Origin of the sequence: Pantoea sp. SS70 (assembly GCF_029866845.1) — a bacterium.
Lineage (GTDB): Bacteria > Pseudomonadota > Gammaproteobacteria > Enterobacterales > Enterobacteriaceae > Pantoea > Pantoea leporis.
In genome coordinates, this window is sequence record NZ_CP117199.1 from 2,128,485 (window position 1) to 2,186,155 (window position 57,671).

Below are 57,671 nucleotides of genomic sequence, written 5' to 3' on the forward strand. Positions count from 1 at the left end.
CTGCTCCATGCTGGCCGCCGTTTGCTCCAGCGCGGCCGCCTGCTCTTCGGTACGCGATGAGAGATCGTTGTTGCCGGAGGAGATCTCCGCTGCGCCGCGATAAATGTTTTCAGTGCCGCTGCGAATCGCGCTTACCGCTTCGCGCAGGCTGTCCTGCATGGCACGCAGCAGCGGCACCAGCTTGCCGACGCAGTTACGGCCAAAATCTTCCACCGGCTGGCTGAGGTCGCCCTGCGCAATAATCGTGAAATGGTTACGGATACGCTCCAGTGGTTTCACCAGCATCGCCACCAGATAGCGATCGGTAAACAGCAAGATAAACAAGCCAATCACCACCGCCACCAGAATAATGACTTTAGTGATGCTGGTGAGCTTATCGACGGTGACGCGCGTCTCATCCAGTTTGCTGCCTGCGGCTTTATTGAAGGCTTCCGCGCTGGCACCAAACGCACGACTAAGTGGCGGCGTGACGTTATTGGCTTGCGCACGATAGGCTTCAAGCGTGCCCTGCTGCGCCAGCGATACCTGCGGTGCGATGCCTTCATCGAGCAGTTTTTGCCAGTTGGCGATGACGCTATTGGCGGTCTCCGCATCCATCGGACCTGGCGCCATGGTTTTAAACTGCGCCAGCAGCGTTTTCATATTGTCGAGCGCTTGTTGCACCGGGGTAAAAGCATCAGCACCGACTGCGCTGCCTGAGGCGCGGCCTTCCATCACGCGAGACAGACGCGTAACGACACGAAAATATTGATCATTTCCTTTGCTTAAAATGGTCATTTGATTGACCAGTTGGCGGTCAATCTCGTTGCCCTCGCCGAGGGCGTTCAGTGAGTGGACGCTAAACAGCCCAACGGCACACCACAGCAGGCAAAACAGCCCAAGAATGGTGAGCAATACGGCGCGGATGGTGAAATTTTTTAAGATACCCATACATAATCCCTTGGTGTGAAACGCGAAGGAGGCCCGATAAAATCGGGCATATTGCGTTTATCGGCATCGGATTGGGAAAATGTAACGGTTTTGTAAGCTAATTAATTGCTTACTGACGCAGGTAAGGAATATGCGCTTTTATGATTTATCAGCAAGATAGGCGATAATTTGCCTTATAAATTGATTTGCCAGATTACACCATTAGCACGCTCATTAAAGCTTAACGTGGCTGCGCATCATCAAACGGAACAAACGCAGCCGTCCACGCATAAAGCGCGCCTTTACCACCGCCTGGGCTTTGCCCTGATCGCCCAGCGCCAGCGTCAGATCGTCGCCCGGTCGCCAGGCTGGCCAATCTACTTCACCCGCTAAGTGCGAGCTGAACTCGCTGGCTTCACGCGCGAAGGTGACCCAATAAGCGCTGACTGTGGAGGCGAACGCTTTATCCTGCTCGCTGTAGCTGCGTTCCGCTGGCGGCGCTAGCGTATCCAGCGTGTTAAAGACATAGGGAATTTCGTTGCCGTGCCATGTTCCGTACGGATAGAGATCGCGCGCATTTTCGGAGACGTAATCGAACCAGTAACGCCATGCGGGCAGGCCGATATTGTGCTGCGCCTGAGCGATGATTAACGGTAACACCGTGAACGCCATATCGCGCGCCACCGCACGTCCCAGCAGCGCATCATCATGAATGTCGTACAGCCACTTCATCAGGCGATAACTGATGCGGTTTTTGCTGCGCATCTGTCGCAATACTGCCGTGGCATCCACGCCAAAATAGTCCAGTACGCTGGCTTCATCGCTGTTGCTGCCGATCATTAACGGAATGCGATGCTGCTTGCCGGAGATAAACGTGGTTAACATCGGTTTCGGCAGTACCGCATCGCCGCTGATGGGCACCGGGCCGAGCGCCAGCGGGCGTTCTAACGGCCAGAATTGTTCGGCCGGTAGCTCGCGCAGCTGCTCGGCGCTGGCATCTTCGGGTAACGCAAAATGCGCCGCGACCTGTAAACCGATCTGTTGTGCCTGCTTTTGCGGGATGTCGGGCAGGCTGTAGGCGCTTTGTACGATGCCCTTGTGAAACAGCGCCTCGGAGAGCGGCGAGCAGCACAGCGATAACACACTACGCGCACCGGAGGATTCACCAAACAGCGTCACGTTATGGCGATCGCCGCCAAAGGCAGGAATGTTGCGCTGAATCCACTGCAAAGCAGCAATTTGATCGAGTAAGGCAAAGTTGTTGATCACGCGCCCGTCGGGGTATTGCGCATCCAGCGCCGGATGAGAGAAAAAACCGAAGTGACCGAGGCGATAATTGAGCGTTACCACCACCACACCTTGCGCCGCCAGCGCTTTACCGCGATAAGGATCAAGATTACCGGCGCCGATGGAAAATCCCCCGCCATGCAACCAGACCATTACCGGCAACGGCCGCGAAGGCTCAACATCCGGCGTCCAGATATTCAGGTAGAGACAATCCTCACTAAAGCGACCGGGATCGCCACCGCCGGCGGCCACGCAATAGTCACGATTTTGCCAACTTGCTGCGCCCCATTCGGTCGCATCACGCACCTCTTGCCACGGCTGGACCGGCTGCGGCGGTCGCCAGCGTAAAGCGCCAGTAGGTGCAGCTGCGTACGGTATTCCTTTAAAGACAAAAAGATCTTCGTCCATCAGGCCTCTGAGTTCCCCTTCTGCGGTCATGATCCTCAGACGTCGTTCATTTTTCATCTCGGCTTCCCTAATAATGCATCGTTCCATTATTTGCAGGCCTTAGACGAATGTCCATGTTCTGAAAGCATTTGCAGATTAAGCCGAAACGCGGCGCGATTCTTTGAACAACTCCATCAAATATTTTGGCTAGCCCCATCGAGGCCATTTGTTTTAAGGTTGCAAGTTAACTTGGCGCGACGGAGAAACACCATGTTTGGTGGCATTAATCAAATGTTCAACCGGATGTGCGATCACCCGGACCTTGGCAAACTGCTTTTGCGCCTGACGTTTGGCGGATTGCTGCTGTTTCATGGGGCGTTCAAAGTGGTGCATGGCGTGGGTTGGATTGCGCACATGCTCGCCGTCAAAGGAATGCCAGGTTTCATCGCTTACGGTGCTTACATCGGGGAAATAGCGGCACCTGTAATGGTGATCATCGGATTTTTGACGCGCCCTGCGGCGTTCATTATTGCGGTGAACATGATTGTTGCGACACTGCTGGTAAAAATGGGCGCTGTCTGGCATCGCACCGACGTCGGTGCGTGGGCGCTAGAGACAGAAGCGCTTTACCTGCTGGGTGCGCTCGCCATTATGTTTTTGGGTGCCGGGAAGTACACGCTGGTGCGTGACGCGCGCTTGCAATAACCACAAGAAAAGCAGCCGGTCTGCTGAATTTCAGACCGGCTGTAACATTTCTCCTCAGGCTACGCCACACCGTTCCAGACTGCGCTGCTGCATCTGCTGGTACAACGCCATTTCATCCTGCACCGCGCAACCTAACGCGCTTTCAAAATCCGCTCGGCTGGCATTCCCCGCGCTGCGTGTTTGCGCCACGTCGCCCAGATTCGACTGGAAAATCCCCGCGGCACTGACCGGCAGAAAATCCTCGTAAACGATCGGTTCGGCACTCAAACGCTCTTCAGCCAGCAACTGCGTCACGCTTTCGCCCGCGCGTGGCGGCAGATGCTCGCCTTTTTCGGTCAGGCGATAGCGGAACCACGCCAGCTGCTGCTCGCGCAAAGACTCTTCGTCGTCGGGGAAATCACCAAACACTTCACTTAGATGTTGCTGGTGATGCTGGTTATCGCTGCCGGTACCGGCTTCGGCCAGCAGACGATCGTAAAGTTCGCGTCCTTTCGGGGTGAGCGCCGCGCCGCGCTGTTCAATCTCACCAAAGCGCGCGGTGTGCGTGCCCGGCGTGCCATCGTTAAAGTGCACCGCTTCTTCCAGCGCTTTGAAGCTGGTCTGGCGCAGCAGAATCGGTACTTTACGCTGCGGCGGGCCTTCAATCAGTGTTTTGGGATCGATGCCGCGCGAAGGCATCAGCGCTTGCACCCGATCAATATCCAGCGTGCGCGGCGTCAAATGGTTGATGTGGCAACCACGGAAACACACCACATCGGCAATCAGACGATGCTGCTGGCTCAGTGCGTAATAAGTGGCGCTGTCTACGGTGGTGTGCGCATGCCAGCGGAAGGTTTCCAGCGCTTCCTGCACGAAAGTGGCGGCATCCGCGGCGTTCAAACCGCCCTGCTGCTGATGCTTAGCGATCAACGCGCGGCAACCTGGCGTAAAGATATCGCGCGCGGCGAGAATTGCAGCGGCCTTCTCGCGCAGCGCCGCATCATCAATCAGTTCCAGACGCAGCAACGAAGTGAAAACGCGGAATGGATTATGGCGCAACGCGCGATCGCTGACCGGACGAAACGCCGTGGAGTGCACCGGCACACCGGCTTGCGACAGGTCGTAATACCCCACCGCTTCCATGCCCATCACGGCGAACATCTGGCGCAACGTGCTGAGTTCATCAGCCTTTCCGACGCGAATCGCACCGTGACGCTCGACGCTCAGGCGACTCAGTTCATCGGCGGCCGACAAGCGGTTTTTTAACTCGGGATTGGCTTCCAGCGTACGTTCATTAACAGCGGTGACCAACTGCGTCAGCGTGCCGTATTGCGGCACTTCCTGCTGATACAGGGTCGACATTGCCTGCGAGAACAGCGTGCGGATGGCATCGCTGCTGAGAAAGTTTGGCATCATCATCACCTTGGGCTAACGGGTTGTTGCTACTGTAGATCAACCCTTTAGCGGCGGGTAACAATTTCGTGGAACTGTGATCGCCTTGTCACTCGGTGAGGTTTGACTGGTCACCAAAGCGACATTTCAGCACCAGCATGATGGTGGTTAACACGGCGGGAATCGCCAGCAGCAGGAAGATCTGACTGAACGTCCAGCCAAGCGTTAACAACTCGGCACCGACAAAGGCGCTAATGATGGCGCCGATGCGCCCTATGCCGTGCATCCAGCTGGAGCCGGTGGCACGCGCATGAGTTGGGTAATAACTGGCGGAGAGCGCATTCATGCCGGTATTGGCGCCGTTAAAACAGAAGCCGCTGCAGAAAGCGATGGCGCTCATTAAGCCGACCTGCGCGGGTGAAAAACCCAGCGCCACAATGGCAATGCCACCGCAGAAATAGATCACCGCCAGCGCCAGGTTGGCGTTGATGCGGTCCATCAACCAACCCGCAAACAGCGAGCCAAGGGTTCCGCCAGCTTGATACATCGCCGTGACAATCGCCGCTTCCGTCACCGACATGCCGAGCGTGCTGATCAATGAAGGCATCCAACTGCCAATCAGATAAACGAGGAACAGCCCCATAAAGTAGCCGCCCCACAACATCAAACTGCCGAACAGATAGCGGCGCGACACCACGGTCGCCACCGAGCCTTTACGCGCGGTCGGCAACTCAGTGCTTTGATAATGGCTATCCGGCTGCACGCTGCCGGGCAGCATACGTTCGAGGATGGCGTGAATACGTGCGGCAGGCGCGCGACGGCTAATCAGAAAACGTACCGATTCCGGTAAGCCGCGCACTAAAAAAGGCAGCACCAGCAGCGGCAGCACGCCGCCCATCAGCATAACGGAGTGCCAGTCATAGCGCGGCAGCAGCCACGAAGCGGCAAAGCCTCCCGTCGCGGCACCAAAGGTAAAGCCACAGAACACCACGGTAATAATAAATGAGCGGCGACGTTCGGGCGCGTATTCGGCCACCAGCGTGCCCACGTTGGGCATCGCGGCCCCAAGCCCTAAACCGGTTAGAAAGCGGAACAGCATCATCTGTTCGATGTTCTGCGCCATCGCCGTGGCCAGCGTCCACAGACCGAAAAACAGCACGCTGATGAGGATCATCACGCGGCGACCATAGCGATCGGCCAGCGGTCCGGCGACCATCGCCCCTAATGCCAGACCAATCAGCGCCGCGCTGATCACCATGCCGAGTTGATGATTCGTGACGCCCCAACTGGCTTTCAGCGTGGGCGCAATAAAGCCCATCAGCGCAATGTCCATGCCGTCCAGCGCCACTACCACGAAGCACAGCGCGATTAAGCGCTTCTGCCAGCTGCTAAGCGCACTCTTATTGATAAGCTGGCGAACGTCTACTGCTTCAACGCTGGTCACGTAACGACTCCTGCACTTTTAACCGTTTAGGGCATCAGTTTTAGTAAAAAAAACGGCGCTTATCATAGCTCATCGTTAACAATAACAGGCACTCTTTTTGGATGTAATTGAGAACTATTCAACTTTTTACGCTGTATGTTATTGATTTTATAGCGCGCGAATATGCTGCAAAAAGTGTCTTTTTCAGCTTTACTCATAAATACATCAGGTTAGCGGCGAAGCTTGCATAGCGGTGATTTTGTTAATATAAATTTGCAGGCAAGTTAACATAATTAACGTTTCCTCATTGCTGCTCCTCGGCATAACTCATTATGTTGGGCGTATGGACAAAAATATCCTTTTCAATCAGCGCATTCGCTTGCGTCATTTACATACCTTTGTGGCGGTGGCGCAGCAAGGCACGCTCGGTCGTGCCGCTGAAACGCTCAATCTGAGTCAGCCCGCTTTATCGAAAACATTGAATGAGCTGGAAGAGTTGGCGGGCGCGCGACTGTTTGAGCGCGGACGACTCGGCGCGCAGCTCACCACGCTGGGCGAACAGTTTCTGGTTCATGCGGTGAAAGTGCTGGATGCGCTTAATCATGCGGGTCAGAGCTTCAACGCGCCGCAGCCGGGCCGACCGGTGGTGATTCGACTCGGCGCGCTGACGACGGCGGCGATGGGCATGCTGCCGCAAATTCTCGATCGCTTCCATGAACAGCAACCTAACACCACGGTGCAGGTTGCGACATTGCATAACAACGTGTTGTTAGCCGGTTTACGTGCCGGTGAGTTTGATGTCGGGATTGGTCGTATGGCGGACAGCGATATGATGGCCGGACTCACTTATGAATTGCTGTTTCTGGAATCACTCAAACTGGTGGTGCGCCCCGATCATCCGCTATTAAGCGAGAACGTTATGCTGTCGCGCGCGATGCAGTGGCCAGTAGTGATTTCGCCGGAAGGCACCGCACCGCGCCGTATCGCGCAGCATATGCTGAATGAGCAAGGTTGTACCTTGCCAGCGAACTGCGTCGAAACCTCATCGACATCGCTGGCGCGACAGCTGGCACTGCGTTACGACTATGTGTGGTTTGTGCCTTCTGGCGCCATCAAAGAAGATTTGAATCACGATGCGTTGTGCGCGCTACCGATCGCCTCGCCGGGGCCAGGCGAACCGGTGGGCATTATTACGCGCAGCGGCAGTCCGTTAAGCCTGAGCGCCGAAGTGTTGATGGCGACCATCCGCAAATTCCACAGCTAGCGACTGTGTTTTGCATGACGCTCACGGTTCTCCAGGCGCGCCTGTTCGGTTTTTCGTAAACCGACATAGAGCGCGCCCGCCCCACCATCTTTCGGCTGCGCCGTACAAAAGGTCTGCACTTCTGCAAACTCCGGCAACCATCGCGCCACATAGCTGCGCACGATATTGGCGTGCGACTCATCGTCACGCCCTTTGCCATGAATAATCAATAGATTGCGCAACCCATGTTTATTGGCCTGCTGCATAAAGCTGAACAGCGCCTGACGACAGGTTTCTACTGGCTGACGCAACAGATTAAGGCTGGCTTCAGGCGGATATTTGCCCAGTCGCAGCTTATCCAGCACGCCTTGCTGTACGCCATCAACTTTAAATTCCAGCGGTGTGGTCAGCGGAACGATGTCGAGATAGCCACGCGTGAGGAAATTTTCCTGCTCGTCACTTTCCTGCGGCGCACGCGGCGCTTTAGGCGAAGGTGCGCGTAGCCATTGGGTATTAGCGCAATTTTTTAATGGTGTCACATCACCCATGGCATCACGGAAAAGGTCTTCATCATCAAGGTTCATGGTGTTTCCTCTCGCCTGGTGTTTGCCTGCGCGTCCAATTCGACGCTAAAGCAAAAGAGTAGCAAAGGATTATGGGCAAAACATCTGTCACTTTTTGCGCTGTATTAAGCGCGCTATAGCTGTAAACCTGGCAACAAAACGTTCCAGATCAATAAATGCGCTTCAGTCAGACCAGCGCAAACCGCGTAATACCTGACATTTGTGGGGTTTTAAGGACATTTACTGCTCGGATGAGTTCCCTTCGCTAAGAAAAATGTTAAAATTGACCGCAGTCAATAATCATCGAGCGTAACTATATGATCCAGGAAAAACGCAGCATTCGACGTATTCAGTCTGGCGGTTGTGCCATCCATTGTCAGGATTGCAGTATCAGCCAATTGTGTATTCCCTTCACGCTGAACGAGCACGAACTGGATCAGCTGGATAACATCATTGAGCGCAAAAAGCCGATTCAGAAAGGCCAGACGCTGTTCAAAGCCGGTGATGAACTGAAATCTCTCTACGCTATCCGCTCCGGCACTATCAAAAGCTACACCATCACTGAACAAGGCGACGAGCAAATTACTGGCTTCCATTTGGCAGGCGATTTGGTGGGTTTTGACGCCATTGTTGGTGCCAAACATCCAAGCTTTGCGCAAGCGCTGGAAACCGCGATGGTGTGCGAAATCCCGTTTGAAACGCTTGACGACCTCTCCGGTAAAATGCCGGCGCTGCGTCAGCAGATGATGCGTTTGATGAGCGGTGAAATCAAAGGCGATCAGGATATGATTCTGCTGCTGTCGAAGAAAAATGCCGAAGAGCGTTTGGCGGCATTTGTCTGGAATCTGTCGCGTCGTTTCGGTCAGCGCGGCTTCTCACAGCGTGAATTCCGTTTGACCATGACGCGTGGCGACATTGGTAACTATCTGGGACTAACCGTAGAAACCATCAGTCGTCTGCTGGGTCGCTTCCAGAAAAGTGGCATGCTGGCCGTAAAAGGCAAATATATCACCATTGAGAACCACGCTCTGCTGGCAGAATTAGCTGGCCAGACCGAACAGGCCGCGTGATTCTGTGCCGGGTTAATAAAAGTTATTTTATTGATCCGGCAACAACTTTTCCGCTTCTGCCCTGTCCAAACTTAGGCTATCTTTAACCCAACTTGCTTTGGTTTTAGGAGATCGGCTTATGTCCCGGTACCAAAATATTCTGGTGGCTATTGATGCCCAGCAGGACGATCAGCCCGCGCTGCGTCGTGCGGTTTATCTCAATCAACGAATCGGCGGAAAAATCAAAGCTTTCCTGCCTATTTACGACTTCTCATATGAAATGACCACGCTGCTGTCGCCCGACGAGCGCTCCAATATGCGCAAAGGGGTAATCAGCCAACGTACCGAATGGATCCGCCAACAGGCCCAGGCATATATTGAGGCTGGCGTTGAAATTGAAATCAAAGTGGTTTGGCATAACCGTCCGTATGAAGCCATCATCCAGGAAATTCTGGCACATCAGCATGATTTAGTGCTGAAAATGGCGCACCAGCACGATCGCCTCGAAGCGGTCATCTTCACCCCGACGGATTGGCATCTGCTGCGTAAATGTCCATGTCCGGTATGGATGGTGAAAGATCAGGCGTGGCCTGAAGGCGGCAAAGCGGTGGTAGCGGTCAACTTAGCCAGCGAAGAGCCGCATCATGATGAGCTGAATCAGAAGCTAATTCGTGAAACCACGCTGCTTGCCGAGATGGTGAATCACACCGAAGTGCATTTGGTCGGCGCTTACCCCATCACCCCGATCAATATTGCTATCGAACTGCCCGACTTTGATCCCAGCGTTTACAACGACGCGATTCGCGGCCAGCATTTAGTGGCGATGAAAGCGCTGCGTCAAAAATTCTCCATCAGTGAAGAGTTCACCCACGTGGCGAAAGGTTTGCCCGAGGAAGTGATTCCGGATATTGCCTCGCATCTGGACGCCGGCATTGTGGTGCTCGGCACCATTGGCCGTACCGGTTTGTCAGCCGCGTTCCTGGGTAACACCGCGGAACAGGTGATTGATCATCTGCGTTGTGATTTGCTGGCGATCAAGCCAGACGATTTCAAATCGCCGATTGATCACGATGACGAAGAAGATGAAGACGATTGATTAAAAAAAGGGCGGCTCGCCATGGCCGCCCTACTTATTTCTACTCAGGGCGGTGAATCACATCACCGCCCTGCTTTTTTACAGCGCGCGCAGAATGCCTTCCACGCTCGCTTTTGCATCGCCAAACAGCATCTGCGTATTGTCTTTAAAGAACAGCGGATTCTGGACACCCGCATATCCGGTGCTCATCGAGCGTTTAAATACAATCACGTTCTGCGCTTTCCACACTTCCAGCACCGGCATGCCAGCGATTGGACTGCGCGGATCTTCCAGTGCGGCTGGGTTAACGGTGTCATTCGCGCCAATCACCAAAACGGTATCGGTATCGCTGAAGTCATCGTTAATCTCGTCCATTTCCAGCACCACATCGTAAGGCACTTTCGCTTCCGCCAGCAGTACGTTCATGTGACCCGGCAAACGACCGGCAACCGGGTGAATACCAAAGCGAACTTTGATACCGCGCGCGCGCAGCTTTTCGGTAATCTCCGCTACCGGATACTGCGCCTGCGCCACCGCCATGCCATAACCCGGCGTGATCACTACAGAAGAAGAGGCTTTCAGCATTTCTGCCGTCTCTTCCGCCGTAATTTCACGGTGCTCGCCCACTTCATCGCTTTCGCCGCCCACGCTTACATCGGTACCAAAACCACCGGCGATCACGCTAATAAAGGAGCGGTTCATCGCTTTACACATGATGTAAGAGAGGATGGCACCCGAGGAACCGACCAGCGCACCGGTAACGATCAGCAAATCATTGCTCAGCATGAAGCCTGCCGCCGCCGCCGCCCAACCGGAGTAAGAGTTCAGCATCGAGACCACAACCGGCATATCCGCGCCGCCAATTGACGCCACCAGATGCCAGCCAAACACCAGCGCAATGACGGTCATCAGCAGCAGCGCAAACACCTGCGCACCGGTGCTATCAGTTTGTACGAACCACAGCATCAGCAGGAAGGAAACCACCAACGCCGCGAGGTTCATTTTATGACGATGTGGCAGCATCAGCGCTGATGAGGAGATCTTGCCGCGCAGTTTGCCAAACGCCACCAGTGAACCAGTAAAGGTCACCGCACCGATGAATATGCCGAGGAACACTTCTGTCAGATGGATATTTTCCATCACCGGCGCGAGGCCTGGCGCATGATCGATATAGCTGTTGAAGCCCACCAACACCGCCGCCAAACCCACGAAGCTGTGCAGAATGGCAACCAGTTCCGGCATTTCGGTCATTTCGACTTTTTTCGCCAGACGCAAACCAATCGCACCGCCGATCACCATCGCCAGCAGAATCCAGGCAATGTTCCCGGTGTTCGGGCCAAAAATGGTGGCGAGCAGCGCAATCGCCATGCCGCTCATACCAAAAATATTACCCTGCTTTGAGGTCTCGTGTTTAGAGAGACCGGCAAGGCTGCAAATAAACAGAATCGCGGCAACAATATATGCTGCAGTAACTAATCCGCCAGACATGTTGCTACCCCTTAATTCTTACGAAACATTTTCAGCATGCGCTGGGTGACGGTGAAACCACCGAAGATATTGATGCTGGCGATCAGTACGGCGATAAACGACAGAATCGTGACCCAACCGCCGTGGCCCATCTGCAGCACCGCACCCACCACAATAATGCCGGAAATGGCGTTGGTGACGGCCATCAACGGCGTGTGCAATGCGTGACTCACGTTCCACACCACGTAATAGCCGACCACGCAAGAGAGCGCGAACACGGTGAAGTGTGACAGGAAGTCCGGCGGCGCGACGTTGGCCAGGCAGGCAAACAGCACCACCGCCAGCGCCAGCAGCAGATACTTGCGCCATGGTGAAACCGGTTTGGCTTCTGCCTTCGGCAGCGGCTGTGCGGCGGGTTGCGCTTTCGGCGCGGCTGAAACCTGAATCGGCGGCGCTGGCCATGTCACTTCGCCATCACGAATCACCGTCACCCCGCGCACCACCACGTCGTCGAAATCCACGGTAATTTCGCCGTTTTTCTCTTTACACAGCAGTTTCAGCAGGTTGACAAGGTTGGTGCCGTAAAGCTGTGAGGATTGCGTTGGCAGGCGACTTGGCAAATCGGTGTAACCGATAATCTTCACGCCGTTAGGGGTTAAGGTCACCTGATCGGCCAGCGTCAATTCGCAGTTACCGCCGGTTTGCGCAGCCAGATCGACGATTACGCTGCCTGGTTTCATGCTGGCAACCATCTCGGCAGTAATCAGCTTCGGGGCCGGACGGCCAGGAATCAACGCGGTGGTGACGATAATGTCCACTTCTTTCGCCTGCGCGGCAAACAGCTCCATCTCTGCCTTAATAAAGGCTTCAGACATCACTTTGGCATAACCATCGCCGCTGCCCGCTTCCTCTTCAAAGTCCAGCTCAAGGAACTCGGCGCCCATACTCTGCACCTGCTCTTTCACTTCAGGACGCGTATCGAAAGCACGCACGATGGCACCTAAACTGCCTGCCGCGCCGATGGCCGCTAATCCCGCGACGCCCGCACCGATCACCATCACTTTGGCTGGCGGCACTTTACCGGCAGCGGTGATTTGACCGGTGAAGAAGCGGCCGAATTCATGAGCGGCTTCAACGATGGCGCGATAACCCGCAATGTTCGCCATTGAGCTCAACGCATCCAGCGCCTGCGCACGAGAAATACGCGGCACCGAATCCATCGCCATCACGGTGACGTTGCGTGCAGCCAGCTTTTCTAACAGCGCGGGATTCTGCGCAGGCCAGATAAAGCTCACCAGCGTGCTACCGGCGCGCGTCAGTTCAATCTCCTGATCGTCCGGCGCATTCACTTTCAAAACGATGTCCGATTGCCACACATCGTGAGTGTTAGTAATAGTGGCGCCGACGGCGATAAAGCTTTCATCATCAAAGCTGGCGCGAAGTCCTGCGCTCTGTTCAACGGTGACGCTAAATCCCAGCTTGATCAGTTGCTCAACGGTCTTTGGCGTGGCGGCCACGCGCGACTCATTGGCTAACCGTTCTTTGGGTATCCCAATTAACATACTGTTTCCTTTCAACAATTAAAGGATGAGGTTCTGTAAGTGGCAAAAAGCTCAAAAGCCGAAACAGTGTTTCAGCTTTTTATGAGCAAAATGCACAATGTAACAAAGTCTTTATAACCTACTGAAAATATGAAGAGTGATCCACAGCGATAATGCCCACTTATGACATTCACACAAATATTCAGACACAAAGATTGAATGCCATGTTTTGCCACTGCATTTGGTGTTTATTAAAAAATATTGTGCTGCGCAAAATCGTTTCATGTCGAATTAAGTGTTTTTAAAAACCTTTAATTAACAATGCGTTAACTATTATGGCACTAAGTGTTACCAGAATAAGTGGTTATCTGTGCAAAAAAGAGCCGTAACAGAAGTCAATGACAGGTCGATGAATAAACGGCAGAGATTGTCAATGTTATGCGCTTAAATTGGCTGAGACAGGCCGATTATTACATGCAATAATCAGCGGCTAATCTGTTATACATCAAGAGTCCAGCACGTTTTCGTACTCATTTTGCGTAAGGCGAAGGATCATTTTTATGAAGCTGAAGAACACCATTCTGGCGTCAACCTTGTTATCACTGCTGGCAGCGAATGCGTTTGCTGCTAAAGAGTTAACGCCAGAGCAAGCGGCCGCGTTGAAACCATTCGAACGTATTAATATCAGCGGCCGTTTCAATGCGATTGGCGATGCAACTGATGCCATCTCCAAACAAGCCGATGCCAAAGGCGCTGACTCTTTCTATGTTCAGGGTATTAATGATAGCAACGGCAACGGCGGTAACTGGCGCGTAACGGCTGATTTGTATAAAGCCAACGCACCGAAAGCGGATGACTCCACTAAATATCGCACCTTCTCAGGCGTGAAAGAGCTGCCGAAAGCAGAAGCCTATCGCCTTGAGCCGTATGACACCGTATCGGTAAATGGCTTCTTCTCCAGCCAGCCAGATGTTAATGAAGCGATTGCCAAGGCAGCCAAAAATAAAGGTGCGGCATCGTTCTTTATCGTGCGTCAGGTTGATGCGAACAACGGCGGCAACCAGTATGTGACCGCGTATGTTTACAAGGCTGATGCGCCAGAACGTAAAGTACAGAACACCTCTGATTCAATCCCAGCAGATTCTGAAGCCGGTAAAGCAGCATTGGCCGCAGGTGGCACCGCCGCCACTAAAGTGGCCATTCCTGGCGTGGCCTCTTCGGATACCCCAAGCCGCAACGTTGGTCGTTTCTTCGAAACGCAAAGCTCAACCGGCCAACGTTACACGGTGAAAACTGCCGATGGCCGTAGCGTGCAGGAAGTGAATGCGATTACTGCTGCGCAGATGCAGCCGTTTGACACCATCACCTTCTCCGATCACTTTGGTACCCCAACCGAAATCTCGGAAGCGGTTGGCAAACGCGCAGTGGAAAAAGGCGCTAAGTACTACCACATCACGCGTCAATGGCAGAACCAGAGCGGCGGCAACCTGACCGTCACCGCCGATCTGTTCAAGTAATAGCGATTAAGGGCGGCGTCCGTCGCCCTTTTCAAAATCTCCCTGATACTAACTGCATAATCTGTGCGCAGATTTGCATAGTCTTGCATTGCCTTCCCCGTTTGCACTCCGTAAAATCTGCCGCCTGTTTTTAGGGGATTCCGTTTCAAAGTTGGCTCATTGCCACGCGACACTCCAGCGGAATCGTCACCACCCAGCATACTCTGCTGTTTAGGATGGGCGTTTTGGATAAAAAATTAGGTCTTAGTGCGCTCACCGCGTTGGTACTCAGCTCTATGCTGGGCGCTGGCGTGTTCAGCCTGCCGCAAAATATGGCAGCGGTTGCCGGCCCGGCGGCGCTGCTGATCGGCTGGCTCATCACCGGCGTTGGCATCATCTTCCTGTCGCTCGCCATGCTGTTGCTGACGCGGCTGAAGCCGGAGTTGGATGGCGGCATCTTTACCTATGCGCGCGCCGGATTTGGCGAGCTGATGGGCTTCTGCTCGGCGTGGGGATATTGGCTGTGTGCGGTCATTGCCAACGTCTCGTATCTGGTGATTGTCTTCTCGGCGCTGAGTTTCTTTACCGACACGCCGGATCGCGTGGTGTTTGGTGATGGCAATACGTGGCAGGCGATGCTCGGCGCGTCGGTGCTGCTGTGGCTGGTGCATTGTCTGGTGCTGCGCGGCGTGCAAACTGCGGCCAGCATTAATCTGCTGGCGACCATGGGAAAACTGGTGCCGCTGTTGCTGTTTGTGGTGCTGGCGCTGCTGGCATTCAACTACGATCGCTTCCGCTTTGATTTCAGCGGCGTGGAACTCGGTCAGCCGCTGTGGCAGCAGGTGAAGCAAACCATGCTGATCACCTTGTGGGTATTTATTGGTGTGGAAGGCGCGGTGGTGGTTTCTGCGCGTGCGCGTAATAAACAGGATGTCGGACGCGCCACGCTGATGGCGGTGCTGGCCGCGCTGCTGGTCTACTTGCTGGTTACGCTGCTGTCGTTAGGCGTGATTCCGCGTGCCGAGCTGGCGCAGATGCGCAACCCTTCTATGGCGGGTTTGATGAAGCATTTGCTCGGTCATTGGGGCGATGCGGTGATTGCGGTCGGATTGATTATTTCGGTGTGCGGCGCTTATCTGAGCTGGACGATTATGGCCGCTGAAGTGCCGTTCCTCGCCGCACAACAAGGTGCCTTCCCGCGCAGCATCGCGCGTCAGAACCGCCACAACTCCCCTTCGGCGTCGTTATGGCTGACCAACGGCAGCGTACAGGTTTGCCTGATTTTGATCGCCCTAACCGGCGCGGATTACAACACGCTGCTGACCATCGCTTCAGAAATGATTTTGGTGCCCTATCTGCTGGTGGGTCTGTATCTGATTAAGGTAGTACGCGGGCAGAACAAACCCTGGGCGATGTTTACCGGCGTCGGTGCCAGCGCGTATGGCATTTGGCTGCTGTATGCGTCGGGTCCTTTGCATTTGCTGCTTTCAGTCGTGCTCTATGCGCCCGGATTGCTGCTGTTTCTGTACGCACGACGCGGCGGCCGTGGCGACAAAATGTTGTCACAGCTGGAGCGCATCGCGATTGTGTTGTTGATTGCGGCGTCACTGCCCGCGTTGTGGCAGCTAACGAATTAGTGCGGCTGAACCGGAATGGAAACGCACAGCAGGTCATCCTGCTGTGACAAGTTGAGCGGCTTACGGTATTCCTGATGAATAGCGTCAAGCTGCTCGGTTGACAGCGGATACGGCAGCTGAATATCAAAGCGGCTGATGTGTTGTTGTTCGGCCAGGGTGATCAAACGCGCGATATTAATCTCGTCGCTCACCTGTGTTGAAATGATTTGTAATGCTAATTCTTTCAGATGGTCGTCGCTGGCCTGAAGATTGTGCGCCGATTTACGCGTCACCATGCCAAAAATAGGCATCACGCCATAAATGGCATCGACAAAACTCCAGCGTTTTTTGCAGGAAGCGGAGAGAAAATCACTGTAATTGAAGCAGATGCGATCACTGTATCCGGCTGAAGCCAGCTCTTTATCAGACACTCTCGCACTCCTCCTGTTTTTCGTTACGGTTCCGAACCTTGCGCGACAACGCGCCGCTAATGATGGCACATTTCACGGTATACATACCAGTCACGCAGGGATATTTCGTGCGATAGCGTAGAGCTCAGGACCAGGAAAAGCTATGCTGCTGAGATTCTCATCCGTCACAGTGAATTATGAACAAAATCGTCTATGTGGAAGATGAGCCAGAAGTAGGCGAACTGATCGCCGCTTATCTTGGCCGCCACGATATTGAAGTTATTGTTGAAACGCGCGGTGACCGCGCCGAAGCCACCATCGCCCTGCACGATCCCGATTTAGTGATGCTGGATATCATGTTACCCGGCAAAGATGGCATGACACTGTGCCGCGATCTACGTGCCAGCTGGCAAGGTCCGATTGTGCTGCTCACCTCGCTCGATAGCGACATGAACCACATTCTGTCGCTGGAGATGGGCGCTAACGATTACATCCTCAAAACCACGCCGCCGGCTGTGTTGCTGGCGCGCCTGCGTTTGCATCTGCGTCAGGCGCATGCCGGTCAGCCGGAAGTGACGCCCGCCCTACAAAGCTCACAACGCGTGCTGCGTTTTGGTTCCCTGACCATCGACTCGCTCAATCGCCAGGTGACGCTGTTTGAGGAGAATATTGTGCTATCCACCGCCGATTTCGATCTGCTGTGGGAACTGGCGAATCACGCCGGACAGATCCTCAATCGCGATGCGCTGCTGAAAACCCTGCGCGGCGTGACCTACGATGGCATGGATCGCAGCATCGACGTGGCGATTTCTCGCTTACGCAAAAAACTCTACGACAGCGCCACCGAGCCATTCCGCATTAAAACCATCCGTAACAAAGGCTATCTGTTCGCGCCGCAGGCCTGGGATACCCGTTCCGCATGAGAAAGCTCTTTATTCAGTTCTATTTGCTGCTGTTCGTCTGTTTTCTGGTGATGACGCTGCTGGTTGGGCTGGTGTACAAATTTACCGCCGAACGCGCCGGACGTCAGTCGATGAACGACTTGATGGCCAGCTCGCTTTTTTTGATGCGCAGCGAACTGCGTGAGATCCCACCGCGCGACTGGAGCAAAACCATTCGCAGCCTCGATCTTGACCTGTCGTTTGATCTGAATATTGAGCCGATGAGCAAATATCAGTTGGGTGATGCAGACATGAAGCGCCTGCGCGCCGGGGAAATCGTGGCGATTGACGATCAGTACACCTTCTTACAGCATATTCCGCGCAGCCACTATGTGCTTTCCGTTGGCCCGATTCCGTATCTTTTCTATCTGCATCAGATGCGCATTCTGGATATCGCGCTGCTGGCATTTATCGGGATGTCGCTTGCGCTGCCGGTGTTTATCTGGCTGCGTCCGCACTGGCAAGAGATGCAGCGGCTGGAGAAAGCCGCGCAGCGTTTTGGCCGTGGCGAACTCGACGTGCGCACCCATTTTGAAAGCACCTCCAGCCTGCACAGTCTTGGCGTGGCGTTTAATCAGATGGCGGAGAACATCAACACGCTGGTTGCCAGTAAGAAACAGCTGATTGACGGCATCGCACACGAGTTGCGTACGCCGCTGGTACGACTGCGCTACCGGCTGGAGATGAGCGATAACCTCACCGCCACGGAATCCGCCGCGCTGAACCGCGATGTGGGCCAGCTGGAGAGTTTGATTGAGGAGTTGCTGACGTATGCGCGCCTCGATCGTCCGCGCGTTGATCTTCATCTGCAATCCTTCGATCTGGCGCAATGGCTACGTGTACATATTGAAGACGTGCAAACCATGAATCCGCAGACGCAGATTGCGCTGGATATCCCGCAGCTGGAGAACGTCGGCAGCGCTGATACGCGCCTTATGGAGCGTGTGCTGGATAATCTGGTGAATAACGCCCTGCGCTATGCGCAACAGCGCCTGCGCGTCAGCTTATGGTTTGATGGCGCGCTGGGCTGTTTGCAGGTGGAAGACGACGGTCCGGGCATTCCACAGGAAGAGCGCGCCCGCGTGTTCGAACCTTTTGTACGCCTCGATCCGAGCCGCGATCGCGCCACCGGCGGTTGTGGTTTGGGTCTGGCGATCGTGCACTCCATTGCGCTGGCCATGCAGGGAAATGTCTCGATTGAGAGCAGCCCGCTTGGCGGCGCCAGCGTTCGCTTTTGCTGGCCGGTTGATCTACCCTTGCGGGACATTGCGCCACGCTTACCGTCATAAGGAGCTTTTTACGTGACTTCAGCTTATCAAGAACTTAGCCGCACTTTTCAGCGTCTCTCCCGCTTTGGCCATTTAGGCGCCATTGCCGGTGTCGATATGCAAACCACCATGCCGCCGGGCGGCAGCCAGGCGCGCGGTGAAGCGATGGCCGAACTGAGCGTGTTCATGCACGAAGTGCTGACCGATAAACGCCTCGGCGGGCTGTTTGATGCCGCGCAGCAGGAATCATTGAATGATGTCGAGCAGGTTAACCTGAGCGAGATGCAGCGCGCCTGGCAGCAAGCGACGCTGCTGCCCGCCTCACTGGTGGAAGCCAAGTCGCTGGCCGGTTCGCGCTGTGAACACGCCTGGCGTCAGCAGCGTCCGGCGAACGACTGGCAAGGTTTCTCCGCCAATCTGAAAGAAGTGGTCAAGCTGAGTCGTCAAGAGGCGCAGCTGCGTGCCGATGCACTCGGCGTATCGCGCTACGACGCGCTGCTGGATGTGTTTGAGCCTGGCATGACCAGCGCGCAGCTGGATCAAACCTTTGGCGATCTGAAAAGCTGGTTGCCCGACCTGCTACAAAGAGCAGTGGCGAAGCAGCAGCAAACCCCGATCGCGCAGCCGGTGGGTCCGTTCGCTATCGAATCGCAGAAACAGCTCGGCCTGAGCGTGATGAAAACGCTGGGCTTCGATTTCAATCACGGCCGTTTAGATGTGAGTGCGCATCCGTTCTGCGGCGGCGTGCCGGAAGATGTGCGCATTACCACGCGTTACAACGAGAACGACTTCCTTAGCGCCATGATGGGCGTGATCCATGAAACCGGCCATGCGCGCTACGAGCAGAATTTGCCAAAACAGTGGCGCGGTCAGCCGGTGGCGCAGGCGCGTTCTACCGCGATTCATGAGTCGCAAAGCCTATTTATGGAGATGCAGCTGGGGCGCAGTGAAGCCTTCCTGCAACATATCCATCCGCAGGTGGTGGCGCTGATGGGCGATCAGCCTGCGCTGGCGCTAAACAACTTTATCCGTCAGGCGCAGCGCGTGAAGCCGGGCTTTATTCGTGTCGACGCTGACGAACTGAGTTATCCGGCGCACGTGATTTTACGTTACGAGATCGAGCGCGCGCTGATTGAAGGCGAGATTGAAGTTGAAGATATCCCGGCGCTGTGGGACGAGAAGATGCAGCAATCGTTGGGCATTGATACGCGCGGTAATTATCGCGATGGCTGCATGCAGGATATTCACTGGACCGACGGTGCGTTTGGCTATTTCCCCACCTACACCTTGGGTGCGATGTATGCAGCCCAGCTGTTCCAGGCGGTGAAGCGTGCCATTCCGCAGGTTGAGACGCTGATCCAGCAAGGTGAGTTGCAGCCAGTGTTTGACTGGTTACAGCAGAACATCTGGCAGCACGGCAGCCGTTTCCCAACGCAGCAGCTGCTGATCAATGCCACCGGCGAAGCGCTGAATCCGCACTATTTCCGTCAGCACCTTGAACAACGTTATCTCTCTGAGTAAACTGCGCGGCGGCCGATGCGGCCGCCCTTTTCTCTTCCTTTACGCCGCTTTGTACAATCCGTTACACGCCGATACCAATGCCTCACGGAAAGCCTGAATTGTTTTTCATATAGTGTTTTCACCGGCCCCGCAGTGGGCTACACATGAAAAAATAGTTCGAGGATTTTGCAATGAAAAAATTATTTGCACTGGTGATCGCCGCTGCTATGGGTATGTCTTCTGTTGCTTTCGCTGCTGAGACCACAGCTGCTCCAGCAACGCCAGCAACCACTGCAGCGCCAGCGAAACACAAAGCAGTACATCATAAGAAACCTGCTGCTCAGAAAGCGCAGGCTGCTAAGAAGCACAAAAAAGTAGAGAAGAAAGCGCCAGCTGCACAGAAAGCTCAGGCCGCTAAAAAGCATCATAAAAAAGCAACCAAGCCAGCTGCACAGAAAGCCCAGGCTGCTAAAAAGCACCACAAAAAAGCAACCAAGCCAGCTGCACAGAAAGCCCAGGCAGCTAAAAAGCACCACAAAGCAACCAAACCAGCTGCACAGAAAGCTCAGGCTGCTAAAAAGCACCACAAAGTAACCAAGCCAGCTGCGCAGAAAGCTCAGGCTGCTAAAAAGCACCACAAAGTGAAAAAAGCAGCTAAATAAGATCGCTTTAGCGCCAACACCGTATTGATGATTGAAAACACCCGGTTATGCCGGGTGTTTATTTACTGGAGTAGCGAAAAATGGTGCGTCGCTATCGCTTCGAAATTATTCTGATTGTGATGATCCTCTGTGGCATAGTTGCAGCCAGCTTTTTTATCTAGTCGTTGTAGCGTGCTGATTACTCCAATATTTCTCCCTTTTTCACCGCTCACCGACTATAGTTATCGCTCAAGCGTGATGACAACAACTTCTACTTATTCTCGCCATTGAGAGAACTATGCGCCTGGCTATCCTGTTACTCGTTGGTCTTTTCAGTTTTACCCACACAGCACATGCCGATGATGAAGATGGGCCAAGCCCGGAAGACATCAAAACGTTGTTTTTTGGCAAAGATCATCGCCAGGCGATCAGCGACGTGAGCGCCGCGCCCTGGGATGCCATCGGTCAGTTAGAGACCGAAAGCGGTAACCTCTGCACTGCCACCTTGATTTCTGCCCATCTGGCGTTGACCGCCGGACACTGTTTATTGGCTCCGCCCGGCAAGTTTGATAAGCCGGTGGCGCTGCGTTTTATGGCCAGCGCGAAAGGTTGGCGCTACGAGATTCATGATATTGATGCGCGCGTTGAACCCTCTTTAGCGCGCCGGTTGCAGGCAGACGGCGAAGGCTGGATCGTGCCGCCGGGAGCCGCACCCTACGATTATGGGCTGGTTATTTTGCATAATCCGCCCTCCGGTATTGTGCCGATTCCATTGTTTGAGGGTTCGCGTGGCGATTTAACCGCCGCGTTGAAAACCACGCAACGTAAAGTGACGCAAGCCGGATATCCGGCCGATCATCTGGATACGCTCTATTCGCACAGCGATTGTTTAGTGACCGGTTGGGCGCAGCGTGCAGTGTTGTCGCATCAGTGCGATACCTTGCCGGGCGACAGCGGTTCGCCGCTGCTGTTGAAGAACGGTGATGAGTGGCAGTTGATTGCGGTACAGAGTTCAGCACCCGCGCCGGCCGATCGTTACCGTGCCGATAACCGCGCGATTGCGGTGCCGTCCTTTAAAGATAAGCTGGAAGAGTTAGCTCAGTAATTCGGCGCTCTCAGGCAAAAAGGCGGGTCCGCTACGTAACGTCGTCGTGGACCCATCCCTGGGGCCTCTGCACCGTCTTGCCGTTTTCTTCGCGAATTTTGCGATGTTAAAACCGCGCTGTTTCGTAGCGGCGCGATTTATCGCGCCATCTAACAATTAACTCAACTGCTCCATCGCCTGCAGAATACGCTTATCCGAAATTGGATAAGGCGTGCCCAACTGCTGGGCGAAATAGCTAATTCGCAGCTCTTCCAGCATCCAGCGAATCGCCTGCACGTCGGCATCATCCTGACGCTGAGGCGGCAATTTATTCCGCCACGTCTGCCAGGCTTGCTCCACCGCCTGCACTTTCAGCATACGCGCACGATCGCTGTGAGGATCGACCGGCAGCTTCTCAAGACGACGCTCAATACCTTGCAGATAGCGCAGCGTATCACCGAGACGCGACCAGCCATTGCCGGTGACGAAACCGCGATACACCAGGCCATTCATTTGCGCTTTGATATCGCCTAACGCCAGCGCCAGCGACATATCCACGCGTCCTTTAAGGAACTTGTTGATATTGAACACGCAGGTCAGGATCTGTTCGACCTGTTTAGCGATGGTGACCACTGTTTCGTTCAAATCAGCACGCACTTTGTCGCGCAGCTGTTCGAAGTTTTCCTGTTGCCACGCCGGGCCGCCCGCCTCCGCCATCAGCTTATCCACGCCGCAGGCGATACAGTCATCGATCAGTTCCAGCACTTTGCCGTAGGGATTGAAGTACAAACCGAGTTTGGCTTTGTTCGGTAACTTCTCGTGCAGATACTTGGTTGGCGACGGAATGTTGAGCAGCAGCAGGCGACGCTGACCGCGCCACATCATTTTCTGCTGTTCCACTTCGCTATCGAACAGGCGAATCGCCACGCTGTCCTTTTCATCCACCAGCGCCGGCCAGGCTTTGACCTGATAGCTGCCGCGCTTCTGTTCGTAGCTTTGCGGCAAATCGCCAAAGCTCCAGATGTGCAAACCGCTCTGTTCCAGGCCATCATCCGCCACTTTCGACAGCGTTTCCTGCACTTTGCCTTTCAGCAGCAGCCGCAGCTGATGCAGATTTTTGCCTTCCTGCAGCTTACGGTTGTGCTCGTCAACCACCCGGAAAGTCATTTTCAGGTGATCGGGCACCTGATCCCACTGCCAGGCTTCCCGGTCAATGGTGACGCCGGTCATGCGGCGGAATTCGCGTTCCAGCGCATCCAGCAACGGCAGTTCCATCGCCGTAACGCGACCGAGAAACGCTTCGGCGTAGTTGGGCGCGGGTACCAGATTGCGGCGCACCGGCTTGGGCAGCGATTTGATCAGCGCGATAACCAGTTCGCGGCGCACGCCCGGAATTTGCCACTCAAAACCGGTCTCTTCGATTTGGTTCAGCAGCGGCAGCGGAATGTGCACCGTCACGCCATCGGCATCCGCGCCCGGTTCAAACTGATAGCTCAGTTTGAGTTTCAGGTTGCCTTGATGCCAGAAGTTGGGGTAATCGAGCTGGCTGACTTTGTCCGCGCCGTCTTTGATCAGCATTTGCTTATCAAAGCTCAGCAGATCCGGATTCTCTTTGCTGGCTTGCTTCCACCAGCTATCGAAATGGCGTGCAGACACCACGTCGCTGCCGATGCGGCGATCGTAGAAAGCGAACAGCGTTTCATCATCGACCAGAATGTCGCGACGACGCGATTTGTGCTCCAGATCTTCAATTTCGTTGCGCAGTTTCAGGTTATTGCGGAAGAACGCGTGACGCGTCTGCCAATCGCCCTCCACCAGCGCATGACGGATAAACAGCTCGCGGCTCAGTTGCGGATCGATGCGGCTGTAATTAACCTTACGCGCCTGCACAATTGCCAGGCCGTAAAGCGTCACTTTTTCCGTCGCCATCACCGCGCCCTGTGCTTTTTCCCAGTGCGGTTCGCTGTAACTACGTTTAATCAGATGCTGCGCCAGCGGTTCGATCCATTCCGGATCGATACGGGCGGCAACGCGGCCCCATAAACGGCTGGTTTCCACCAGTTCCGCCACCATGGTCCACTTCGGCGGCTTCTTAAACAGCCCGGAACCGGGGAAGATGGCGAAGCGCGCGTTGCGAGCGCCGGTAAACTCCTGCTTGTCGTTATCTTTCTGACCAATATGCGACAACAAACCGGTAAGCAAAGCGCAGTGCACTTCACGATACGGCGCAGGTTCGCTGTTGACCGGCATCCCCTGTTCCCGCACCACCTGACGCAGTTGCGTGTAGATATCCTGCCATTCACGCACGCGCAGATAGTTAAGGAACTCGGTTTTACACAGGCGACGGAAGTGATTGCTGGAGAGCGCTTTTTGCTGCTCCTGCAGGTAATTCCACAGATTGACGAAGGCGAGGAAATCAGACTCTTTATCCTCAAAACGACGATGTTTTTCGTCAGATGCCTGCTTTTTATCCGAAGGACGCTCGCGCGGGTCCTGAATCGATAGCGCCGCGGTGATGATCATCGCTTCGCGTACGCAGCCAAATTTTTGCGCTTCCAGCACCATGCGCGCCATACGCGGATCGACTGGCAACTGCGCGAGCTGGCGGCCCGAAGGCGTCAGCTTGTAGGTTTCGTCTTCACTCAGCGTGATGGCACCCAGCTCTTCCAGCAGGCGCACGCCATCCTGAATATTGCGCTTGTCCGGTGCTTCGACAAATGGGAAGGCAGCAATATCGCCCAGTCCCAGCGCGGTCATCTGCAGAATCACCGAGGCGAGGTTAGTACGCAGAATTTCGGGATCGGTAAATTCCGGGCGGCTGAGGAAATCATCCTCGGAATAGAGGCGAATACAGATACCTTCCGAAACGCGGCCGCAGCGCCCTTTTCGCTGATTAGCGGAAGCCTGCGAAATCGGCTCAATCGGCAAGCGTTGCACTTTAGTGCGGAAACTGTAGCGGCTGATACGTGCGGTGCCAGGATCGATAACATATTTGATGCCAGGCACGGTCAGCGAGGTTTCCGCCACGTTGGTCGCCAGCACGATGCGGCGTCCACTGTGCGACTGGAACACGCGGTTTTGCTCGGCGTTCGACAGGCGCGCATACAGCGGCAGAATCTCGGTGTGCGCAATATCGCGCTTCATCAGCGCATCGGCAGTATCGCGGATTTCGCGCTCGCCGCTCATAAAGATCAGGATATCGCCGCGGCTCTCTTGTCCCAGCTCATCGACCGCATCGAAAATCGCCTGCAGCTGATCGCGATCGGTGTCGTCAGCCTCTTCCACCATTGGGCGATAACGTACTTCGACCGGATACGTCCGGCCGGACACTTCAATCACCGGCGCATTGTGGAAATGGCGTGAGAAGCGCTGCGGATCGATGGTCGCTGACGTGATAATGACTTTTAAGTCGGGACGACGCGGCAAAAGTTCGCGCAGATAGCCGAGCAGGAAATCGATGTTGAGACTGCGTTCGTGTGCTTCATCGATAATGATGGTGTCGTACTGCAGCAACAGGCGATCCTGCTGGATTTCCGCCAGCAGGATACCGTCGGTCATCAGCTTAACCTGGGTGGTTTCGCTCACCTGATCGTTAAAGCGCACCTTGTAACCGATGGTGCCGCCGAGCGAGGTTTCCAGCTCATCGGCAATGCGGTTGGCCACGGTGCGCGCCGCCAGACGACGCGGCTGAGTATGACCAATCAGCCCTTTAACCCCGCGCCCCAGCGCCAGGCAGATTTTCGGCAGCTGCGTGGTTTTACCCGATCCGGTTTCACCCGCAACGATCACCACCTGATGCTGACTGATCGCATCGGCAATGTCCTGCTGCTTCTGACTTACCGGCAGGTTGTCCGGGAAAGTGATGCGCGGTGTCGCCGCCGTGCGCTGCGCCAGGCGTTGCTCCGCCGCGACAAATTCCGGCTCCAGTTCAGCCACAATGCCCTGCTGCGCCGCAGGATTTTTCACCTTTGCAGCGCCCAGCAGTCGACGTCGCAGACGTTGACTGTCGCGCAGCGTCAGATTATCGAGCCGCGGCCAGAGGGAGGCTAAAGGTGAAGAGTCGGATGATGACATAGCGATGCGTACCTGTTGTTGCAGCGGGCAGATGATTTCCCGGCGGATTCAAGCAATTAATGGTCGGCATCATAGCACAATTTGGAATACCTGCCTGAACGGGACGTGCGAGGTTATTCAATTATTTCGAACATTGATCTCGAAATATTGCGCTTTTACCTCACGGGCTAACTCCGTACAGTGTAAAGCATTGAGCGGTAAGCCAACCGCGTAACGCACAGGAAAATACCATGAGCAAAGTTTTAGTTCTGAAATCAAGCATCCTCGCTGGTTACTCTCAGTCAAATCAACTGGCTGACTTCTACGCTGACGAAGCACGCGCTAAAGGTGACTCGGTTAACGTACGTGATTTAGCCGCGCAGCCGATTCCGGTGCTGGATGGTGAGCTGGTTGGCGCGCTGCGCCCATCCGATGCCCCACTGTCACCACGTCAGCAGGAAGCGCTGTCTCTCTCCGATGAGCTGATTGCTGAACTGCAAGCCCATGACACCGTGGTTATTGCCGCACCCATGTACAACTTCAACATTCCAACTCAGTTGAAAAATTACTTCGATCTGATTGCCCGCGCTGGCGTGACCTTCCGTTACACCGAAGCAGGCCCGGAAGGTCTGGTGACCGGCAAACGTGCGGTGATCCTCTCCAGCCGTGGTGGCATCCATAAAGATACTGCCAGCGATCTGCTGACGCCATACGTGAAGCTGTTCCTCGGCTTCATCGGTATCACTGACGTGGAGTTCGTGTTCGCGGAAGGCATCGCTTATGGTCCAGAAGTGGCGACCAAAGCGGCTAACGATGCAAAAGACGCCATCAAACAAATCGTTGCTGCGTAATCATTTTTTTCGCATGATCAATGCCCGCCAGGCTTAACTGGCGGGCATTTTTTTTGCTGTTATTTTTCAGCACAGCGAAAGGAGATGAAGTGACACAACACAATCAATATGGTCAGCCTATCGGTTTTGCGCTACACGACTGGCAACCCGCAATCTTCCCGCCCGCTGCTATTCTCACTGGCCGCTTTTGCCATCTCACACCGCTTCAACTCAATCACGCGCCCGCCCTGTTTGCCGCCTTTTTGCTGGCACCCGACGATCGCGACTGGACCTGGCTTGGCGCATCGCAGCCGCAATCGTTAGCCGAGATGAACGATTGGATTGCTAACAAAATAGGTGACCGTGGATTGGTCAGTTATGCGGTGATCGATCAGGCTAATCAGCAAGCGGTTGGCGCGGTCTGTTTCGCCAATATCGACGTGCAGAACGGCGCGATTGAGATTGGCCATGTGACCTGGTCGCCGCTGATGCAGCGCAACGTATTGGGCTCTGAAGCGTTATATCTGCTGTTGCAGCAGGCCTTCGCGCTCGGTTATCGCCGCGTGGCTTGGCGTTGTGATTCCCTAAATCTGGCTTCCCGACGCGCCGCTGAACGTATCGGCTTTACCTTTGAAGGTCGTTTTCGTCAGGCCATGACGCGCAAACAGCGCAATCGCGATACCGATTGGTTATCGATCATTGATGGTGAATGGCCGCCGATTCAGCAGGCTTTAAGCCAATGGCTGGCGGTGGAGAATATGGATCAGCACGGACGCGAAAGGCAAAAGCTGCGCTGCTTTTTCTCCGCAGATTGACGTTGTCTATACTGACCCGCTGTTATCCACGCAATTTAAGAGGTACTCATGTCCAAGGTATTTATCATTGGCGGCGCAGGCAACATTGGCCGTCGTCTGGCATCACTGCTGGCCGCAAACGGGCACGTTGCGCGCCCGCTGTTTCGCAAAGCGGAACAGGAGCAGCCTTTGCGTGAACGGGGTGCGGAGCCGGTTAACGGCGATTTAACCGCGCTGGACGCAACATCGCTGGCCGCGCTGATGAAGGGCAGCGATGTGGTGGTCTTCACCGCCGGTGCCGGTGGCAAAGGCGGTGAAGAGATGACGAACGCCATTGATGGCAAAGGATTAACTACCGCAGTTGCTGCCGCGCAGCAGGCCGGCATCTCACGCTTTCTGCTGGTTTCGGCTTTCCCTGAAGCCGGCAGAAACAAAAACCTCTCCGCCAGCTTCGAAAATTACATGCGCGTGAAGAAAGCAGCCGATGTCGAGCTGGCGCAAAGCGATCTGGATTGGGTGATTTTACGCCCCGGCACGCTAACGGATGAGCAAGGCCAAGGCCGGGTGCGTGCTGGTTTGGCCATCCCGTATGGCGATATTCCTCGCGATGACGTGGCGGCGACGCTGGCTGAAATCATCGATCAACCGGCGGTCAGCCGGGTGATCATTGAATTAACCGGCGGTGAAGTGCCGGTACATGAAGCGGTTAAGCAACTGGATAATTAGAAGAATTGTTCTTAAGTCCCCTTTCGCGGAGGCGTTAATTATTCCGCCTGAGGCACATATGCTCCAGGCGGAATTCACATACAACGCTAATCGAGTATCTCTTGGCCATCAATAATAGCCAGTACACTATCGAGGTAGGCCTTACTCATTTTGCTTTCGGTAGCTTCCCTTAGGTATTTGGGAATACGTTCTACAAACTCCGATCGCGAAAGAGGCTGGTGCTCAACCAAAGCCTCGATCATGGCAGGCCTAAGTAACTTGCTTTCATCCGCTATGAATGGGTTTTCTACATCAATGACTTCTCGAGCAAACCGCTCAAGCCGTATTTTAAGGGGCTCCATGACATCGCTGTAATCAGCCAGATCGGTACAGCTTTCTCTTTCTTCTGCAACTAACTCTGCAATCGCCTCTTCTTCGGAATAATCGTTTTTGTCGATAAGCGTTTTCAACTGATTTAATTCACGAATAATTGGATCTAAGATTTCATTTGGATTACTAAACCAATCAGTTGACCAAATACGACGAATTCTCCAGCCCAGTCCTTCCAAAACATCCTGCCGCAGGCGGTCACGATCTCGAGCCGATTTTGCTGAGTGGTATGTTGCACCATCGCACTCAATCCCCATTAGATAGCGCCCATGCTTGCCAGGATCTCGCACAGCGATATCAATAAAGAAGCCTGCCACACCTACCTGAGGTTCGCAGCTAAAGCCCGCGTACTCGAGCGCATTAATAACAGCAACTTCGAAATCACTGTCTGGGGCTTTCCCTGTGGATTGATCGAGTCCGTCCATATTGCCTTTTTCAGCAAAGTGCAGGAATCCGCGCAGCGCTTGCACACCTCGCTTAGACGTTTCATTTAGAAGCACATCTTCCGAGCGCATTGAGCTAAACACATGCATACGCTTTTTAGAGCGCGTGAAAAGCACGTTTAATCGACGCCAACCGACATCTGAGTTTATCGGGCCAAAGCGTTGATAAACTTTGCCATCGGCCTCACCCGGCCCATACGTGAAGGAAATGAAAATGACATCGCGCTCATCACCTTGCACGTTTTCAAGATTTTTAACGAACAGTGCATCACTTTTAATTCTCAGGCGGTCGATGGCAACGTTTACCTGTGCATCCTCACGGCACATTTCGTCAATGGCACGCTCAATCTGTTCACGCTGCTTAGAGTTCATCGCAACAATACCTAGTGACTCATCAGGTGACTGGATTGCATGTAGGGCAACCGCCTTAGCAATGACGCGAGCTTCTTCAATGTTTTGCTGATTAACGAAGCGGCCGTTTTGGACGAAGCTAAATTTAACGCCAAACTCTGGTGCCTTAGCGTTCGGCGAAGGGAACACAACTAAATCACTGTTATAAAAATGGCGATTAGAATAGGCAATTAGGCTTTCGTGTTTTGATCGGTAGTGCCATCGCAGGCGACGCATTTTGAAAAGCGGCAGAGAGGCATCTAGGATACTGTCTGTCTGGCTTACAGCCGCAGTGTCTTCATCGTCATCATCAATGCCTGCGCGATCGAAGAAACTCGTTGGAGGAAGCTGTTTGGGATCGCCAACTACAACAATCTGCTTTCCACGAGCAATAACTCCTAACGCATCTTCAGGTTTAACCTGTGACGCTTCATCCATCACAACCAGATCAAACTCTATATCACCAGGTTCAAGATAGTTAGCCGCAGACATAGGCCCCATCATAAAACACGGTTTCAGTTGAAGTAGCGCCTGGCCAGCACGGTTAATCAGCTGCCGAATTGGAATATGTCGCGTCTTCTTACCTGCCTCGTTACGTATTAGAGCTAACTCCGTGTAATCAGTTTTTCGCCCCCCGGCTGAGCCCTGAGGAACTGGGTTACTGGCGATAATAGCCGCAATGCGCTCACGCTGCAGTTTCTGTAACGCTTTGTCATAATCCCGGAATTGTTTTTGCAGTGCGCTACGGCTATTGCCTGAAGTACGAAGCAAATGTGGACGCTCCGAAGCCACTTCACGTGCTAGCTGGTCATAGACCGCCACCTGGAATCCAGCATCACTAAGCTCAATCGCGAGCGTATGGTTCATGACTGCATCACGAATATGCTGCAGTCCACTTTTCTCTATTTCTTTCGATCTGCGTATGAAGTTAAGCCAGCCATTGAGCCATCGAGGCTTATTAATGGCATCTTTATTACGCCCAATCAGCGCATCAAGGCTGTTGCCGCTTTTTTGATACCATTCGGCCAATGTTAGTTGTGTCTCACCTACAAAGTTATCCTGAGCATCAACATGCGCTTGCCACACGCGCTGAAGAGAGACTAATTCAGACTGTAAATTGCGATAAGCATCACCACCGTTGAGTTTTTTAATGCAGCGAGCCAGATCGGTACTATGAATTTTATCGCGTAACTGTTCGGTAAACGTGATGGTTTCATTAATAACTTTTAGAGGATATGCGTTATTTTTATTCACGCCTAAAACGATTTCACCAGCAGCGGCAAAGATTTCGGCGGGCAGTGTATTATCGATTAAAGCACGCTGCCGAATATGTAACTGCTTCAGGATTGAAATTTTTTCACTTACCGTATTCAGCGTAAGCTGCTCAGCCGTAAACCATTGTTGAATCGGTACTAGCGCCTCTTTAAGCTTTGCAATAATCGGTGTAAATAAGTTCATCTCGCCGGCCAGCAACTGATCATTACCCACAATCAACATGCCCGATGAAAACGTCCGTTCGTGCTCTTTAAGGCGGGCAAGATGCAGAGAGATTTGTGCGTCTGCTCCCTGCTGTTTTAAATGCTGAATGCCTCTAAAAATCTGGCCGTCTAACGTGAGCAATGCACTGCCAATCGCAACATTAGTTCCGAATCCTATACCCCAAGCTTTGCGCACGTTGCAATACCAATCACGGATTTGCCTCAGGTGATCCGTATTCGTATCAAGCCCTAGGTAAAGCTCTCCTAAAAGTTGGTTGAAGTTTCGACTTTCAAGCTCAGCCAGCTCTTGCGCATACTGGCGAAGTTTAGGTAACTCATCACTCAGTGTTTTCCATTTGGCGGTGGAGTCGGTAGATAATCCAATAAGCGTATTTTTTGCCTGGCGCCAGGTACTACTCAATCTACTCAGCAATCCAGAGTCATGTAAGCTAATTTCTATATTTTTTAGCTGTTCATCATCTGTGACTCGGCTTAAAACAAAGCGTGGTTTGAGCTGGTCACGCAATATCTGCAATGATGCCAGACGCTGATATAAGTCACTGAGTACCGAATCAATGCTGTCATCATCAAATCTGTCGTGTCTGAATTTGACTAAATCGGCTGGTAGCGCAGAGGCGATATCAATAAAGGTGATAACCTGGCTAAATCCTTGGGCAGTAGCTGGAAACTTTTGAGCAACTATTGGAGGCAACGCTTCGAGTAGTGCAGATAAGCCCGCACTATCGGACTCAAAATCTTCGTACAGTTGTTCAAGCCCCCGGATTAAGCGCACAACATCAGCAAGTGTAATTGTACCTTCAAGGCCAAACGTTACTGCAATATCGGGTAAGTCTTGAACGGCAGCATTCTCTTCAAGAAAATGAAATTTTTCAGTGGCAACAAAACCAGCTAGTTGAACATAGTCGGCTTGAACTTCGTCGTAATTAATGAACCATTTTTTCAGTTGTTCAATACTGTGTTCATCGAGTTTTTTATAAGCGTCAAAGTCGATGTTGTCAGAAAGCTGCGGTAGTTGTACGGTTAATTCAATTAGTTGAGTCTGCCAGCAGAGATCATCATAGCTTGTTGAGGAAATTGAATGTTTTTGTAAAAAATCAGAAAGTGCCTCCTGCCAGGAAAATAGCGCGGCATTCCATTCACTCAGCAATGCAACGATCCTATCGCAATCGAATAGCGGGATGTCAATATTGTTGACGCCATACCACGGGTGTTCGGCCAATTCAGCTTGCTCGCCGACTTGCAGGCGAAACTCGACCACGACGTCTTTAAACTGTTTAATTTGATCTCGCAGTCTCAACTGTGAAACACGATCAAAGGTCTGTCCCGAAAAGTTTTCAATATGTAGAAGCGTGGGTTCAATACCCAATTCGCGTCGATAGCGCGTTGCCCCCGTAAGGATTTGGTGAATCGTCAGGCCTGTATTTTTCCATCCTTGATTGATTTCCTGGGCGTAACTGTTTAACTGGTTTTTTAGGTCTTCATAACGTGATATCTCTGCATCAATTTGTGCAGGAGATTGCTGCAATGCTGGATTAAGCAATCGCTTCTGAATATCTTCTATTACCTTACGCTTGTGGGACTTATGGCTATGTAACTCAAGACAAAAATCGCCCAATCCAGCCTTATCAAGGCGATGTTTTACCACCTCTAAAGCCGCAAGTTTTTCAGCAACAAAGAGAACTTTCTTACCGTTCAGCATTGCTGCAGCGATCAGGTTTGTGATCGTCTGAGATTTGCCCGTCCCAGGTGGACCTTCAATGACAAGATTTTCTCCATTAACGGAGTCGATAAGTGCACTATGCTGGGAACTGTCAGCGTCATAAATCAAAGGGAATTTTTCATGAATATCGCTGAAATTATCAATCGAATACTCATTTGACCCGCCGGAGGTGTAGTCCGGAACATCTCCAGCTTGTGAGGTGAAAAGTCGTTTGATAATTTCGTGGTTGAGTAGATTCTTGCTGCCTTGCGGCCAACGGTCAGGGTCGAGATCGAGATACATCAGCATCTTGCTGAAGTTCAGCAGACTTAACGCGCCATAACGACGAACAGACCAACGTGGTTTACTTTTCTCTATGATCGCCTGGATTTGTTGGAAGTAGGTTTCAGGCAACATGTCATCACTTAGATTAGGTAGCGCAATACCAAAATCACCCTGAAGTTTTTGCTGCAAAGAAAGATTTGGCAGAATATCTTCACCTGTGTACCGCAAATGATATCGGTAAAGACCTGCCTGCGGGTCAAGTTTGCCTTTTTCCAAAGTAACAGGAATAGTGAAAAGAGGCGCCAGCCTCGGCTTATCGGAATCCTCACTTTCAAACCATTCTAAAAATCCCAAAGCAAGATAAAGAATTCCAGCTCCAGTTTCCTCAATCGCAACTTGGGCTTTGCCATGCAATGAGCGCAACATGGCCTCAAGCTCTGAAGGATAATAAAGTGTCTGAATTTGAGTATCAGTTAGGGATGCACGTATAGAAGGGGTGCGAAGCGGCTTTCCCGCTTTTGCATCGCGTTCGAATTCACCTAAATCTTTATAACCGAGTTGCATAAGTGTAGCGATCAGTCGCTCAGCTGGTGGCTCAGACTGCAATGCGTTATTCCATGCCCCCGGTCGAGATGTAGCATTATCTTTCAGTGAATCAAGAATATCCTGCCAGGCTTTGACCACCTGTTGGTAATCTTCAGCAGACACATTGTCTTTTGGTTGGCTCAGCAATTCATAGCTTGTATTAATGCCTAATTTTGCCGCCCAGCTCTTGGCATCAGGCATCGACTTTTTATTTTTCTCATCTGTCAAATCTTGGTTTTTATCAAGAAAGCCAAACTTTTGGAGCTGATGTCTTGAAGGGTCTGGAACGCCTGCAAACTGCATAGGCTCTTCCGAAATCAAGGTTCTAAAAAGCTGATCGGGTAACTCATCAACAATTCGTAATGAAGAATGTTTTTGAGCGACCGGGAAATTTAGCAGCCTGTTGCGTGAAGTTAAATCCAGTAACTTGCGCCGCATATCCTCAAGTGATTTGAGAATATAAGCTTGTGAACTGTCATCTTCTGATGAAGAGTACTCTGCCATAACATGCCTTAAAGTTTTAAATTAAAGTAATTAACTAAATCGCGCATCACACCCGGGCGGAGTCTGTCCGGAGTGTGGGGCAAGTTGATTGATGCTTCACGCGAACTCGTAATTCAGAGATTATGATTACATTTTATGTTGTGTTAAATAATTAAGTCTCTCAAGACAATTCAAGATTTTGTCTTATCACATAGTCAGTAAGCATCAGAATGGCGAAAATCATACACTGAGCACTTTGGAAAACAAGGGCCAGTTGATTAAGAATGCTTAACTTATATTGAATTTTTGGCAAATCAATTAGTCATTTATTTCAACCAGCAGGTAACGCATAACAGCTACACATTTACTTCACTTTATATATTCGTTAACCCAAGCCCTACTATGCGTAAAAAACGGCCTTTGCCCGGCAGCCGCTGTAAAAACAAGTCGCTTTACTTACGCAGCCACTGCCCATTGATGCCGCGCACATACTCGCCGCTACCTGCGCGGTTCACCAGCTTTTCGCCGGCGATGCGCGCCACTTCGCTGGCAGTCAGGTTATTTTGCTGCGCCACGCGCTGATATTGCTGCAGGCGGCCATCGTTGATGCGCTTGACCAGCGCCAGCGTTTCTTCGTCCTGCTGACGCGCCGCCACATAGCCGCTGAGCGTTTCGCCCACGCGCCCCTGTTGACGCGCCTCATCCAGCGTGAGCGCCCAGGCAGACGGCATCAGCAGCAGCGCCGCAAGCAGCGCGATCCCCTTGCGTTTCATCATGCTTCTCCTCAAAACAGTCCGCTCTGATTCTTCAGCAGCGCTTCCACATCTTTATCCACCTTGATGTGAATCTCATGCTCAATTTTGACGTTCATATTGATGGTGATGGGCTCTTTCGGCGCCGCAACTTCAATGCGCGGCACGCAGCCAATCAGCGGCAGCCAGGCTGCCAGCACCAGTAATGCCCTGAGGCTCATGGTTGGGGATCCTTCTTCGAGGGTAAGGTGGCATTTTGCTCCACCCAGGATTGCAAATTATCGCCAAAGCGCAGGCTGCGCCACAGCTGGAACAAATTTTCCTGATGCCGGTAGTTCAGATTAACGGTCTGTCGGCGGTTACTGAACTGGCTAACGCCTTTCACTTCCGATTGCATGATTAGATTGCCGAAGTTATCCAGATCGATAGTGGCCCATGAACGCGAGATTTCCATGTAGCGCAGCCAATCCAGCGCCGCTCCGGCCGCAAAGTTATTGCTGACAATCGCGTCCGCCATATCTTTATCCAGCCGGAAGGTGAGCGGACCGCTGTTGGCGATCCAGCCCTTTTCAACCAGCCATTGCGGATTATTCACCCATAGCGGCAATTCGCCATTGACCTTGCCAGACATGGCAAACTGCTTGGGTTTGATGGCGCTGACCAGCTTGCTGAGATTGATCTCCTTCAGCGAGACGCGCGCCGCTTGATGCTGTGGCATGCGCAGTTCGGGCATGCTGACGTGTCCGCCTAACAGATCGAGATTGACGTTGCTGAGCGTTAACGGCTGGCGCTCCTGCCATGGATAGTGACCTTGCAAATCAGCGGTGATGTTTTGCAGCGAGAACTGATTTTTTACTTCGGCGATACGCAGTGAAACCGGACCGCGCCGTCCAAGCTGCCATTGATGATCCTTCAGCCGGAACGGCAGCGAGAAATCGATGCCGTTGATTTCACTGTCCGGCATCCACAGGCTGCCGTTTTTCACCGTCCAGTGACCGCCCGCTTCAAAGCCCTGCTCGCTAGCCGCCGAGAATGCCACCTGCGCGCGCAGTTCACCCGACTGGATACGCATTTTTAAATCGCTGCTGAGCAGTGGCTGGAACACCGTCAAAGATTGCGCCGGCCACCAGGCTTCGCCGCGCAGACGTTCGCCGTCCCAGCGGCCATGCACGCGTACCGGGCCAATATCCTCCGCCGTCAGCTGACCGCGCCAGATAAACTGGCTGGGATCGCTGCCTTTGGCTTCAAAATTGAGTTCTGATGGCGGCAGCCAGCCGCCGTAGCTGAACTGGGTTTGACCGGATTTGAGCGTGAAGCCACCGTTAAACGCCGGATGCGAGGGATCGCGCTGCCAGCGCACCGGCGCATTGAGCGTCAGGCGCGGTTTAGCCACTTGCACCATGCCGTACGCCAGCTGATCGAAACCGGTATTCAGCGTGTCGAGGCTGATCAAGGTGTCCTGCCAGCTGCCGGTGCCCTTCACGTCCCATTTGGCGGTGAGCGGCTCGATCAGGCCGTCCCCCCAATAACGCCAGTTCCACACGCCGCTGTCGGGCCAGAAATCGCTGGCGCGGCCATCGAGATGCAACCTGAAGCGACCAAAGCTGGGATCGTGTGCCTTAAGTATCGCCTGCAGGCGACCATTAATTCCGCTCGACGCCACCGTCACGCCCGCCAGCGGCCAGCGCGCTTCATCCACTTCCAGCGTTGAGAGCAAGCGACCGCGCAAACGCAGCAGCGCGCCTTGTTTCAGGGTCAATTGCGGATCGGTCAGCACGCCGTGCAGTAAGCCCGGCATGCTGCCAAACAGCTGCAGATCGGCGAATTTGCTCTCGCCGGTCAACTGGAACGGCAAGGCGCTATCGACCATGCTCAGTTTGCCCGGGCCAACGCTTAATACCAGATTGCCTTTGCCGCCGCGCCCTTGCGTCAGCAAATTAAATCGCCCGCTGACCAGCGTGTTTTCCAGGCCTTGCTGCCAGTTTTCCAGCGTTAGCGCCATGCCACCCGATAGCGACTGATCGGCCTGCGGCCAGCGCCATTGACCTTGCGTAATACGAATCTGCCGCTCATCGACCTGCCACGGCAACTGCAGCAGCGGCTGATCGTCATCCTGCTGTGTCACCGTCAGGGTGCCTTGCTGTTGCTGCCAGTTGAGCGCCAGCGCCAGCGGCTGTGGCCACTGCACAATATTGAGGTCAGCGCTGAGTTCGCCCGCTACCGGCAAACCATCGGCAAAGGTTGGCAAGGTGACATCGCCATGCAGGTTGAGCGGTTTGGGCAGTAAAGGATGACTGAGCTGCAGCTGGGCAATCTGAAGCAGCTGGCCTTGCAACCGCGCATCCACACTCAGGTTGTCGCCCTGATAATGCAGCCGCTGCACATCGTTATTTAAGGTGAGATCGAAACGTCCGGCATATTGTTGCCACGGCAGAATGGTGATTTTTTGCAGGTGGACATCGGCGCCAGGCAACATCTTCTGCCAGTCAGCCAGGCTGCGCGGCGCACCGCTCGCTTCGCTGTGCGGCAGCGATTGCAGGCAGTCGCTATTGAGTTGCACTTCACCGGCGCTGAGCTGCCAGCGCTTTTGCTGCCAGCCGAGCGCCGCATCGCTGACGTTTGCCAGTACACAATCGCCCGCCAAATAGCGCACCGACGGGAAATGCAGCGCGCCTTGCTGCCAGCGCGGCGTGCCGTTGAGTTCCACGCGAGTATTTTCGGGCAGCCAGATACCGGCCAGACGCGGCAACCATTGCGTGAGCGTCAGCAGCAATCCCAATAGCAGCAATATTAGCGCCAGCAGCGCAGCAAGTGTTCGGCGAAGGCCACGCGTCATGGCAGTTAACGTTCCTGTTCTTTACACAATCCTGACGAGGAGCCAAATGATGGCATGTTACGTCCGGCAAATGAAGGTGTTAGCGACATAGTCTGGCTGAAGCTCAGCAAAATGACGCGGAAAACGTTATCCTGTTGTGATACCGACGTTGCATTTTTCAGGAGCGAAACAATGAAAGTTGCGGTTTACAGCACCAAGCATTACGACCAAAAATACCTTGAACACGTCAACGACAGCTACGAATTTGAGCTGCAGTTTTTTGACTTCCTGCTGACACCGGCGACGGCAAAGAACGCCGCGGGCTGTGATGCGGTGTGTATTTTCGTCAACGATGATGCCAGCAAAGCGGTGCTGGAAGAGTTGGCGGCGCTGGGCGTGAAGCACGTTGCGCTGCGCTGTGCCGGTTTCAATAACGTCGATCTGGCGGCGGCAAAAGCGCTCGGCTTAAACGTGGTGCGCGTCCCGGCATATTCGCCAGAAGCGGTAGCGGAACATGCGGTTGGCCTGATGATGACGCTGAATCGTCGCATTCACCGCGCCTATCAACGCACGCGCGACGCTAACTTCTCGCTGGATGGCTTAACCGGCTTCAACATGCATAACAAAACCGCGGGCGTGGTCGGAACCGGCAAGATTGGTATCGCGGCGATGCGTATCCTCAAGGGATTTGGCATGCGCCTGTTAGCGTTCGATCCCTATCCAAGCCAGGCGGCGCTGGAGCTGGGCGCGGAATATGTCGATCTCAAAACGCTGTTCGCTGAAGCCGATGTGATTACGCTGCACTGTCCGCTTACGCCGGAAAACCACCATCTGCTCAACGCGCAGGCGTTCAGCCAAATGAAAGATGGCGTGATGATCATCAACACCAGCCGTGGCGGTTTGATTGATTCACAAGCGGCAATTGATGCGCTTAAGCAGCAGAAGATTGGTTCGCTGGGAATGGATGTGTATGAAAACGAGCGCGATCTGTTCTTTGAAGACAAATCGAATGACGTGATTCAGGATGATGTGTTCCGTCGTCTGTCGGCCTGTCACAACGTGCTGTTCACCGGCCATCAGGCTTTCCTGACCGCCGAAGCCTTGACGGCAATTTCAGAAACCACGCTCAGCAACTTGCAACAGCTGGAACGCGGCGAAATCAGCCCGAATCAGGTCACCGCTTAACCCTTCTGCGCCTGCCTTAGCGGGCGCAGCTTCCACCCATTAGCGCCTGTTCGTCACAGCGACGACCATTCGCCAACTGGCACATACCGATGCGTGAACCGTCTAACTGACGCGAAAACGCCAGCGATCCCCCGGCATTACTGCAATTCACTTCAGCCATTGATGACATCACAACGCGCGGTTGTACGTGGGCGGCAGTAGCTTGTTGTGGCGGTTCGTTGTCACTGTTGCTGCTGCAGGCAGAAAGTAACAAGGTGGCGCCAGCCAGCAGGAAGAGAGCGGCTTTCATCGATGGGGCTCCGGGGATTGAGCGAAAAAGTCGCACCAGCATATGTCAGGTGCGCTGAGGGATCGATAGGCGACACAGCTTTTTACAAAATTTAATTTCATTGTTTGCAAGCAGAATTATCCTGTTTGAGACGTTTCCGCCCTTTTCAACCGGCGGAGGGTTTGTTTTTCAATAACTAAGGAGAGAACGATGTTGACGGATATGCTTATCCGCATCGCGCTGGCGGGAATTCTCGGCGGACTGATTGGGCTAGAGCGGCAGCTGCGCGCCAAAGAGGCCGGTTTGCGCACCCATATCCTGGTCGGTATCGGCAGCGCGATGTTTATGTTGGTATCGAAATATGGCTTTGCCGATATGTTAGTCAGCGACCATGTAGCGCTCGATCCCAGCCGTATTGCGGCGCAGGTGGTAAGCGGTATGGGCTTCCTCGGCGCCGGTACCATCATTATTCAGAAGCAAGTGGTGAAAGGTCTTACTACCGCCGCCGGTTTATGGGTCACTGCGGCGATTGGTCTGGTGATCGGTAGCGGCATGTATGAAATCGGTATCTACGGCACCGTGCTGGCGCTGGTGGTGCTGGAGACGTTCCGTCGCATCAGTCACTGGCTGATTGGCCGTCACCATACGCTGCTTGTGCACCTCAAACCCAAAAGCGTACCGCTGGTGCTGCTGGTGCTGCAACGCGAAAATGTGCGCTACGGTCACATCGCCGTAGTGAACCGTGATGAAGAGGTTGGTCTGTGCGAACTGAGCGTTGAGGTGACATTGTCACGACGTACACCAATGCATAACATCTATGACAAAGTGATGGAAATCAAAGGCGTTCAATCGCTGGAGATGATGTAAAAATCATCAATGTTAGATTGCGGTGCGCTGCCATCTCGCCAGCACACAGATGAAAAAGTCGTGTCTTAGCCCTTTGCTAAACTGAACTGATAACCCCCGTAAAGTTTGCGGGTTTTTCAGCGTAGCAAAGGACGATTTATGATTACCGTCGACGGTAACGGTGCAGTGGCTTCAGTCGCCTTCCGCACCAGCGAAGTGATTGCCATTTATCCCATCACGCCCAGCTCAACCATGGCCGAGCTGGCGGATAGCTGGTCCGGCGAAGGCCGCCGTAATATCTGGGGCGATGTGCCGCGCGTGGTCGAGATGCAATCTGAAGGCGGCGCGATTGCCACGGTGCACGGCGCGCTGCAAACCGGTGCACTCTCAACCACCTTCACCTCTTCGCAGGGATTGCTATTGATGATCCCGACGCTCTACAAACTGGCGGGCCAGCTGACGCCGTTTGTGCTGCACGTCGCGGCGCGGACCGTGGCGACGCACGCGCTGTCGATATTTGGCGATCACTCCGATGTCATGGCAGTACGACAAACCGGCTGCGCGCAGCTCTGCGCCTCCAGCGTGCAGGAAGCGCAGGATTTTGCCCTGATTGCACAAATCGCCTCACTGAATAGCCGCATCCCATTTATCCACTTCTTCGATGGCTTCCGCACCTCGCACGAGATCAACAAGATCGTGCCGATCAGCGATGAAACCTTGCAGGCGCTGATGCCCGCCGAGGCAATTAACGTCCATCGCGCTCGTGCATTAACGCCGGATCGCCCAACGATTCGTGGCACATCCGCCAATCCTGATACCTATTTTCAGTCACGCGAAGCCACCAACCGCTGGTATGACGATTGCACCCAGCACGTTGAGGCTGCAATGACCGCGTTTGGCGAAAATACCGGCCGCCATTATCAGCCGTTTGAGTTTTATGGCCATCCGCAGGCCGAGCGTGTAATGGTGATGATGGGCTCCGGCTGCGGCACGGCTGAAGAGGCGATTGATGAGATGCTGCAGCGCGGCGAGAAAGTCGGGCTGGTGAAAGTGCGCCTCTATCGCCCGTTTTCGGCGGCGCATTTGCTGCAAAAGATCCCCGCTTCCGCCCAGCGGATTGCGGTGCTCGATCGCACCAAGGAGCCCGGCGCGCTCGGCGAACCGCTATTCCTGGATGTGATGACCGCGCTGGCTGAAGCTTACAGCCGTGGCGAGCGGGCGTCGCTGCCGAAGGTGATCGGCGGTCGCTATGGTTTGTCATCGAAAGAGTTCGCACCCGATGCGGTGCTGGCGGTTTTTAGTGCCTTGCTGCGCGAAACACCGCCAGCGCGTTTTACCGTCGGCATTTACGACGACGTCACCCATCTTTCGCTGCCGCTGGAAGCCAATATCGTGCCGAATCGCGCACGGCTTGAAGCGCTGTTTTATGGTTTAGGCAGCGACGGCAGCGTCAGCGCCAGTAAAAACAACCTGAAAATAATCGGTAACGCCACACCGTGGCAGGTGCAGGGCTATTTCGTCTACGACTCGAAGAAAGCCGGCGGCCTGACGGTTTCCCATCTGCGCGTCAGTGAATATCCGATTCAATCCGCCTATTTGATTCAGCAAGCCGACTTCATTGGCTGCCATCAGCTGCAGTTTATCGATAAGTATTCGATGCTCGATCAGCTTAAGCCGGGTGGGATTTTTCTGCTCAATACGCCCTACAGCGCTGAGGAGGTGTGGCCGCACCTGCCGCAGGAAGTGCAGAGCCAGCTCAACGATAAACAGGCGCGATTTTATGTGATCAACGCTGTGCGTATCGCGCGCGAATGCCAGTTGGGCGCACGCATCAACACCGTGATGCAGATGGCTTTTTTCCAGCTGACCCAGATTTTGCCAGGCGATAGCGCATTAACTGAACTGCAAAACGCCATTGCGCGCAGCTACAGCAGCAAAGGCGAAGAGCTGGTGCAGCGCAACTGGCAAGCGCTAGCGATGGCACAACAAGCGCTACAGAGGGTGCCGCTGCAACCGGTAGACGATCGCAGTCCGCATCGCCCGCCGGTGGTAGCCGATAGCGCACCCGATTTCGTCAAAACCGTCACCGCAGCGATGCTGGCCGGCCTTGGCGATAAACTGCCGGTTTCGGCGCTGCCGCCTGATGGAACCTGGCCAGTTGGCACCACGCAATGGGAAAAGCGCAATATCGCCGAAGCCGTGCCGATCTGGCAGCCCGATCTCTGTACGCAGTGCAACCATTGCGTCGCCGCCTGCCCGCACTCGGCGATTCGCGCCAAAGTGGTTGATCCTGCAGCACTGGACGATGCGCCACCTTCGCTCGCTTCACTCGATGTGAAATCGCGCGATATGCGCGGACAGAAATACGTGCTGCAGGTGGCGCCGGAAGATTGCACCGGCTGCAATCTGTGTGTGGAAGTGTGCCCGGCCAGCGACCGCCAGCATCCAGAAATCAAAGCCATCAACATGAAATCACGCCTGGAGCATGTTGAGACGGAAAAGGTCAATTATGATGCCTTCCTCGCGCTGCCGGAGATCACCGCCGAGCAGCTGGAACGTATTGATATCCGCACCTCGCAGCTGATCACGCCGCTGTTTGAATATTCCGGTGCCTGCTCGGGCTGCGGGGAAACGCCCTATATCAAACTGCTGACGCAGCTGTATGGCGATCGCCTGCTGATTGCCAATGCCACCGGCTGCTCCTCCATTTATGGCGGTAATCTGCCTTCCACGCCTTACACCACCAATGCTGAAGGTCGCGGTCCGGCGTGGGCGAATTCGCTATTTGAAGATAATGCCGAATTTGGTTTGGGCTTCCGTTTGAGCGTCGACCAGCAGAAACAGCGCGCGCTCAGGTTACTGGATCGATGCGCTGCGCAGCTACCGGCGGCATTGGTTGACGCATTAAAAGGTGACAGCGTCACCATTTCGCAACGACGCGAGCAAATTACACAGCTGCGCGCCCTGCTCGCGGCTTCACCGCAGCATGAAGCCAAAGCGTTAAACGAAGCAGCGGATGCGCTGGTGGCGAAATCGGTCTGGCTGATTGGTGGCGATGGTTGGGCGTACGACATTGGCTACGGCGGCCTCGATCACGTGATGAGCCTGAGCGAAAACGTCAACGTGCTGGTGCTGGATACGCAGTGTTACTCCAATACCGGTGGCCAGGCATCAAAAGCGACGCCGCTCGGCGCGGTGACCAAGTTTGGCGAACAGGGGAAACGCAAGGCGCGCAAGGATCTCGGCATGTCGACGCTGCTGTATGGGCATGTGTATGTGGCGCAGATTTCGCTGGGCGCGCAGCTCAATCAAACCGTGAAAGCGATTCAGGAAGCGGAAGCCTGGCCGGGACCCTCGCTGATCATCGCTTACAGCCCGTGTGAAGAGCATGGCTACGATCTGGCTTATAGCCACGAACAGATGCGCCTGCTGACCACCAGCGGTTTCTGGCCGCTTTATCGTTTTGATCCTCGACGCGCCGAGCAAGGTAAAGCCGCGCTGGCGCTGGATTCGCGTCCGCCGACCTCGGAACTCGAACAAGCATTAATGAACGAGCAGCGTTTCCGCCAATTGCAAACTCAGCGGCCAGAAGAAGCGTCGCAGCTGTGGCGTGATGCAACGGAAGCCGCCAGTCAGCGTTATCAGCGGCTGGCCGAGTTAGCCGGGAAAACCGAGAAAAGCGAGTAGATGAAAAAGCCCGGCGCGATGGCCGGGCGTTTCTTTGCTGGGTTAATGTTGATGGATTAACAAGGCTTGAGCTGAACGATGGCCATCTCTACCGCCCGATTCGGTGAGCCGGTGAGTTCACGATAGCGCAACTGTAGATTGCGCAACTCGCTGGCTAACACCTCTTTTTCGGTTGCTGCGCCACGCTGTGCCAGCTCCAGATAACATTGCCCCACCAGCCGACACGCCTCTTCAAAAACCATATCGTACGTTTGCATTTGCCGCTCCTCACCTAAAGAAAGTAAAAAAAGCACTTCGGCCATCCTGTCAGGCCCAGATGAGGTAAATATTTGCCCAGATCAATAAATAGCCAGATTGTTCTGACAAAGTTTGCGCCTTTGTCTCAAGCGCATTGAGTTATCATCAGAAAAGAGATCACTTCAGGCTAGCATTCGCGCCCGCAATCCGTACCATACGCAGTCATGTTTACAGGGTTTATTGCCGTTGAAGATTGCTTCAGCCGCTAACGGCCCTCGCCTTCACTCTCAAGCGTGAAAATAATGTCAGAAAATCAAGAAGTAACAAAAAAAGAGCAGTACAACCTTAACAAACTGCAGAAGCGTTTGCGTCGCAACGTTGGCGAAGCCATTGCTGACTTCAACATGATTGAAGAAGGCGATCGCATCATGGTTTGTCTGTCTGGTGGTAAAGACAGCTACACCATGCTGGAGATCCTGCGTAATTTGCAGCAGAGCGCGCCGGTGAATTTCTCGCTGGTAGCAGTGAATCTCGACCAGAAACAGCCCGGTTTCCCGGAGCATATTCTGCCGGCCTATCTGGAACAACAGGGCGTTGAGTATCACATCGTTAACGAAGACACTTATTCCATCGTTAAAGATAAGATTCCTGAAGGCAAAACTACCTGCTCGCTCTGTTCGCGTTTGCGCCGCGGTATTCTGTATCGCACCGCCACCGAGTTGGGTTGTAGCAAAATCGCCTTAGGTCATCATCGCGACGATATTCTGCAGACCATGTTCCTCAACATGTTCTACGGCGGCAAGATGAAAGGCATGCCACCAAAACTGATGAGCGATGACGGTAAACATATTGTGATTCGTCCGCTGGCATACTGCCGCGAGAAAGACATCATTCGTTTTGCGGAAGCGCGCCAGTTCCCGATCATTCCGTGCAACTTGTGCGGTTCGCAGCCGAATCTGCAACGTCAGGTGGTTGCCGACATGCTGCGTGACTGGGATAAACGTTATCCGGGCCGTATCGAAACCATGTTTACCGCGATGCAGAATGTGGTGCCATCACACATGGCCGACATTAATCTGTTCGATTTTAAAGGCATCAAACACGGTGATGCCGTGGTGGATGGCGGTGATTTGGCGTTTGATCGCGAAAGCTTGCCGGTGCAGCCCGCGGGCTGGCAGCCAGAAGAGGATGATGCGCCGAATCTCAGCGTACGTCTTGATGTGCTGGAAATTAAGTAATAGGTTTTGCTGCAAAAAAGGCGCGTCGCTTCGGCTACGCGCCTTTTTTATTAACGGTGCGGCGGTGGATCCTGAATCGGTGGGAATTCGGGATCGTGTGGTGGCTGTGCGGGTGGTATCGGCTGCGGTTGTGGAATCGGTTCGGGAATCGGTGGTGGATCGGTAGGAATCGGTTCGCTGGCAATGATCTCTTGCATGCCCTTCTCCTTGTCGCTGAATGTCCTTTAAGCATAGGAAAGGTTGGCCGAGCAAGCCAGGCGGGCAAAAAAAAGCCGGCGGATAAGCCGGCGTCGTACGAATCAAATGTGCTATGCAGTAATTCAAAAAAGGAAGTAAGACAATATGGAGCGCAACGCCCATCGCTTGACGTTGCATTCACCTGCGGGAAAGAGTTTGCCCCGATTGCGCTGGCGGGATATTGATATCGATCAGGTTTAATCCGCTTTTATGCCTTACAACCATTTCCGCCGTTTCAGCCATATCGCCACGCCGCCAACCATCACCAATAGCAACACGCAGAAAGCGGTAAAGCCCAGCGCCCAATTGCCGCCCGGAATGCCGCCGAGGTTGACGCCGAATAAGCCGGTAAGGAACGTGGCCGGTAAAAAAATCATCGCCATCAACGACATGGTATAAGTGCGGCGGTTCATCGATTCCGCAAGGATTGACGCCACTTCATCCGCCAGAATCGAAGTACGCGCCACGCCGGCATTGAGATCGTCCAATCCGCGACCTAAGCGATCGGCAACTTCTTGCATACGGCGACGATCATCGTCGTTCATCCACGCCATCTTCTCGATAGCCAGCCGCGCATAGACATCGCGCTGCGGTGCCATATAACGACGCATCACAATCAGCTGCTTACGCAGCAGCGCCAAATCGCCGCGCGCTGGTACTTCCTGATTCATCAGCGCATCTTCCAGCTCGATAATTTTATCGTGCATCTCTTCGATGAATTCGCTGGCGTGATCGGTTAACGCATCGCACACATCCACCAGCCAGCTGCCGCCATCAACCGGACCGTTACCTTGTTGTAGATCGGTCAGCACGGCATCAATGGCGTACACTTTGCGACGGCGCGTCGAGACAATCAGCTTATCGTTGATAAATACGCGCATCGCCACCAGCTGATCGGGACGTGAATCGGCGTTATGGTTAACGCTGCGCAATACAATCATGAAGCCGTCGCCGAGCCTTGTCACGCGCGGACGCATGCTGTCACCCGCCAGCGCATCACGCACCGAATCGGGGATCAGCGGCGTGTTTTGCAGCCATTCCGCACTTTGTCGTTGGGTGTAATTGAGGTGCAACCAGCAGGGACGTTCGCAGTTGATGACGTCTTTATCTTCGATGGGGATCATGCCGCCTGCGCCATCCAGCTGACAGGACACAATGGCATCGGATACTTGTAACGCTTTTCCTTCAATGACGTTCACGAACTCGCCTCACTATCAAAATCAATACGATACAGTCTAGCGTGGCGCAGACCAGTTGCAATCATCAGGCTGTGAGCAAAGATGACAGGCGGTGACAATCACCGCCTGCGGATGTGCGGAGTTAATGCTTCTCAATCCAAAGCTCGCGGCTGTACGCCACGTCTTCAGGATTGGTGATCGGATAACCTTTCACCCACGGCTTGATTAAGCGGCCGTTGGTGTATTGGTAGATCGGCGCGATCGGTGCCTGATCGGCGATGATCTGCTCGGCTTTGTTGTAATCGGTGTTACGCGCCGCCACGCTGGTTTCAGTGCTGGCTTTGGTGATCACCGCATCGTAATCGGCACTGCGGAAGCGCGCGATATTGCCGGTGTGGGTCGAGGTCAGCAGACTGAGGAAGGTTGAAGGCTCATTATAATCGCCGATCCATGACGCGCGGATCACATCGAAATTGCCGCTGTTACGGCTGTCGATATAGGTTTTCCACTCCTGATTTTGCAAGGTGACATCCACGCCAAGATTCTTTTTCCACATTGAAGCCACCGCGATAGCAATTTTCTGATGGCTTTCCGAGGTGTTGTAGAGCAGCGTCAAATGCAGCGGTTTGCCCGGTCCATAACCTGCCGCTGTCAGCAATGCTTTGGCCTGCGCGTTCAGTTCCTGCTGGCTATGTTGCTGCAGATAGCTCTTCATCGGGGTGAAACCGGCGGTAACGTCCGGCGTGAAGTGCCAGGCCGGTTTCTCGCCTGTGCCCAATACTTTCTCCGCAATGATGCGACGATCGATGCTCCACGACAGCGCCTTGCGCACGCGTACATCAGCGGTTGGCCCTTTCTCGGTATTGAACGCGTAGTAATAGGTGCCAAGCTGATCCGGCGTATACACCTGACCAGGCAACTCTTTTTTCAGCAGCGCGTACATGTTTTTCGGGAAGGATTCGGTGATATCGATATCGTTGGCACGATAGCGTTTGGTAGCACTGGATTCTTCATTAATCGGAATAAACGTGACTTTCGTCAGCACCGATTTTTGGTCATCCCAATAGTTAGCGTTGCGCACCAATACAATTTTTTCGTTCACCACGCGATCCTGCAGCTGATAAGCGCCATTGCCCACCAGCTTGCCCGGTGATGTCCAGCTGTCGCCCTCTTTTTCAATCACTTGCTTCGATACCGGATACATCGCGGCGTTGGCGACCATGCTCGGGAACCACGGTACAGGACGTGACAATGTCACCTTAAGGTGGGTCGCATCGGTTGCCGTTACGCCCAGCTTATCGGCGCTCATCTGTCCTTTGGTGATTGCTTCGGCGTTTTCAATGCCGCTTAAGGCGGCGAACCAGGCAAACGGCGAACTGTTCTTCGGCTCAACTAAACGTTGCCAGCTGTAGACAAAATCCTGCGCGGTAACCGGCTCACCATTTGACCAGCGCGCATCTTTCCGCAGGGTAAACATCCAGGTTTTGTTGTCGTTGCTGCTCCAGCTTAGCGCCACGCCCGGCACGATTTTTCCGTGGGCGTCCTGATTGGTCAGCCCTTCAAACAGATCGCGCATCACCTGAATTTCTGGCAAGCCAACCGCCTTCATCGGATCGAGTGAAGCGGGTTCATCTTTAATATGGCGAACAATTTCCTGGGTGCTGGCCAGCTGTGCGCCCGACGGCACGTTGGCGGCGAATGCGGGTGAGACTGCACTGGCTACAATTAAGGCAGTCAGCGTTTTGCGGAACGTTAGTTTCATCACCACTCCTTTACGCGAAAAAATGGCGACCGCGAAGAGATTGTGTCGCCAGCAACTTTTGGCACTTTATCGCAAATTGCTGATTGATATATAGCTATTTCCCCGCAGGCTATTTACCGTTATGTTGAGGCTGGATTCCCGGTCACATTTTTACCTTAAGCGCCAGAAGGCTTTTGGCGGTGTTGGAAGCATTTCATAGAGGAACGTCATGTCGTCATACCATCCACGTCCGCTGCGCGGCAAGCTGGACGCTGTCTGGCAACAATACGGGCAATCGGTGCTGGGTGCACCGCTGCTGTGGTTTCCGGCACCCGCCGCCGATGCCGAAAGCGGGCTGATTATTGCTGGCACGCACGGCGACGAGAATGCCGCGATTGCCACCTTATCGGGCGCGATGCGCACCTTGCCGGACGCGCTGCGGCGTCATCACGTTGTTCTGGCGGTCAATCCCGATGGTTGTCAGTTGGGGCTGCGCGCCAACGCCAACGGCGTCGATCTCAACCGTAATTTCCCCGCCGCTAACTGGCAGCATGGCGACACGGTGTATCGCTGGAACAGCGAAGCGGATGAGCGTGATGTAGTGCTCTCAACCGGCTCAGCGCCCTCTTCCGAACCAGAAACCCGCGCGCTGTGCCAGCTGATTCATCAGATCAAACCGCGTTGGGTGGTTTCGTGGCATGAACCGCTGGCCTGCATTGACGATCCGCACCACAGCGAATTAGCGCAGTGGCTGGCGCAGCAGACCGCGCTGCCGGTGGTGAGCAGCGTGGGTTATGCTACGCCGGGTTCGTTTGGCAGCTGGTGCGACGATCTCGGTCTGTTATGCATTACCGCCGAGATGCCACCGATTTCGGTGGACGAAGCCACCGAAGTCTATCTGGAAGCGATGATCAATCTGCTGCGCTGGCAGCCAGCGGCTTGAGTACGCCGTGAGAGAAATGCAGCGACGGTTCAACATCGGCCGCAAGCCAGGTTGGACCGTCGAGATCCGCGAAGGTCGCGTGCGCCGTAAGCGGTAATGCCGCACGAATCGCCCGCGACGTGCAGAGCATGCAACCGAGCATAATCGCGAATCCCTGTTGCTGCGCCGCCTCTGCGAGCGCCAGCGCTTCCGTTAATCCACCGGTTTTATCCAGCTTGATATTCACCATCTCATAGCGCCCTTTCAGCTGCGGCAGGCTTTCACGCGTGTGGCAGCTTTCATCAGCGCAGATTGGCAGCGGATGGATAAAGTTGCCCAGCGCGCTGTCTTCTGCGGCCGGCAGCGGCTGTTCCAGCATCGCGACATTGAGGTCGGCCAGCAGCTGACAGCGTGCCGCCAGGCCTTCGGCATGCCAGGATTCGTTGGCATCGACAATCAAAGTCGCGTCCGGTACTGCGCTGCGTATCGCCACCAAACGTTCGCTGATCAGGTGATCGTCCATTTTGATCTTCAGTAAACGCGCGCCATGTTGCCACAGCGCCTGCGCGCTGCTGGCCATCGCATCTGGCGTATCGATGCTGATGGTATGTGCGGTGACAATCTCTTCAGCCAGTTGCACCGCGCACAATTGCACCAGACTTTCGCCTTGCTGCTGTCGTGCCAGATCCCACAGTGCGCAGTCAATCGCGTTGCGTGCCGCGCCCGCCGGTAACGCCTGTTGCAGCGCTTCTCGCGTCATGCCGCTTTGCAACGCGCTCAGCTGCGAGGCGATCTGCTTGAGCACCGACTCTTCGCTTTCACCGTAGCGCGCGTAAGGCGTCGCTTCGCCAACGCCTTTAACGCCATCCTGCTCGATTTCCACTACCACAACATGCGCCTCGGTGCGGCTGCCGCGCGAAATAACAAACGGCGAATGTAACGGCCAGGCTTCCGGATAACTCTTCACTGTTCTCATTATTTCTCCTTAAATCCGTCGCTTTAATGCGAGCCGGCTCGATTATCGCCAGGAAATGCGCTCGTAAACCCTTAAAAATTATGTCATAAACAAGCGCTATACCTGTTCTGACGTTCCAAAAGTCAGATATTTCATCGTTAAAAAAGGAAATCGCATGTCTCAGACTGTTCACTTTCAGGGCAATCCGGTGCCGGTTGCAGGCCAGTTCCCACAAGTTGGCGAGCAAGCTAAACCTTTCAACCTGGTCGCAAAAGATCTTACTGACGTATCCCTGGCTAATTATGCAGGCAAACGCAAAGTTCTGAACATTTTCCCAAGCATTGATACTGGCGTGTGTGCGGCATCGGTGCGTAAGTTTAACGAGCGTTCAGGTGAAGCTAACAATACGGTTGTGCTGTGCATCTCTTCCGACCTGCCTTTCGCTCAGTCACGCTTCTGTGGCGCAGAGAACGTCAGCAACGTGATCACGCTCTCTTCCCTGCGTGGCGCTGAGTTCAAAGAAAACTATGGCGTGGCGATTGCTGATGGCCCGCTGAAAGGCCTGACCGCACGTGCGGTGGTGGTGCTGGATGAAAACGATAAAGTGATTTACAGCGAGCTGGTGAATGAAATCACCGAAGAGCCAAACTATGATGCCGCGCTGGCTGCGCTGAAGTAAATCTCTCGCCTGCCAGGCAAAACAGAAAGCACCGAATGATGAACGCTTCGGTGCTTTTTTTATGCTCACCTTCAGGATGGTTCAATTTTCAACCTGTTGATTTATCGCGATACGTAGCACTACTTCCCGTCCTGTTGCATTTTTACTGTGATTCTTGTTACCCGTATCACATTAATTAAAAAACATAAAACCCGTAACAAATCCCGCAATTGTTCCCATCAGCATCGCTACCTATAACTAACCGTCAATTGCACTTAAGCGATTCAAAGACAGGCGGGAATCTTTATGCAAGCAAGCTTATCCATTAAAGAAAAGTTCAGTTATGGCCTCGGTGATATGGCCAGCCATATCGCCATCGATAACGTCATTATTTTTCTCACCTTTTACTACACCGATGTGGTGGGTTTGCCCGCAATCTTTGTTGGCACGCTGTTTTTACTGGCGCGCGTCGCCGATGCGGTGATCGACCCGGCGATGGGGATGGTGGCTGACCGAACCCGTTCACGCTGGGGCAAATTCCGTCCCTGGCTATTGATGCTCGCGGTACCGTTCGGCGTCAGCTGTATGTTGATTTATGCGGTGCCGGAAAGCCTGTCGCTGACTGGCAAGATGATTTACGCCGCCGTGACCTACAGCCTGATGATGCTGATGTACACCGCCATCAATATTCCTTACTGCTCGATGGGGGCGATTATCACCGCCGATGATAATCAGCGCATCTCCCTGCAATCATGGCGTTTCTTCCTGGCCACGCTGGGCGGCGCGATGTCCACTTTCCTGATGATCCCGCTCGCCACCTGGCTAGGCGGCGGTAACAAACTGGACGGTTACTTCGCAGCAATGTCGATAATGGCGACGCTGGCAACCCTGCTGTTTTTTATCTGTTTTCTCAATACACGCGAACGCATCAATGCTCCCGCAAACCACGGCAACTTTCTTGCCGATCTGCGCGATTTGCTGCGTAACGATCAGTGGCGCGTGGTCGCGTTGCTGGTGTTCTGCAATATCTCATTCGGCGTGGTGCGGCTCGGCGCGATGATGTACTACGTCACCTATTTTCTGGGTGATGCCAACCTCTTCATGTGGCTGCTGGCCGCGCATATTGTCGGCAAAAGCGTCGGTAGCGTGCTGGCGAAACTGCTGACGCGCCGCCTGAACAAAATCACCGCCTTTACGCTCAGCGCCATTACTGCTGGCGTGCTAAGCATCAGCATCGTGTTCCTGCCCGGCTCGCTGGCGCTGTTGGTTGGCATGACATTCATCGTCTCCAGCTTCTATCAGGTCACCACCACATTGATGTGGGTGATGATGGCCGATGTGGTGGATTACGGTGAATATCGTCAGGGAAAACGCCTCGATGGCACCGTCTTCTCGACTCTGCTCGCCGTACTGAAAATGGGCATGGCCATTAGCGGCGCGATTGTAGGCTGGACGCTTGGCCTGAGCGGTTACGTCGCTCAGGCACCGCATCAGCAACCCGCCGCCATGATGGCCATCGTGGCGCTGTTTTCGGTGGTTCCCGGCCTGCTGTCGCTGTTAAGCGCGCTGGCGATGCGCGGCTACAAACTTAACGATGCCACCATGCGCACCATCAATCAGCACAAAGTGTCAGCCCAACCGGCTGCCACTGCTTCCCCCCTTTTACAACCACAGGAGTTGTCATGAGTGAATTACGCGCCGAATCCCAGCGTATTATCTGGACATTTGACCGTCAGACGCTGGTTATCGAACCCTGGGGCGCGCATAGCCTGCGAGTACGAGCCACCTGTCAGCCCGAACTGATCGACCATGACTGGGCGTTGTTATCGCCTGCGGCTTGCGAGGTGGAGATCCAGCGCGAGCATGAATCTCTCAGCCTGCGTAACGGCAATATCACCGCCACGCTGAATATTCGCGGCCAGCTGGCTTTCTATAATCAGCACGGCGAATTGCTGCTCGAGGAGTTCTGGCGTCAGCGCAGCACCGTGGGCATCGGTGCCAGCGAAAAGAGCCAGGACAAATACATCAGCGCCCTGAAGCTGGATGCGCGCGCCTTTCGACCGATTCCGGGAGGGAAATATCAGCTGAGCGTGCGCTTTGAAGCGCGTGCCGAAGAGAAAATCTATGGCATGGGCCAGTATCAGCAGGATTGTCTCGATCTGAAAGGCTGCACGCTTGAGCTGGCACAGCGCAATTCGCAGGCCAGCGTGCCGTTTATGGTATCCAATCTCGGCTACGGCTTGCTGTGGCATAACCCGGCCATCGGCGAGGTGACCTTTGGTAAAAACGGCACGCGCTGGCAAGCCGAAGTAACCGATCAGATGGATTACTGGATCACCGCAGGCGACACACCCGCTGAGATCGTGCGTCAGTATGGCCGCGCCACCGGCACAGCTCCGATGATGCCCAGCTTCGCGACCGGTTTCTGGCAATGCAAACTGCGCTATCGCACTCAGCAGGAAGTGCTGGAGGTCGCGCGCGAATATCGCCGCCTGCAGCTACCGCTCTCGGTGATCGTCATCGACTTTTTCCACTGGCCAAATCAGGGAACCTGGTGTTTCGATGCGCGCGACTGGCCGGATCCGCGTGCCATGGTGCAGGAGCTGAAAGAGATGGGCATCGAAACCATGGTGTCGGTGTGGCCCACGGTGGATAGCCGCAGTGATAACTATCGTCTGATGAAATCCAAAGGCTTGCTGGTTAACAGCGAGCGCGGCGTATCGGTGAACCTTGATTTTATGGGCAACACCACTTTTTTTGACGCCACGCATCCCGCCGCACGCGAGTTCGTCTGGCAGGAAGTTAAGCGCAACTATTATGACCACGGCATCCGCACTTTCTGGCTCGACGAAGCAGAGCCAGAATACCGCGCCTACGATTTTGATAATTACCGCTATCATCTCGGTCCGGTACAGGAAGTGGGCAATATCTATCCGCAGCTGTTTGCCCGCGGATTTTATGAAGGTCTGCAACAACAGGGCGAGAGCGAGATCGTCAATCTGGTGCGCTGCGCTTGGGCGGGCAGCCAGCGTTACGGCGTGCTTGCCTGGTCGGGCGACGTTCACTCCTCGTTCCATGCCTTACGTAATCAGTTCACTGCCGGGCTGAATATGGCGATGGCAGGTATTCCATGGTGGACCACCGACATCGGCGGTTTTCAGGGCGGGAATATTCATGATCCGGCGTTTCATGAACTGTTGATCCGTTGGTTCCAGTGGGCGGTATTCTGTCCGGTGATGCGTTTGCATGGTTACCGCGAGCCACAAATTGCACCTGAAGAAACCTGGCGCGATGGCATTGCGCAGTGCAACAGCGGCTCGCCCAATGAGGTATGGAGTTACGGTGAGGAGAATTACGCGCTGATGAAAAGCTGCCTGCTGCAACGTGAGCAGATTCGCCCCTATATTGATGGCCTGATGCGCGAAGCGCATGAGCTCGGTGATCCGGTGATGCGCCCGCTGTTCTATCACTACCCGCAGCAGACAGAGAGCTGGCAAGTGGAAGATCAGTATCTGCTGGGCCGCGACCTTCTGGTCGCGCCGGTGCTAAACGCCGGGCAGCGTGAACGTGAAGTGTGGTTACCTGCTGGTGAACAATGGATTACCCGCAATGGTGAGTGCTATCAAGGCGGCCAACGCATCAGCGTCGCCGCGCCACTGAGGGAAATTCCAGTGTTTACGAGAGCAGGAAGTCAGGTAGACATCCGCGTGCCAGAGTAGATGCACATTTACGATAGGTCGCCATGAATGGCGTAATGCTTGTCAGTTAAGCCCACGATGAATCTTCAGTGCGTGCTGCTGAAAAGGGCTCATTTGCCAGAGGCGCTGGCGCGTCTGCTGCGGCAAAAGGGCCATTCGCAGCGCTGAGGCTTTTACGTTGGGCCAGGAGCCTCGCGCATGGATGCGCGAGGCAGTTCGGGGCCGGCCAGGACGGCCGATCCGCGAACGGTCCGTTGGCACAACGTAGAAGCCGAAGGCACCGCGCTAGCGGCGCGAGGACGGCCCGTGACGCAGCAGATGTGTCAGAGCCCGCACCGAATTTAAAGCAAAATGCTTTCCTAACTGACAGGCTACGCCATAAATGGCGACCGCAGGCAGAACAGCGTTGCGGGATGCACGCGCTCTATTACTCGCTCTCGTTGCGCTTCTGCCCTAACCCATATTCACGCAGCTTATTGGCAATCGCGGTATGCGACACGCCGAGGCGTTTCGCCAGTTTGCGCGTGCTGGGATAAGAGAGATAGAGACGCGTCAGCACCGAACGTTCGAAACGGCTGGTGATATCGTCCAGCGAACCTTCCATCGCCTCTTCGCCCAATGACACATCCAGCGCCTGCTCTGGCAACACAATATCTTGTGGCCCCAGCTCGTAACCTTCCAGCTGCGTCAGCGCACGGTACAGCGCATTCTTCAACTGGCGTACGTTACCGGGCCAGTTATAACGCGTCAGGAATGGCGTCAGCTGCGATGAGAGGCGCGGACGCGGCAAGCCTTGTTCATCGGCGAAACGCGCGACAAACATTTCGGTGAGCGGCAGAATATCCAGCGGACGTTCGCGCAGCGGCGGCAGATTGAGCGTCAGCACATTCAGGCGATAAAACAGATCTTCGCGGAACTCACCGCGCTGCACCAGCTCAATCAGATTCTTCTGCGTGGCGCAAATCACGCGCACATCAACGTGGACTTCATGCTCTTCACCCACGCGGCGGAACGTGCCGTCGTTGAGGAAACGCAATAGTTTGGTCTGCATGCGTGGCGACATTTCGCCAATCTCATCCAGCAATACCGAACCGCCGTTAGCCTGCTCGAAGAAGCCTTTCTTGCCTTCCAGCGCATTGGGATAAGCACCGGCAGCGTGACCAAATAGCTCACTCTCCGCCACATCATCCGGCAATGAGGCGCAGTTCAGCGCCAGGAACGGTTTTTTGCCACGCGCGCTACGCAAATGACAGGCGCGAGCCAGCATATCTTTGCCGGTGCCGGTATCACCGACGATCAACAGCGGCGCATCGTGCATCGCCAGTTTGCGCGCCTGATCAATCACCTGACGCATTTTTGGCGTAACCGCCACGATATGATCGAACTCCGATTCATCGGTAACGGTAAGATTCTGCAACTGTCGGCCCATACGCGCCGTCGATTTCAGGGTGATCATCGCGCCGACCGGCAGGTCGCTCTGGCCCTCTTCTTCTGCCAGATAAATTGGTCGCGCTTCCATCAGGAAATCGCGTCCCTGAATCACCACATGCTGCGCCTGTGCGTCAACGCGATCATTCTCCAGCCAGCGCTGGAAATTGAAGCCGGTGATTAAAGTGCCAACGTTTTGATTGCGCAGCTTCTGTTCATCAAGGGTAAACAGATTTTGCGCTGCCGGATTGGCCAGCTCGACTTTGCATTTCAGATCGATGGATAACACCGGTTCTGGCATCGCCACCAGCAGCGCGCTCAATGCGCGATGCTCGCGTTCAGAGGGCATAAACGAAACGGTACGCACATCTGTCACGCCAGGTGTACGGCGGATTTCCGCCATCAGATTGCTGAAGGGTTCAAACTCCAGCGCGGTAAAATTGAGGTAAATGCGACCGAGTGGCGCAATTTCGATGCCGCGCAGGTCGATATTGCGGGCAACCAGCAGGTCGAGCAACTCGCGCGCCAGACCGATTCGGTCCTGGCAGAAAACTTCCAAACGCATTGCGATGAGCCTTAGTCAGGTTTTGATTTTAGTGATAATACGCTAACTTGCAGCGCCTCAGAAGAGGCCTGTCAGGAAAAGTTGACAGCCAGAGGCAGGCGATAAAGGGAAGTGTAACGGAGCGACCAACAAAAATCCCGCCGAATATGCGTGGTAACACAGATAATTTTACCTTTCACGCCAGTTGCAGCGTGAAAGGTACGCAAGTGCTGATTATTTAGCAGCCTGCCCTGCTTTATCCCCACTTTTTACCAGGGATTCTTTCAGCTGACCGATTAACTCGCGACGGAAATCGCCCAGACGCGGCTTATCATCTTCCAGCCACGGTAACGGGCGACACAGCTCCATCGCTTTAATGCCTAGGCGTGCGGTGAGCAAACCAGCACCGATCCCTTGCGCAGCGCGGGTTGACAGGCGCGCGGCAAGATCCTGTGACATCCAATCCATCCCGACTTCGCGCACCAGTTCGGAAGCCCCGGCAAACGCCATATTGAGCAGCACTAAGCGGAACAGGCGGATGCGGCTAAAGTAACCCAGCTCAATGCCATAGATCGCCGCGATGCGATTGACCAGCCGCAGATTGCGCCAGGCGATAAACGCCATGTCTACCAAAGCCAGCGGGCTAACGGCGATCATTAACGTCGATTCGGCGGCGTGACGGCTTATTTCCCGGCGCGCCTGACGATCCAGCACCGGCTGCACCAGTTGGGCATATAATGTGACAATTTCACGATCGTTGTGGGTTTCATGCAGCGCCGCATGCCAGCGCTGCAGTGCAGGATGCGCCTGATCAAGCTGCGCCTGTTGCGCCAGCTTTTCACAGAACGCACGACCTTTGCCGACGCCGTGACTGTGCAGCAATTCGCGGCCAATATCGCGCTCTTCGGCCCGCTGACGCAGACGATATAAACGCCGCCATTCACCAATCAGCGCACCCGCCCCCGCGGCGACAATCAATGTGCCCGCCACGCCGGTGCCGAGGGTAAACCAGTCGCGCAGCAGCCACGCATCGTGCAGCGTTTGCGCGCCCTGCGCCACCACGCTGACGCCGAAAATAGCGAGGCCAACGCCCACCATTTTACGCCACAGGCTGCGCTTCGGCCGCAGCGCGGCTTCCACCACTTTTTCG

General features: G+C 54.2%; 43 protein-coding genes (2 of these 43 cut by a window edge). 22 read left to right on the forward strand and 21 right to left on the reverse strand.

The features are described 5' to 3' along the window. Nucleotides 1-930: the 5' portion of a methyl-accepting chemotaxis protein gene (locus PO881_RS09925; RefSeq protein WP_192411791.1), read on the reverse strand. The gene continues 738 nt to the left of window position 1, outside the view; only the first 930 of its 1,668 coding nucleotides appear in the window; the start codon lies at nt 928-930; the stop codon falls past the left edge of the window. 213 nt (nt 931-1,143) lie between these two features. Continuing rightward, a complete protein-coding gene (locus PO881_RS09930) occupies nt 1,144-2,661 on the reverse strand; it encodes a carboxylesterase/lipase family protein (RefSeq protein ID WP_280171722.1) in 1,518 nt (505 codons plus the stop codon). Nucleotides 2,662-2,853: 192 nt separating this feature from the next. On the opposite strand from PO881_RS09930, the gene PO881_RS09935 reads away from it, so the two are divergent. Next, on the forward strand, nt 2,854-3,288 hold the full coding sequence (locus tag PO881_RS09935) for a DoxX family protein (protein ID WP_101764325.1): 435 nt from the start codon (nt 2,854-2,856) through the stop codon (nt 3,286-3,288). A gap of 54 nt (nt 3,289-3,342) precedes the next feature. On the opposite strand, the gene PO881_RS09940 is transcribed toward PO881_RS09935, so the two are convergent. Next, a complete protein-coding gene (locus tag PO881_RS09940; RefSeq protein WP_280172890.1) occupies nt 3,343-4,680 on the reverse strand; it encodes a VOC family protein in 1,338 nt (445 codons plus the stop codon). An 88-nt stretch (nt 4,681-4,768) separates the two neighbouring features. Further along, nucleotides 4,769-6,103, reverse strand: coding sequence for an aromatic acid/H+ symport family MFS transporter (locus tag PO881_RS09945; RefSeq protein ID WP_101764324.1), 1,335 nt, complete (start codon nt 6,101-6,103; stop codon nt 4,769-4,771). A gap of 322 nt (nt 6,104-6,425) precedes the next feature. Here PO881_RS09945 and PO881_RS09950 point away from each other — a divergent pair, with 322 nt between their 5' ends. Continuing rightward, nucleotides 6,426-7,346 carry a LysR substrate-binding domain-containing protein gene (locus PO881_RS09950; protein WP_101764323.1) on the forward strand — a complete coding sequence of 307 codons (921 nt, stop codon included), beginning with the start codon at nt 6,426-6,428 and terminating at the stop codon, nt 7,344-7,346. Here PO881_RS09950 and smrA read toward each other — a convergent pair. After that, nucleotides 7,343-7,909, reverse strand: a complete 567-nt coding sequence (smrA, locus tag PO881_RS09955) for a DNA endonuclease SmrA (RefSeq protein WP_192411789.1) — start codon at nt 7,907-7,909, stop codon at nt 7,343-7,345. The two genes, PO881_RS09950 and smrA, sit on opposite strands and share 4 nt — an antisense overlap. Nucleotides 7,910-8,205: 296 nt before the next feature. Between smrA and PO881_RS09960 the strand changes: the two genes are divergently transcribed. Next, nucleotides 8,206-8,958: an FNR family transcription factor gene (locus PO881_RS09960; RefSeq protein WP_008106391.1), complete on the forward strand. Its 753-nt coding sequence runs from the start codon at nt 8,206-8,208 to the stop codon at nt 8,956-8,958. 118 nt (nt 8,959-9,076) lie between these two features. Beyond that, the gene (gene uspE / locus PO881_RS09965; protein WP_101764321.1) at nt 9,077-10,033 is read left to right on the forward strand and encodes a universal stress protein UspE; all 957 of its coding nucleotides are present in this window, start codon (nt 9,077-9,079) and stop codon (nt 10,031-10,033) included. Between the two features lie 78 nt (nt 10,034-10,111). Here the strand turns inward: uspE and pntB are convergent, their stop codons facing one another. Next, a complete protein-coding gene (gene pntB, locus PO881_RS09970) occupies nt 10,112-11,500 on the reverse strand; it encodes a Re/Si-specific NAD(P)(+) transhydrogenase subunit beta (RefSeq protein ID WP_280171723.1) in 1,389 nt (462 codons plus the stop codon). Between the two features lie 11 nt (nt 11,501-11,511). Further along, nucleotides 11,512-13,041: a Re/Si-specific NAD(P)(+) transhydrogenase subunit alpha gene (gene pntA / locus PO881_RS09975; protein ID WP_280171724.1), complete on the reverse strand. Its 1,530-nt coding sequence runs from the start codon at nt 13,039-13,041 to the stop codon at nt 11,512-11,514. A gap of 539 nt (nt 13,042-13,580) precedes the next feature. On the opposite strand from pntA, the gene ydgH reads away from it, so the two are divergent. Both ydgH and PO881_RS09985 read left to right on the forward strand, forming a co-directional pair. After that, nucleotides 13,581-14,537, forward strand: a complete 957-nt coding sequence (gene ydgH, locus PO881_RS09980; RefSeq protein ID WP_101764318.1) for a DUF1471 family protein YdgH — start codon at nt 13,581-13,583, stop codon at nt 14,535-14,537. A 224-nt stretch (nt 14,538-14,761) separates the two neighbouring features. Beyond that, the gene (locus PO881_RS09985; RefSeq protein ID WP_280171725.1) at nt 14,762-16,153 is read left to right on the forward strand and encodes an amino acid permease; all 1,392 of its coding nucleotides are present in this window, start codon (nt 14,762-14,764) and stop codon (nt 16,151-16,153) included. Here the strand turns inward: PO881_RS09985 and PO881_RS09990 are convergent. Beyond that, on the reverse strand, nt 16,150-16,563 hold the full coding sequence (locus tag PO881_RS09990) for a hypothetical protein (protein WP_222182189.1): 414 nt from the start codon (nt 16,561-16,563) through the stop codon (nt 16,150-16,152). The genes PO881_RS09985 and PO881_RS09990 overlap by 4 nt on opposite strands. Before the next feature lie 176 nt (nt 16,564-16,739). Here PO881_RS09990 and rstA point away from each other — a divergent pair, with 176 nt between their 5' ends. The 5 genes from rstA to PO881_RS10015 all read left to right on the forward strand — a co-directional run bounded on the left by rstA (nt 16,740) and on the right by PO881_RS10015 (nt 21,997). Beyond that, a complete protein-coding gene (gene rstA / locus PO881_RS09995) occupies nt 16,740-17,465 on the forward strand; it encodes a two-component system response regulator RstA (protein ID WP_101764317.1) in 726 nt (241 codons plus the stop codon). Next, on the forward strand, nt 17,462-18,772 hold the full coding sequence (gene rstB / locus PO881_RS10000; protein ID WP_137385849.1) for a two-component system sensor histidine kinase RstB: 1,311 nt from the start codon (nt 17,462-17,464) through the stop codon (nt 18,770-18,772). The genes rstA and rstB overlap by 4 nt, the downstream gene beginning before the upstream one ends. A gap of 12 nt (nt 18,773-18,784) precedes the next feature. Then, nucleotides 18,785-20,272, forward strand: a complete 1,488-nt coding sequence (locus PO881_RS10005; protein WP_192411785.1) for a carboxypeptidase M32 — start codon at nt 18,785-18,787, stop codon at nt 20,270-20,272. 170 nt (nt 20,273-20,442) lie between these two features. Beyond that, entirely contained in the window at nt 20,443-20,913 is a 471-nt protein-coding gene (asr, locus tag PO881_RS10010; RefSeq protein WP_007888004.1) for an acid resistance repetitive basic protein Asr, read from the forward strand. A 277-nt stretch (nt 20,914-21,190) separates the two neighbouring features. After that, complete coding sequence (locus tag PO881_RS10015; protein WP_137385851.1) at nt 21,191-21,997, forward strand: serine protease; 807 nt, start codon at nt 21,191-21,193, stop codon at nt 21,995-21,997. Nucleotides 21,998-22,153: 156 nt separating this feature from the next. On the opposite strand, the gene hrpA is transcribed toward PO881_RS10015, so the two are convergent. Beyond that, complete coding sequence (gene hrpA / locus PO881_RS10020; protein WP_137385852.1) at nt 22,154-26,050, reverse strand: ATP-dependent RNA helicase HrpA; 3,897 nt, start codon at nt 26,048-26,050, stop codon at nt 22,154-22,156. Between the two features lie 230 nt (nt 26,051-26,280). Here hrpA and PO881_RS10025 point away from each other — a divergent pair, with 230 nt between their 5' ends. From PO881_RS10025 to PO881_RS10035, 3 genes are all read left to right on the forward strand, one after another. Beyond that, entirely contained in the window at nt 26,281-26,880 is a 600-nt protein-coding gene (locus PO881_RS10025) for an FMN-dependent NADH-azoreductase (protein WP_280171726.1), read from the forward strand. 89 nt (nt 26,881-26,969) lie between these two features. After that, complete coding sequence (locus tag PO881_RS10030) at nt 26,970-27,674, forward strand: GNAT family protein (RefSeq protein ID WP_277973643.1); 705 nt, start codon at nt 26,970-26,972, stop codon at nt 27,672-27,674. Nucleotides 27,675-27,722: 48 nt separating this feature from the next. Next, nucleotides 27,723-28,379 (forward strand): NAD(P)H-binding protein, encoded by a 657-nt coding sequence (locus PO881_RS10035; RefSeq protein ID WP_280171727.1) that lies wholly within the window; start codon nt 27,723-27,725, stop codon nt 28,377-28,379. A gap of 86 nt (nt 28,380-28,465) precedes the next feature. Here the strand turns inward: PO881_RS10035 and hhe are convergent, their stop codons facing one another. From hhe to PO881_RS10055, 4 genes are all read right to left on the reverse strand, one after another. After that, complete coding sequence (gene hhe, locus PO881_RS10040) at nt 28,466-34,153, reverse strand: DUF4011 domain-containing anti-phage protein Hhe (protein ID WP_280171728.1); 5,688 nt, start codon at nt 34,151-34,153, stop codon at nt 28,466-28,468. 431 nt (nt 34,154-34,584) lie between these two features. After that, nucleotides 34,585-34,905: a YdbL family protein gene (locus tag PO881_RS10045; protein WP_101764307.1), complete on the reverse strand. Its 321-nt coding sequence runs from the start codon at nt 34,903-34,905 to the stop codon at nt 34,585-34,587. A gap of 11 nt (nt 34,906-34,916) precedes the next feature. Further along, nucleotides 34,917-35,105, reverse strand: coding sequence for a YnbE family lipoprotein (locus tag PO881_RS10050; RefSeq protein ID WP_008106429.1), 189 nt, complete (start codon nt 35,103-35,105; stop codon nt 34,917-34,919). After that, nucleotides 35,102-37,720 carry a YdbH family protein gene (locus PO881_RS10055; protein ID WP_280171729.1) on the reverse strand — a complete coding sequence of 873 codons (2,619 nt, stop codon included), beginning with the start codon at nt 37,718-37,720 and terminating at the stop codon, nt 35,102-35,104. The genes PO881_RS10050 and PO881_RS10055 overlap by 4 nt, the downstream gene beginning before the upstream one ends. A gap of 171 nt (nt 37,721-37,891) precedes the next feature. Here PO881_RS10055 and PO881_RS10060 point away from each other — a divergent pair, with 171 nt between their 5' ends. Beyond that, complete coding sequence (locus PO881_RS10060) at nt 37,892-38,884, forward strand: 2-hydroxyacid dehydrogenase (protein WP_280171730.1); 993 nt, start codon at nt 37,892-37,894, stop codon at nt 38,882-38,884. Nucleotides 38,885-38,900: 16 nt separating this feature from the next. Here the strand turns inward: PO881_RS10060 and PO881_RS10065 are convergent, their stop codons facing one another. Further along, nucleotides 38,901-39,173, reverse strand: a complete 273-nt coding sequence (locus tag PO881_RS10065; protein WP_061718809.1) for a DUF333 domain-containing protein — start codon at nt 39,171-39,173, stop codon at nt 38,901-38,903. 189 nt (nt 39,174-39,362) lie between these two features. Here PO881_RS10065 and PO881_RS10070 point away from each other — a divergent pair, with 189 nt between their 5' ends. Both PO881_RS10070 and nifJ read left to right on the forward strand, forming a co-directional pair. Then, nucleotides 39,363-40,019 (forward strand): MgtC/SapB family protein, encoded by a 657-nt coding sequence (locus tag PO881_RS10070; RefSeq protein WP_061718808.1) that lies wholly within the window; start codon nt 39,363-39,365, stop codon nt 40,017-40,019. Nucleotides 40,020-40,157: 138 nt separating this feature from the next. Continuing rightward, complete coding sequence (gene nifJ, locus PO881_RS10075) at nt 40,158-43,685, forward strand: pyruvate:ferredoxin (flavodoxin) oxidoreductase (protein WP_280171731.1); 3,528 nt, start codon at nt 40,158-40,160, stop codon at nt 43,683-43,685. 56 nt (nt 43,686-43,741) lie between these two features. On the opposite strand, the gene PO881_RS10080 is transcribed toward nifJ, so the two are convergent. Further along, nucleotides 43,742-43,942 (reverse strand): DUF2767 family protein, encoded by a 201-nt coding sequence (locus PO881_RS10080; RefSeq protein WP_008106442.1) that lies wholly within the window; start codon nt 43,940-43,942, stop codon nt 43,742-43,744. A 282-nt stretch (nt 43,943-44,224) separates the two neighbouring features. Here PO881_RS10080 and ttcA point away from each other — a divergent pair, with 282 nt between their 5' ends. Next, nucleotides 44,225-45,160 (forward strand): tRNA 2-thiocytidine(32) synthetase TtcA, encoded by a 936-nt coding sequence (ttcA, locus tag PO881_RS10085; RefSeq protein WP_101764303.1) that lies wholly within the window; start codon nt 44,225-44,227, stop codon nt 45,158-45,160. A 50-nt stretch (nt 45,161-45,210) separates the two neighbouring features. Here ttcA and PO881_RS10090 read toward each other — a convergent pair whose 3' ends face one another. The 3 genes from PO881_RS10090 to PO881_RS10100 all read right to left on the reverse strand — a co-directional run bounded on the left by PO881_RS10090 (nt 45,211) and on the right by PO881_RS10100 (nt 48,337). Next, nucleotides 45,211-45,357, reverse strand: a complete 147-nt coding sequence (locus PO881_RS10090) for a hypothetical protein (RefSeq protein ID WP_167391210.1) — start codon at nt 45,355-45,357, stop codon at nt 45,211-45,213. 255 nt (nt 45,358-45,612) lie between these two features. After that, nucleotides 45,613-46,596, reverse strand: a complete 984-nt coding sequence (zntB, locus tag PO881_RS10095; protein ID WP_137385861.1) for a zinc transporter ZntB — start codon at nt 46,594-46,596, stop codon at nt 45,613-45,615. A gap of 121 nt (nt 46,597-46,717) precedes the next feature. Next, entirely contained in the window at nt 46,718-48,337 is a 1,620-nt protein-coding gene (locus tag PO881_RS10100) for a peptide ABC transporter substrate-binding protein (RefSeq protein ID WP_280171732.1), read from the reverse strand. A gap of 208 nt (nt 48,338-48,545) precedes the next feature. On the opposite strand from PO881_RS10100, the gene mpaA reads away from it, so the two are divergent. Beyond that, the gene (gene mpaA / locus PO881_RS10105; protein ID WP_101764300.1) at nt 48,546-49,259 is read left to right on the forward strand and encodes a murein tripeptide amidase MpaA; all 714 of its coding nucleotides are present in this window, start codon (nt 48,546-48,548) and stop codon (nt 49,257-49,259) included. Here the strand turns inward: mpaA and ycjG are convergent. Further along, complete coding sequence (gene ycjG / locus PO881_RS10110; protein WP_280171733.1) at nt 49,228-50,214, reverse strand: L-Ala-D/L-Glu epimerase; 987 nt, start codon at nt 50,212-50,214, stop codon at nt 49,228-49,230. The two genes, mpaA and ycjG, sit on opposite strands and share 32 nt — an antisense overlap. Before the next feature lie 154 nt (nt 50,215-50,368). On the opposite strand from ycjG, the gene tpx reads away from it, so the two are divergent. From tpx to PO881_RS10125, 3 genes are all read left to right on the forward strand, one after another. Beyond that, on the forward strand, nt 50,369-50,872 hold the full coding sequence (gene tpx / locus PO881_RS10115) for a thiol peroxidase (RefSeq protein ID WP_101764298.1): 504 nt from the start codon (nt 50,369-50,371) through the stop codon (nt 50,870-50,872). 285 nt (nt 50,873-51,157) lie between these two features. Next, nucleotides 51,158-52,537 (forward strand): glycoside-pentoside-hexuronide (GPH):cation symporter, encoded by a 1,380-nt coding sequence (locus PO881_RS10120; RefSeq protein WP_277973648.1) that lies wholly within the window; start codon nt 51,158-51,160, stop codon nt 52,535-52,537. Continuing rightward, nucleotides 52,534-54,570: a glycoside hydrolase family 31 protein gene (locus PO881_RS10125; protein ID WP_280171734.1), complete on the forward strand. Its 2,037-nt coding sequence runs from the start codon at nt 52,534-52,536 to the stop codon at nt 54,568-54,570. The genes PO881_RS10120 and PO881_RS10125 overlap by 4 nt, the downstream gene beginning before the upstream one ends. 406 nt (nt 54,571-54,976) lie before the next feature. Here PO881_RS10125 and tyrR read toward each other — a convergent pair whose 3' ends face one another. Both tyrR and PO881_RS10135 read right to left on the reverse strand, forming a co-directional pair. Continuing rightward, nucleotides 54,977-56,542, reverse strand: a complete 1,566-nt coding sequence (gene tyrR / locus PO881_RS10130; protein WP_101764295.1) for a transcriptional regulator TyrR — start codon at nt 56,540-56,542, stop codon at nt 54,977-54,979. 213 nt (nt 56,543-56,755) lie between these two features. After that, nucleotides 56,756-57,671: the 3' portion of a YcjF family protein gene (locus PO881_RS10135; RefSeq protein ID WP_101764294.1), read on the reverse strand. The gene runs 158 nt beyond the window's last position; 916 of the gene's 1,074 nt are visible here — the last part of the coding sequence; its start codon lies beyond the right edge, outside the window; it ends in the stop codon at nt 56,756-56,758.

Bases quoted from the DNA above. Each gene is read 5' to 3' on its own strand.
- mpaA (WP_101764300.1), top strand. From the start codon at position 48,546: ATGTCGTCATACCATCCACGTCCGCTGCGCGGCAAGCTGGACGCTGTC.
- PO881_RS09960 (WP_008106391.1), top strand. From the start codon at position 8,206: ATGATCCAGGAAAAACGCAGCATTCGACGTATTCAGTCTGGCGGTTGT.
- PO881_RS10125 (WP_280171734.1), top strand. From the start codon at position 52,534: ATGAGTGAATTACGCGCCGAATCCCAGCGTATTATCTGGACATTTGAC.
- uspE (WP_101764321.1), top strand. From the start codon at position 9,077: ATGTCCCGGTACCAAAATATTCTGGTGGCTATTGATGCCCAGCAGGAC.
- asr (WP_007888004.1), top strand. From the start codon at position 20,443: ATGAAAAAATTATTTGCACTGGTGATCGCCGCTGCTATGGGTATGTCT.
- tpx (WP_101764298.1), top strand. From the start codon at position 50,369: ATGTCTCAGACTGTTCACTTTCAGGGCAATCCGGTGCCGGTTGCAGGC.
- PO881_RS10080 (WP_008106442.1), bottom strand. From the start codon at position 43,942: ATGCAAACGTACGATATGGTTTTTGAAGAGGCGTGTCGGCTGGTGGGG.
- nifJ (WP_280171731.1), top strand. From the start codon at position 40,158: ATGATTACCGTCGACGGTAACGGTGCAGTGGCTTCAGTCGCCTTCCGC.
- rstB (WP_137385849.1), top strand. From the start codon at position 17,462: ATGAGAAAGCTCTTTATTCAGTTCTATTTGCTGCTGTTCGTCTGTTTT.
- smrA (WP_192411789.1), bottom strand. From the start codon at position 7,909: ATGAACCTTGATGATGAAGACCTTTTCCGTGATGCCATGGGTGATGTG.
- rstA (WP_101764317.1), top strand. From the start codon at position 16,740: ATGAACAAAATCGTCTATGTGGAAGATGAGCCAGAAGTAGGCGAACTG.
- PO881_RS09940 (WP_280172890.1), bottom strand. From the start codon at position 4,680: ATGCCAAACTTTCTCAGCAGCGATGCCATCCGCACGCTGTTCTCGCAG.
- PO881_RS10100 (WP_280171732.1), bottom strand. From the start codon at position 48,337: ATGAAACTAACGTTCCGCAAAACGCTGACTGCCTTAATTGTAGCCAGT.
- PO881_RS10070 (WP_061718808.1), top strand. From the start codon at position 39,363: ATGTTGACGGATATGCTTATCCGCATCGCGCTGGCGGGAATTCTCGGC.
- PO881_RS10025 (WP_280171726.1), top strand. From the start codon at position 26,281: ATGAGCAAAGTTTTAGTTCTGAAATCAAGCATCCTCGCTGGTTACTCT.
- pntA (WP_280171724.1), bottom strand. From the start codon at position 13,041: ATGTTAATTGGGATACCCAAAGAACGGTTAGCCAATGAGTCGCGCGTG.
- ycjG (WP_280171733.1), bottom strand. From the start codon at position 50,214: ATGAGAACAGTGAAGAGTTATCCGGAAGCCTGGCCGTTACATTCGCCG.
- tyrR (WP_101764295.1), bottom strand. From the start codon at position 56,542: ATGCGTTTGGAAGTTTTCTGCCAGGACCGAATCGGTCTGGCGCGCGAG.
- PO881_RS10120 (WP_277973648.1), top strand. From the start codon at position 51,158: ATGCAAGCAAGCTTATCCATTAAAGAAAAGTTCAGTTATGGCCTCGGT.
- hhe (WP_280171728.1), bottom strand. From the start codon at position 34,153: ATGGCAGAGTACTCTTCATCAGAAGATGACAGTTCACAAGCTTATATT.
- PO881_RS10015 (WP_137385851.1), top strand. From the start codon at position 21,191: ATGCGCCTGGCTATCCTGTTACTCGTTGGTCTTTTCAGTTTTACCCAC.
- PO881_RS10050 (WP_008106429.1), bottom strand. From the start codon at position 35,105: ATGAGCCTCAGGGCATTACTGGTGCTGGCAGCCTGGCTGCCGCTGATT.
- PO881_RS10035 (WP_280171727.1), top strand. From the start codon at position 27,723: ATGTCCAAGGTATTTATCATTGGCGGCGCAGGCAACATTGGCCGTCGT.
- pntB (WP_280171723.1), bottom strand. From the start codon at position 11,500: ATGTCTGGCGGATTAGTTACTGCAGCATATATTGTTGCCGCGATTCTG.
- PO881_RS10090 (WP_167391210.1), bottom strand. From the start codon at position 45,357: ATGCAAGAGATCATTGCCAGCGAACCGATTCCTACCGATCCACCACCG.
- ttcA (WP_101764303.1), top strand. From the start codon at position 44,225: ATGTCAGAAAATCAAGAAGTAACAAAAAAAGAGCAGTACAACCTTAAC.
- PO881_RS10065 (WP_061718809.1), bottom strand. From the start codon at position 39,173: ATGAAAGCCGCTCTCTTCCTGCTGGCTGGCGCCACCTTGTTACTTTCT.
- PO881_RS09935 (WP_101764325.1), top strand. From the start codon at position 2,854: ATGTTTGGTGGCATTAATCAAATGTTCAACCGGATGTGCGATCACCCG.
- hrpA (WP_137385852.1), bottom strand. From the start codon at position 26,050: ATGTCATCATCCGACTCTTCACCTTTAGCCTCCCTCTGGCCGCGGCTC.
- PO881_RS10060 (WP_280171730.1), top strand. From the start codon at position 37,892: ATGAAAGTTGCGGTTTACAGCACCAAGCATTACGACCAAAAATACCTT.
- PO881_RS10055 (WP_280171729.1), bottom strand. From the start codon at position 37,720: ATGACGCGTGGCCTTCGCCGAACACTTGCTGCGCTGCTGGCGCTAATA.
- PO881_RS09930 (WP_280171722.1), bottom strand. From the start codon at position 2,661: ATGAAAAATGAACGACGTCTGAGGATCATGACCGCAGAAGGGGAACTC.
- PO881_RS10045 (WP_101764307.1), bottom strand. From the start codon at position 34,905: ATGAAACGCAAGGGGATCGCGCTGCTTGCGGCGCTGCTGCTGATGCCG.
- ydgH (WP_101764318.1), top strand. From the start codon at position 13,581: ATGAAGCTGAAGAACACCATTCTGGCGTCAACCTTGTTATCACTGCTG.
- PO881_RS09950 (WP_101764323.1), top strand. From the start codon at position 6,426: ATGGACAAAAATATCCTTTTCAATCAGCGCATTCGCTTGCGTCATTTA.